The organism is Pantoea sp. CFCC18177, assembly GCF_059412425.1.
This window is the reverse complement of the sequence record NZ_JBNBPL010000032.1, coordinates 1-53,679: the sequence shown is the minus strand read 5'-3', so window position 1 is coordinate 53,679 and position 53,679 is coordinate 1. Positions and strand designations below refer to the sequence as shown.

44 protein-coding genes are annotated in these 53,679 nt (G+C 55.1%); 32 read left to right on the top strand and 12 right to left on the bottom strand.

Translation table 11 applies throughout. The features are described 5' to 3' along the window. Positions 1-188 (top strand): hypothetical protein (locus ACPUC8_RS23480; RefSeq protein ID WP_494927502.1); only part of this gene is annotated, 188 nt, incomplete at its 5' end. Between the two features lie 20 nt (positions 189-208). Here ACPUC8_RS23480 and ACPUC8_RS23475 read toward each other — a convergent pair. Continuing rightward, positions 209-913 carry a pirin family protein gene (locus ACPUC8_RS23475; RefSeq protein ID WP_494927501.1) on the bottom strand — a complete coding sequence of 235 codons (705 nt, stop codon included), beginning with the start codon at positions 911-913 and terminating at the stop codon, positions 209-211. 226 nt (positions 914-1,139) lie between these two features. Between ACPUC8_RS23475 and ACPUC8_RS23470 the strand changes: the two genes are divergently transcribed. Further along, positions 1,140-1,703, top strand: coding sequence for a TetR/AcrR family transcriptional regulator (locus ACPUC8_RS23470; protein ID WP_494927500.1), 564 nt, complete (start codon positions 1,140-1,142; stop codon positions 1,701-1,703). A 2-nt stretch (positions 1,704-1,705) separates the two neighbouring features. On the opposite strand, the gene ACPUC8_RS23465 is transcribed toward ACPUC8_RS23470, so the two are convergent. The 4 genes from ACPUC8_RS23465 to ACPUC8_RS23450 form a co-directional block, all read right to left on the bottom strand. Next, complete coding sequence (locus tag ACPUC8_RS23465) at positions 1,706-2,287, bottom strand: TetR/AcrR family transcriptional regulator (RefSeq protein ID WP_494927499.1); 582 nt, start codon at positions 2,285-2,287, stop codon at positions 1,706-1,708. Positions 2,288-2,421: 134 nt separating this feature from the next. Further along, positions 2,422-3,846, bottom strand: a complete 1,425-nt coding sequence (locus ACPUC8_RS23460) for an efflux transporter outer membrane subunit (protein WP_494927498.1) — start codon at positions 3,844-3,846, stop codon at positions 2,422-2,424. Between the two features lies 1 nt (position 3,847). Beyond that, a complete protein-coding gene (locus tag ACPUC8_RS23455; protein ID WP_494927497.1) occupies positions 3,848-7,009 on the bottom strand; it encodes an efflux RND transporter permease subunit in 3,162 nt (1,053 codons plus the stop codon). Between the two features lies 1 nt (position 7,010). Further along, positions 7,011-8,159, bottom strand: coding sequence for an efflux RND transporter periplasmic adaptor subunit (locus tag ACPUC8_RS23450; protein WP_058972763.1), 1,149 nt, complete (start codon positions 8,157-8,159; stop codon positions 7,011-7,013). 735 nt (positions 8,160-8,894) lie between these two features. On the opposite strand from ACPUC8_RS23450, the gene ACPUC8_RS23445 reads away from it, so the two are divergent. The 23 genes from ACPUC8_RS23445 (at position 8,895) to ACPUC8_RS23335 (ending at position 38,326) form a co-directional block, all read left to right on the top strand. Continuing rightward, positions 8,895-11,201, top strand: coding sequence for a type VI secretion system Vgr family protein (locus tag ACPUC8_RS23445; protein WP_494927496.1), 2,307 nt, complete (start codon positions 8,895-8,897; stop codon positions 11,199-11,201). Further along, on the top strand, positions 11,201-13,495 hold the full coding sequence (locus ACPUC8_RS23440; RefSeq protein ID WP_494927495.1) for a DUF2169 family type VI secretion system accessory protein: 2,295 nt from the start codon (positions 11,201-11,203) through the stop codon (positions 13,493-13,495). The genes ACPUC8_RS23445 and ACPUC8_RS23440 overlap by 1 nt, the downstream gene beginning before the upstream one ends. 3 nt (positions 13,496-13,498) lie before the next feature. Further along, positions 13,499-14,584 (top strand): pentapeptide repeat-containing protein, encoded by a 1,086-nt coding sequence (locus ACPUC8_RS23435; protein WP_494927494.1) that lies wholly within the window; start codon positions 13,499-13,501, stop codon positions 14,582-14,584. Further along, the gene (locus ACPUC8_RS23430) at positions 14,571-15,179 is read left to right on the top strand and encodes a DUF3540 domain-containing protein (RefSeq protein ID WP_494927493.1); all 609 of its coding nucleotides are present in this window, start codon (positions 14,571-14,573) and stop codon (positions 15,177-15,179) included. Before ACPUC8_RS23435 ends, ACPUC8_RS23430 begins: the two co-directional genes overlap by 14 nt. Positions 15,180-15,193: 14 nt before the next feature. Beyond that, entirely contained in the window at positions 15,194-15,574 is a 381-nt protein-coding gene (locus tag ACPUC8_RS23425) for a DUF4150 domain-containing protein (protein ID WP_058972768.1), read from the top strand. Positions 15,575-15,650: 76 nt separating this feature from the next. Beyond that, the gene (locus ACPUC8_RS23420) at positions 15,651-16,154 is read left to right on the top strand and encodes a hypothetical protein (protein WP_039335526.1); all 504 of its coding nucleotides are present in this window, start codon (positions 15,651-15,653) and stop codon (positions 16,152-16,154) included. After that, positions 16,139-16,642, top strand: coding sequence for a type VI secretion system lipoprotein TssJ (gene tssJ / locus ACPUC8_RS23415; RefSeq protein WP_494927492.1), 504 nt, complete (start codon positions 16,139-16,141; stop codon positions 16,640-16,642). The genes ACPUC8_RS23420 and tssJ overlap by 16 nt, the downstream gene beginning before the upstream one ends. 19 nt (positions 16,643-16,661) lie before the next feature. Then, on the top strand, positions 16,662-18,005 hold the full coding sequence (gene tssK / locus ACPUC8_RS23410) for a type VI secretion system baseplate subunit TssK (RefSeq protein ID WP_494927491.1): 1,344 nt from the start codon (positions 16,662-16,664) through the stop codon (positions 18,003-18,005). 21 nt (positions 18,006-18,026) lie between these two features. Next, positions 18,027-19,250 (top strand): DotU family type VI secretion system protein, encoded by a 1,224-nt coding sequence (locus ACPUC8_RS23405; RefSeq protein ID WP_081998142.1) that lies wholly within the window; start codon positions 18,027-18,029, stop codon positions 19,248-19,250. Positions 19,251-19,261: 11 nt separating this feature from the next. Then, positions 19,262-22,855, top strand: coding sequence for a type VI secretion system membrane subunit TssM (tssM, locus tag ACPUC8_RS23400; protein WP_494927490.1), 3,594 nt, complete (start codon positions 19,262-19,264; stop codon positions 22,853-22,855). Positions 22,856-22,945: 90 nt separating this feature from the next. Continuing rightward, positions 22,946-23,617, top strand: a complete 672-nt coding sequence (tagF, locus tag ACPUC8_RS23395; RefSeq protein WP_494927489.1) for a type VI secretion system-associated protein TagF — start codon at positions 22,946-22,948, stop codon at positions 23,615-23,617. 11 nt (positions 23,618-23,628) lie between these two features. After that, complete coding sequence (gene tssA, locus ACPUC8_RS23390; RefSeq protein ID WP_494927488.1) at positions 23,629-24,645, top strand: type VI secretion system protein TssA; 1,017 nt, start codon at positions 23,629-23,631, stop codon at positions 24,643-24,645. A 26-nt stretch (positions 24,646-24,671) separates the two neighbouring features. Continuing rightward, positions 24,672-25,244 (top strand): type VI secretion system contractile sheath small subunit, encoded by a 573-nt coding sequence (tssB, locus tag ACPUC8_RS23385; protein WP_494927487.1) that lies wholly within the window; start codon positions 24,672-24,674, stop codon positions 25,242-25,244. Next, entirely contained in the window at positions 25,237-26,736 is a 1,500-nt protein-coding gene (tssC, locus tag ACPUC8_RS23380; protein WP_283228220.1) for a type VI secretion system contractile sheath large subunit, read from the top strand. Before tssB ends, tssC begins: the two co-directional genes overlap by 8 nt. A gap of 64 nt (positions 26,737-26,800) precedes the next feature. Then, the gene (locus tag ACPUC8_RS23375) at positions 26,801-27,283 is read left to right on the top strand and encodes an Hcp family type VI secretion system effector (protein ID WP_034823617.1); all 483 of its coding nucleotides are present in this window, start codon (positions 26,801-26,803) and stop codon (positions 27,281-27,283) included. Positions 27,284-27,460: 177 nt separating this feature from the next. Beyond that, positions 27,461-29,080 carry a type VI secretion system-associated FHA domain protein TagH gene (gene tagH / locus ACPUC8_RS23370; protein WP_494927486.1) on the top strand — a complete coding sequence of 540 codons (1,620 nt, stop codon included), beginning with the start codon at positions 27,461-27,463 and terminating at the stop codon, positions 29,078-29,080. Then, complete coding sequence (locus ACPUC8_RS23365; RefSeq protein WP_494927485.1) at positions 29,080-29,856, top strand: PP2C family protein-serine/threonine phosphatase; 777 nt, start codon at positions 29,080-29,082, stop codon at positions 29,854-29,856. The genes tagH and ACPUC8_RS23365 overlap by 1 nt, the downstream gene beginning before the upstream one ends. Before the next feature lie 10 nt (positions 29,857-29,866). Next, entirely contained in the window at positions 29,867-30,733 is an 867-nt protein-coding gene (locus ACPUC8_RS23360; RefSeq protein ID WP_494927484.1) for a hypothetical protein, read from the top strand. After that, a complete protein-coding gene (gene tssE, locus ACPUC8_RS23355; RefSeq protein WP_058969991.1) occupies positions 30,733-31,284 on the top strand; it encodes a type VI secretion system baseplate subunit TssE in 552 nt (183 codons plus the stop codon). Before ACPUC8_RS23360 ends, tssE begins: the two co-directional genes overlap by 1 nt. Further along, a complete protein-coding gene (gene tssF / locus ACPUC8_RS23350; protein WP_494927483.1) occupies positions 31,281-33,152 on the top strand; it encodes a type VI secretion system baseplate subunit TssF in 1,872 nt (623 codons plus the stop codon). The genes tssE and tssF overlap by 4 nt, the downstream gene beginning before the upstream one ends. After that, entirely contained in the window at positions 33,149-34,192 is a 1,044-nt protein-coding gene (gene tssG, locus ACPUC8_RS23345; RefSeq protein ID WP_494927482.1) for a type VI secretion system baseplate subunit TssG, read from the top strand. Before tssF ends, tssG begins: the two co-directional genes overlap by 4 nt. 107 nt (positions 34,193-34,299) lie before the next feature. Continuing rightward, positions 34,300-36,921, top strand: coding sequence for a type VI secretion system ATPase TssH (gene tssH, locus ACPUC8_RS23340; protein ID WP_494927481.1), 2,622 nt, complete (start codon positions 34,300-34,302; stop codon positions 36,919-36,921). Next, entirely contained in the window at positions 36,914-38,326 is a 1,413-nt protein-coding gene (locus tag ACPUC8_RS23335) for a serine/threonine protein kinase (protein ID WP_494927480.1), read from the top strand. Before tssH ends, ACPUC8_RS23335 begins: the two co-directional genes overlap by 8 nt. Before the next feature lies 1 nt (position 38,327). Here the strand turns inward: ACPUC8_RS23335 and ACPUC8_RS23330 are convergent, their stop codons facing one another. The 3 genes from ACPUC8_RS23330 to ACPUC8_RS23320 form a co-directional block, all read right to left on the bottom strand. Beyond that, positions 38,328-38,726 (bottom strand): hypothetical protein, encoded by a 399-nt coding sequence (locus ACPUC8_RS23330; protein ID WP_039334262.1) that lies wholly within the window; start codon positions 38,724-38,726, stop codon positions 38,328-38,330. Further along, positions 38,723-39,526, bottom strand: coding sequence for a glycoside hydrolase family protein (locus ACPUC8_RS23325; protein ID WP_494927479.1), 804 nt, complete (start codon positions 39,524-39,526; stop codon positions 38,723-38,725). The genes ACPUC8_RS23330 and ACPUC8_RS23325 overlap by 4 nt, the downstream gene beginning before the upstream one ends. A gap of 284 nt (positions 39,527-39,810) precedes the next feature. Next, the gene (locus ACPUC8_RS23320; protein WP_494927478.1) at positions 39,811-40,449 is read right to left on the bottom strand and encodes a glutamate racemase; all 639 of its coding nucleotides are present in this window, start codon (positions 40,447-40,449) and stop codon (positions 39,811-39,813) included. 109 nt (positions 40,450-40,558) lie between these two features. Here ACPUC8_RS23320 and ACPUC8_RS23315 point away from each other — a divergent pair, with 109 nt between their 5' ends. Together ACPUC8_RS23315 and ACPUC8_RS23310 are read left to right on the top strand one after the other, a co-directional pair. Next, positions 40,559-41,191, top strand: coding sequence for a LysE family translocator (locus tag ACPUC8_RS23315; RefSeq protein WP_494927477.1), 633 nt, complete (start codon positions 40,559-40,561; stop codon positions 41,189-41,191). After that, positions 41,188-41,742, top strand: a complete 555-nt coding sequence (locus ACPUC8_RS23310; protein WP_494927476.1) for an AAA family ATPase — start codon at positions 41,188-41,190, stop codon at positions 41,740-41,742. Before ACPUC8_RS23315 ends, ACPUC8_RS23310 begins: the two co-directional genes overlap by 4 nt. 70 nt (positions 41,743-41,812) lie before the next feature. On the opposite strand, the gene ACPUC8_RS23305 is transcribed toward ACPUC8_RS23310, so the two are convergent. Beyond that, on the bottom strand, positions 41,813-44,173 hold the full coding sequence (locus tag ACPUC8_RS23305) for a membrane-bound PQQ-dependent dehydrogenase, glucose/quinate/shikimate family (protein ID WP_058969985.1): 2,361 nt from the start codon (positions 44,171-44,173) through the stop codon (positions 41,813-41,815). Between the two features lie 368 nt (positions 44,174-44,541). On the opposite strand from ACPUC8_RS23305, the gene ACPUC8_RS23300 reads away from it, so the two are divergent. The 3 genes from ACPUC8_RS23300 (at position 44,542) to ACPUC8_RS23290 (ending at position 47,995) form a co-directional block, all read left to right on the top strand. Continuing rightward, a complete protein-coding gene (locus ACPUC8_RS23300; RefSeq protein WP_039329065.1) occupies positions 44,542-45,471 on the top strand; it encodes an aliphatic sulfonate ABC transporter substrate-binding protein in 930 nt (309 codons plus the stop codon). Beyond that, on the top strand, positions 45,468-46,790 hold the full coding sequence (locus ACPUC8_RS23295) for an NtaA/DmoA family FMN-dependent monooxygenase (protein ID WP_494927475.1): 1,323 nt from the start codon (positions 45,468-45,470) through the stop codon (positions 46,788-46,790). Before ACPUC8_RS23300 ends, ACPUC8_RS23295 begins: the two co-directional genes overlap by 4 nt. 257 nt (positions 46,791-47,047) lie before the next feature. Further along, complete coding sequence (locus tag ACPUC8_RS23290) at positions 47,048-47,995, top strand: GT-D fold domain-containing glycosyltransferase (protein ID WP_039329067.1); 948 nt, start codon at positions 47,048-47,050, stop codon at positions 47,993-47,995. 54 nt (positions 47,996-48,049) lie between these two features. On the opposite strand, the gene ACPUC8_RS23285 is transcribed toward ACPUC8_RS23290, so the two are convergent. Continuing rightward, positions 48,050-49,342, bottom strand: coding sequence for a Fic family protein (locus ACPUC8_RS23285; protein WP_494927474.1), 1,293 nt, complete (start codon positions 49,340-49,342; stop codon positions 48,050-48,052). 177 nt (positions 49,343-49,519) lie between these two features. Continuing rightward, positions 49,520-50,152 carry a DapH/DapD/GlmU-related protein gene (locus ACPUC8_RS23280; RefSeq protein ID WP_494927473.1) on the bottom strand — a complete coding sequence of 211 codons (633 nt, stop codon included), beginning with the start codon at positions 50,150-50,152 and terminating at the stop codon, positions 49,520-49,522. 135 nt (positions 50,153-50,287) lie between these two features. Here ACPUC8_RS23280 and ACPUC8_RS23275 point away from each other — a divergent pair, with 135 nt between their 5' ends. Further along, on the top strand, positions 50,288-51,190 hold the full coding sequence (locus ACPUC8_RS23275) for a ParB/Srx family N-terminal domain-containing protein (protein ID WP_494927472.1): 903 nt from the start codon (positions 50,288-50,290) through the stop codon (positions 51,188-51,190). On the opposite strand, the gene ACPUC8_RS23270 is transcribed toward ACPUC8_RS23275, so the two are convergent. Then, the gene (locus tag ACPUC8_RS23270; protein ID WP_494927471.1) at positions 51,180-52,094 is read right to left on the bottom strand and encodes a LysR family transcriptional regulator; all 915 of its coding nucleotides are present in this window, start codon (positions 52,092-52,094) and stop codon (positions 51,180-51,182) included. The genes ACPUC8_RS23275 and ACPUC8_RS23270 overlap by 11 nt on opposite strands. A gap of 75 nt (positions 52,095-52,169) precedes the next feature. Between ACPUC8_RS23270 and ACPUC8_RS23265 the strand changes: the two genes are divergently transcribed. Then, positions 52,170-53,408 (top strand): MFS transporter, encoded by a 1,239-nt coding sequence (locus ACPUC8_RS23265; RefSeq protein WP_039329076.1) that lies wholly within the window; start codon positions 52,170-52,172, stop codon positions 53,406-53,408. Positions 53,409-53,679: the final 271 nt, after the last annotated feature.

Here is a 53,679-nt window from a genome sequence, read left to right as displayed (position 1 = left end):
GCGGGCGAAAGGTGGCGCTGGAACATGGATGTTCCATCGGCACCGGTCCGTTAAGGCAGACGAGTGAAGTGAAGGTACCGCGTAGCGGCGCGAGGACCGCCGGCCCCGGTGCGACCCCAGACGGCGTTATCGCCAGTCGCTTAACTGACGAGCATTACGTACTAAAGTACGTCCCTGTAAAACACTGAGGCAGCGCTTAGGATAAATATTAGCTCCCACTGACCGTCCCGCTCATTACCGCCGTTGCGGCATCGCGCACCAGAAACGCGATGAGCGTCGCGTCACGTTCGCCGCGCACCGGCGGCAATGCGCCCTGCTCACTGATAGCATCACCTTGCAGCAGACGCGCCTCGCCCACCTGCACGATACCGTCCAGCACGGAAATCCAGCTGCTATATCCCTGCAAATGCGGAACGTCCACTTCAACACCACGTACAATTTTGAGATCGAAAATCAAAACATCCTGACGCAGGATCATCGGCGCGTCGCTACTTTCCGGTCCAGCCAGCAACGTCCAACTGTTAGCGGGCGCATCGGCGGCACGGCTGAACGTCTGCACGCGTGACTCCCCGCCGCTGTAAGATGGCCGAATATACACCTGCAGCATCTCTGTTTCGATAAAAGGTGCAGACTCGGCAAAACGCACGCCGCTGCCCGCACTGACCACCATCGCGCGTCTGGTATTGAGCGCCGTTTTCTCGCCGTCCTCGCTAAGATGCTGAGCCGAGCCGCGCCAGACATAGCTGAAGATCTCATCATCTTTGTGCGTATGCAGCGGGATGTGCGCATCCATTTTCAGCGTCATCTGATCGATAACCGCCAGCGGACCTAATGCCTCACCGGGACGTTGACGACGAATAGTAAAGGGACCGTATTCAAACAGCTGATCCCGCTGAGCACGTATCAGATTCATGGTTTCTTCCTCACAATTTTGTTGCTTACCCTCATGATAACGGCAGGAAAAATCCTGAACAGGTGTACATTTTGCTCAGTTACGTCAAATATTTTGAATATTAATGGCCTGTAGTCATCATCATCGCAAGAAATCAAAACCTCAGCGTAAAAGTTTTTCATTCTGGATTAGTCAGTAAGCTTTTTTTTGCGTAAAATAAGCTTTTCTCCAGCGGGTAATAAACAACATGAATCGCAGCGAACAAATATTGGATGCAGCCGAGCAGTGCATGCGACAAAAAGGGTTTCATCAAACGTCGATTCAGAATATTGCCAGCCAGGCTGATATCAGTATTGGTTTGATATATAAATATTACAAAAACAAAGAGGCGATCATCGAAGCGCTGGTGACGCACGTTGTTCAGCGTATGATTACCATGCTCAATGCAGATTTCGAGCAAATCGCGCATGCCGGTGGCATGACGCATTCAGCCAATGACATTATTCCCGCTGATGTGGAAAACAGTATTATGTTGCTCATGGAAGTGTCGTCAGAAGCAACGCGTAATGCGCGCATTCGTCAGATAATGAATGATGCCTGGTTGGTACTGAAAAATAACTTCATTACTCAGGAGCAGGCACTGAATCCTGCTCTGGATGCTAATAAAATCCACACGCGTTTATACATCATGTCGCTGGTTATTGACGGCATCATCATTCGCCGATGCATGAAACAGCGTGAAGTGCCGGCCAGTTTTATGTCCTTTTTTGACAACATCGCTAATGATGTTAACCAGCATGGCATCGCGTAATCTCAGCTAAACAGGTGACGGCTGAGGATACCGTTGATCCTGGTGAGTTCCTGTTGATCCACCTCTTTATCGCCAAATGCGCGACAGGCAACACCGTCCACCAGCATCAATAAAAACTGAATCCGATGCGCACGCTGTTGAGGATTGGCCTGCGGCATCTGTCGGGTAAAAATGGCGTCCAACTCCGCCACCAGTAATTGTTCTTCTGCCGCCAGCACATCGCGGACAGATTGACTGCGTGATGCTTCTGAATACATTTCAAGTAATAGACAGCGGTCCTGATGCGGCCACGCCTGCCAGAAAAGGGAATCCGGATTGATAATATCATCGGTCCGCGTTTCGCCCGGTAGGTTATTGGTCAGAAACACACGCCAGTTAATTGCAATATTCTTAATCGTTTCGCTAACGATTAACTCCTTACTCTTAAAATAACGATATATCTGCCCTGCCCCCAATCCGGATTCACGGCTAATATCGGCCATGCTGGCACCGTGAAAACCCGAGCGGCTAAAACAGATTTTCGCAGAGGCAATAATCAACCGCTGGCGCTGTTGTATTAATGATTCATTTTCTGATTTGCTCAAAATAGCTCCCACAATGACAACGGCATAATTATTTTTTTATCATCATACGCGAAGGTTTTTATCGCCGAAATGGCAGACTTAAATCCGGTTACATTTTTACCCCAAGCCGATGCATGACCGACTTGGGGTTTTCCTTACAGTTTCAGTTCAGATTCTTTCAATGCCGTACCGCCACCCATCACCTTGTAGAAAGTATTGAGGTTTTGGTAGTAGGCCTGCTCAACGCTCACCAGGCTGGTGCGCGCGGTGTACAGCGTGCGCTGCGCAGTTAGCGCATTAAGATAGGTATCTACCCCATTCTGATAGCGCAGATCGGCCAGATGATAGTAGGTCTGCGAAGCCGCAACGTTATTACGCTGGCTGGTGAGCTGATCGTTAATGGTGCCACGTCGTGCCAGGGCGTCAGCCACTTCCTGGAACGCGGTTTGTACCGCCTTCTCGTACACCGCCACGTAATACTCTTTCTGCGCTTTGGTGTAGTTCAGGTAAGCCACGTTATAGCCGCCTTTGAAGATCGGCAGAGAGATGCTGGGTGCAAATGACCATACGCCCGCCCCGTTCTTAAACAGCGACGAGAGATCAGAACTGCCCACGCCGCCGCTGGCCGTCAGCGAAATGCTCGGGAAAAAGTTGGCACGCGCCGCACCGATATTGGCATTTGCCGCTTTCAGATTGTGCTCAGCCTGCAACACGTCAGGGCGATTATTTAACGCGTCAGATGATACCCCAGCCGGCACGCTACGCAGCGCATTGCCAATCGACTCAATGCTCTCCGGCAGCAGGTTATCCGGCACGCTTTTTCCCACCACCAGATCGAGCGCATTTTTATCCTGCGCCACACTGGTGGTGTAACTGGCCACATCCGCCTGCGCCGACTGATAGGTGGTTTCAGCCGAAGCGACATCCACCATCGAATCCACGCCGTTTTGCATGCGTTTGCGCGTGACCTCAAGTGACTGTCGCGCGCTTTCCGCCGTCTCTTTGGCGATGGCCAAATTGCTGCGATCGGCGGCCAGCTGCAACCAGTAATCCACGGTGTTGTACAGCACCGTCAGACGCGTACTGCGCGCGCCCTCCAGCGTGCCGAGATAGGTTTCATATTGCTGGCGCGTCAGACTCTGGTTTTTGCCAAACAGATCCAACTCGAAGGAGCTGACGCTGCCCTCTGCGGTATAGCTACTGCTCAGCGCGGTTTGATTGCCTTCCCCGGTCAGGGCGCGTGAGCGTGTGCCGCTCACACCCGCACTGAGGGAAGGGAACAGATCGGCTCGCTCCTCACCATACTGCGCATGCGCAGATTTCACGCTGGCCACCGCTTCGCGCAAATCACGGCTGCTGTCGAGCGCCATCGCCACCACCTGGCGCAACTTCGCATCCAGCACATAATCCTGCCAGCTGATATCGCGATAGTTCGCCGCCGTGCCCTGCAGATTACGATAGGCATCGCCGGTCGGTGTTGTGGTGCTGACCGCATCTTTCGGACGATCGTAATGCGGATCGAGTGATACGCAGCCCGCAAGGAAGCACGGCAAAATCACCATTAAAAGTTTTGCAGACATATTACTCCTCCGCCTTAACAGCAGATTCAGTTGACTGTGCATCGTCATGCGGAATCGCCGGGAACACGCGACGGACCAGAACAAAGAACAGCGGAACAAAGAAGATGGCCAGCAAGGTGGCGGTCAAGGTACCGCCGATAATGCCGGTACCAATGGCGATACGGCTGTTGGCCCCCGCGCCCGTGGATATCGCCAGCGGCAGCACCCCAGCGGTAAACGCCAGCGAGGTCATAATGATCGGACGTAAACGCATCGACGCAGCATGAATCGCTGCTTTGACCAGGTTCTCCCCTTTGCGGTAATTCTCCTCAGCAAACTCGACGATCAGAATCGCGTTCTTCGCCGACAGCCCGATAATGGTCAGCAACGCCACCTGGAAGTAGACATCGTTTTCCAGCCCGCGCAGGCTGATCGCCAGCAGCGAACCAATCACCCCTAACGGCACCACCATCATCACCGAGAACGGCACCGACCAGCTTTCATACAGCGCCGCGAGACACAGGAACACCACGATCAGTGAGATGCCATACAGCGACATCGCCTGGTTGCCCGAGAGTTTTTCCTGATAAGAGAGCCCACTCCACGCGAAGGTCGTTCCGGCCGGCAATTTCGCCGCCAGTTTTTCCATCGCGGTGATGGCGTCACCCGAACTTTTACCGGGTGCGGCCGATCCTTCAATCTCGTAGGAAGCCAAACCGTTATAACGTGACAGCACATCTGGACCGTACGCCCATTGGGAGGTAGCAAACGACGAGAACGGCACCATGGTGGTATTACTGCTGCTGTCCGTGCCGCGTACATACCATTGATCGATATCTTCAGGCTTGCTGCGGAACTGTTGATCGCCCTGCATATAGACTTTCTTCACGCGACCGCGATCGGTGAAGTCATTGACGTAACTGCCGCCAATCGCCGCACTGAGCGTGTCATTGATATCGCTGATGGTCAGGCCCAGCGACTGCGCTTTAGCATCATCAATGCTGACATCTAACTGCGGCAGATCCGGCAGCGAGTTAGCACGCACCGCACTCAATACCGGATCCTGATTGGCTTCGGCAATCAGCTGGTTACGCATCTGCAGCAGCTGGTTACGGTCGGTTGCGCCGCGTCCCTGTAGCTCAAAGGTAAAGCCGTTGGATTGCCCCAAACCCGATACGGAAGGCGGTGACAGTACAAAGATTTGTGCATCGCGGATACTGGACAGCGCCGCCATCGCGCGGCCGGCAATCGCATCGGCGCTGTTTTCGCTGCCTTTGCGCTCGCTCCAGTTTTTCAGAGAAATAAAGCCGATGCCGGCGTTCTGACCGCTACCGGCAAAACTGAAGCCGTTCACCAACATGCTAACGTTGACGTTGTCCTTCTCTTTGGTCGCGAAGTACTGCTGTACCTGGCGGCGAACTTCACTGGTGCGATTTTCAGTGGCACCCGGCGCCAGCTGATACTGCACCATGATATAACCCTGGTCTTCGGTCGGCAGGAAGCCGGTCGGCAGACGCATATAGAGCACCGCGCAACCAATGAGCAGCACCGCATACAGCAGCAGATAGCGCACCGAGCTGTGCACCACATGGCCAACGCCTTTGTGATAGCGCGCCTGCACTTTTTCATAGCTACGGTTAAACCAACCAAAGAAACCTTTGGTGCCACTCTCGTGGTTATGCGGTTTCAGCAGCGTGGCGCACAGCGCCGGGGTCAGCGTCAGGGCGACAATCACCGACAGCACCATAGAAGAAACAATGGTGATAGAAAACTGACGGTAGATCACACCAGTCGAGCCACTAAAGAAGGTCATCGGCAGGAATACCGCTGACAGCACCAACGCGATTCCCACCAGCGCGCCGGTGATCTCCTTCATGGATTTCTCCGTCGCCTGGCGCGGCGGTAATCCCTCTTCACGCATCACACGTTCAACGTTCTCCACCACCACAATCGCGTCATCGACCAGTAGCCCGATGGCGAGCACCATACCAAACATGGTGAGGGTGTTGATGGAGTAGCCAAATACGGATAGCACGCCAAAGGTGCCCAGTAATACCACCGGGACGGCAATCGCAGGGATTAAAGTGGTACGGATGTTTTGCAGGAAAACGAACATGACGATGACCACCAGAATCACCGCTTCAATCAAGGTCTTAACGACCTCTTCGATTGAAATCTTGACGAAGTCGGTGCTGTCCAGTGGGTAGGCAATCTCATAACCCGCTGGCATGCTGCTGCGGAACTCATTGATGGCGGATTTAACCTGCTCGGCGGTGGAAAGAGCATTGGCACCCGATGCCAGCTGCACCGCGATACCCGATGCCGGATGGCCATTTGCCAGCACGTTCGCGCTGTAATCTTCATCGCCCATCTCGACACGCGCCACATCACTCAGACGCACCACCGAACCGTCGGTCTGACTTTTCAGCACGATATTGCGGAACTGTTCAGGCGTTTGTAGACGCGAACGGGAACGCACGGTCGCCACCAGTTGCTGCTCTTTGCTGGCGGGCTGCGCGCCCAACTGACCGGATGAGACCTGGGTGTTCTGGCTCTCCAGTGCCGTAGTGACATCTGACGGCATCAGTGAATATGAAGCCAGCTTGCTCGGGTCAAGCCAGATGCGCATCGCGTACTCCGCCCCAAACACCTGCACGCTGCCCACGCCTGGCACACGCGCCAGGGTATCTTCCATGTTACTGACCATGTAGTCGGCAACATCCGATGAACTGCTTTTATTGGTTTTATCGTAAACCGCAAGAATCAGCAGGAAGTCGCTTTGCGCCTTTTCCACCGTGACACCTTGTGACGTCACCGCTGTCGGCAGACGACTCTCGGCTTGCTGAACCTTGTTCTGCACCTGTACCTGAGCGATGTCAGGATCGGTGCCCTGGTGGAAGGTCACGTTAATTTTCACCTGCCCCGTGGATGCAGTGCTGGTGGAGTTAAAGTAGAGCAACCCATCAAGCCCGGTAAGCTGCTGCTCGATCACCTGCGTCACGCTGCTCTCCAGCGTTTCCGCCGAGGCGCCGGTGTAAGTGGCCTGAATGCTGATCTGTGGTGGCGCAACGTCAGGATATTGTGCAACCGGCAAACTATTAATACTCAGCAGACCGAACATCATAATGCAGATGGCGATAACCCAGGCAAAAACCGGGCGGCGGATAAAGAACTGAGCCAACATATCAGTTGCCCTCGCTGGTCGCGGCTTTATCGTTTGGCGTCACTTCCACCGCTTTGACGCTCATGCCCGCCTGCACTTTACCGGTGCCTTCAACAATTAGTTTGTCACCCTGATTAAGTCCCGAGGTGATCAGCCATTTATTGCCAATCACGCGGTCAGCCACTACTTCACGGCTTTCCACTTTATTCTCTTTATCCACCACCAGCGCCGTGGCATTGCCTTTGGCGTCACGAGTGATGCCCTGCTGCGGTGCCAGAATCGCATTGGTTTTTACGCCGTTCGTCACGTTGGCTCGCACATACATGCCGGGCAGAAGTTCATGCTGCGGATTGGGGAAAATCGCGCGTAGCGTGACGGTGCCGGTCGCTTCATCCACGGACACCTCCGTCAGTTCCAGTTTGCCGGGATGATCATAGGCGCTGCCATCTTCCAGTTTCACCGTCACCGGCACTTCATCCGTGCTCTGCTGCAGTGAGGCCTGCTGGCGCTTCAGTTTTAGTAACTGCACGCTGGATTGGGTCAGGTCGACATAAATAGGATCTAAAGCGCGGATGGTTGCCAGCGCGGTGGTTTGGCTGGCAGTCACCAGTGCACCTGGCGTAACCGATGAAATACCAATACGACCGCTGATCGGTGCGGTAATACGCGTGTAGTTCAAGTTGATGCGCGCGCTTTCAACGGCAGCACGATATTGATCAACTGACGCCACATTCTGCTGATAGGTGGCCAGCGCATCGTCAGCATCCTGACGCGATACGCCATTTTCTTTCACCAGCGCGGCATAACGTTCCGCTTTCAATTTGCTGCTTTTTACCAGTGCCTGCGCATTTTTCAACTGCGCCACTGCCTGGTCGTAACTGGCCTGGTAGCTGGCAGGATCGATCTGATACAGCACCTGCCCGGCTTTCACTTCATCGCCCTCAGTGAACAGGCGTTTCTGAATAATGCCCTCAACCTGAGGCCGTACTTCTGATGTCATGCTGCCCGTGACGCGCCCGGCGAGTTGGCTGTCCAGCGTGACTGATTCGCTTTGCAATGTTTTGACGCCCACTTCGGTGGCCGTATTCGGGGCTTGTTGGTTGCTATTTTGATCGCAAGCGGCGACTAACATCACCAGCCCGGCGATCACACTGCGCTGAAAATTCTTCATGAATTACCCTGTAGTGAACGTTCATTCTCAGATTGTAGTCTATCAAAACATCGACTCAGCGACTGTCAGGAAAATGAAAAATTTGCCGGGTACGGGATTCTGGAAACATGAGGAAATTTAATATTCAGCATGAAAGATAATCATGTTACGAGCTGGCAATAGATATGCCGTGTTAAACACAGAAAAACAAAATTAAAATGCATTTATTTGCATTAAAGTGTTTAAATGCACTATTCTAGATTAAAGTGACTTTAGGAAAGGCTATTTTCAATAAATAACTCTCAGTTAAAGTTACTCCCGATATCTTCCCCAATTAACATCATCACCCTCTGTTTTATTAACCTCACCCGTCCCTGAATTTATTGAGCAGCCCGTCATAATAAAAAATTATTATTCGCTCAAAAATAAAGTGGCAGGTGAAATACAGGTTTTTGCTATTGGCTGCCAGGCCAATATTCACAAGGCAAGCGCTATTTGTCGGACTAAAGATGACAATTTAATTTGAAGCGTTATGCTTTTGTTAGAAAAGCGTTTAGGAAGTTTCTTATCTTCACACCGACCAGCAAATAATATAAAAACATTTCAAGATTTGTAAATTTCACTATTAGCAAAGGGCATCCGTGAAAACGGAATTAAGTGCTCTCAGGTTTTTATTGCCAATTTATTTCAGGATGCAAAATGGAACATTTTGCGGTCCGTGCGGTAGCCATGCCGAAATAAAAAGGAAGGGTCAATATGGATCGTGTCGTTGTTGCACATTCTCCACTGGGCGAGTCACTGCTGTTCAAGAGTATGACTGGTCATGAGTCACTCTCCTGCATTTATCACTATGATGTTGAATTCCTGAGCAAAGACAACAGCATTGCTCTGCCTGATCTGTTGGGAAAACCTCTGACTCTGGTGCTTAATCCGCGTCCCGGCGTGACCCGTTATTTGAGCGGCATCATTACGCGCATGGCATTTCTCGGACATGAGAAACATCGCGAGGAATATTATACCTATCGTGCGGAGGTCAGACCTGAATTATGGTATCTGACGCAAAACCGCGGCTTCCGCATTTGGCAAAATCAGACGGTGAAACAAATCATCGCGGTGGTCCTGAATGACGCGGGCATTATCTTTGAAGACAAACTCACGGGCAGTTACCGGGAATGGGAATTCTGTGTGCAGTACCAAGAGACCAGCTTTGATTTCATTCAGCGACTGATGGAGCACGAAGGCATCTATTTTTATTTCGAGCATGCCATGGATAAACAAACGTTGATTCTGGCAGACGATCCTTCGGTCCACACCCCTTTCCCCGGTTACGACACCATCGAATATCATCAGGCTGCCGCAGGCGGTTATGTGAATGATGAAAGTATCAATATCTGGCAAGCGTCAGCCGCTATTTCTCCCAGCCTTTATCAGCATGATGATTACAATTATCTGGAAAGTAATGCTGATCTTTCCGCAAATGGACAGATTAGTCAGTCACACGCCGAAAAAGTCGCTACCCAACGTGAATGGCCGGGGCAATATCCGCAGCAGGCAGACGGACAACAATACGTCACGGTGCGTCAGCAGGAGTTTGCCGCCCGTCAGTTGGAGTCCGATGGCGTGGGTGATGCGTTTGGATTAGCCCCCGGTTACACCTTTGCCTTAGCGAAAGCGCCGCGTGCCAGCGATGAAGGACAATCGTTTTTGATTACCTCAGTGGATTACCAACTGGTAGAAAACAGCTACGCCAGTAACGATGAAGACTTCACGCGCCATTGCTTTCAGTTCCGCGTTGTCCCGGCCACGGTGAACTGGCGCCCTGCCCGTAACACACGCTGGCCACGCACCAGCGGCCCGCAAACGGCGGTGGTGGTTAACGCCCCGGATGCCAGTAAAGGCGACAACAGCACCGTTGCCACAGACCAGTATGGTCGCGTGCGGGTCAAGTTCCTGTGGTTCAAACCCGACAATGAGCAAGATCTCTACTCATGCTGGTTACGCGTCGCCAGCGGTTGGGCCGGCAGCCAGCAGGGTTACTATCAGATACCGCGCGTGGGTGAAGAAGTGGTCGTAGATTTCATCAACGGCGATCCGCATATGCCGGTGATCACCGGGCGCGTTTTCAACAATCTGCAAACGCAACCCGTGGGTGAAAGTCTGTTAACCATCGGCAGTGAAAGCGATGTTGCCGACAGCGACAGCATCACCGCCGAAGCGGCCGACTCCTGGTCGTGGTCCAAAAGCGGATTTTGGTCGCGTTCGGTTGGCAACAGCGATGCCAGTAACGGCAACTTCATCTCGTTCGAGGATTTATCGGGCGAAGAGTCGCTGGATATCCATGCGCAGAAAGACCTCAATCTCTCGGCCAACAACGCCATCAAAATTTACGCCGCCAAGGAGGGAGATGGCGCACTGAAGATTTGGGCTCCGGGTAAAGTGACGATTCACAGTAACGATACTGTCTCCACCAGCGCCCCGACCACCTATCACACCTCACGCGGCAGTTACTACACCGTTACCGGGGCTAACTTCACCACCACCGGCATCGGGCTGACCATTAACGGCGTCAACGGCACGGTTAACGCCGTCAGCAACGTGGCGGCCAGCACCAGCGATTTTGCCGTAAAGGGTGTCAGCATGGATTACACCTACATCAAGCGCAGCAAAACGCAGGTTGAGTACAAAGCTGATTTACAACGTTTTGAGCAGGTACCGTTTTACACCTTGCGCACCAACATGATGTCGATCATGAGCGGCGCGGTGAGTGAAGGACTCGGCAATACCCTGCAAGAGAAGATCAAGAAACTCACCGATGAGCGCGATGCGCGCAAAAGCATCAAACAGGACGCTGACGACAAGAAGAAAACCGACTGGGAATCACAACGCGACGAAAAGGTTACGCAGAAAAACAGCCCACAAACGCGTGAACAGGCCCAAAGAGAGAACAACAACAACAACAACAACAACAACAACAACAACAACAACCAAAATAATAATAACCAGAACAACAATCCTCCTGCGGACGAAAACGACCCGACCTTTAACCCATGGGCGGACGCGTAATGCAGCTGATCAAACCGACACGGCTCAGCCTGATCACCCGCCCCTATCGCTGGCAGCAGCAAGACTATCTCGGTGTGGCGGTCATCGCCCTACTGGATATGTCAGCCCAGCCCGAACTGCGCGATGAACAAACCTTATGGCAGCGCGTCAGCGAGGAGCTGCAATCTCCTGACGGGGTGTTGGATTTGGCGATACCCAAACGCTGTGCTGAATTTCTCGCCAGTGGCCATGGCTATGCGGCCCCCGAGGAAACCGCCTGCGAAGTCGCGATTCAGGTAGAAAAGATCCGTAAACAGCAAACTGTCGCCCCGCAAACAGCGGCATCGTTTCATGCGCTCGCCATAGATCACCCCATGCGCCAGGCCTTAATGGGAAAAGAATACGACGACCATTGGTTGCAGCATGATTATCCCGGTTTTGCCCGTGACACGGACTGGCGGCTGTTCAATCAGGCCGCCTATGACCAGTGGTGGCCGGAGCAGGATGCGTTACCTGCGGGCGCCGAATGGCGCATAGACAACATGCATCCCAGTCAGCCCGTACAACAGGGCCAACTTCCGCGGTGGCAGGCCCGCGCCTTTGCTACGCGTCAACGTCAGGACACATTGCTGTTCGAAGATCTGGCGATGCGCGCCACTACGGTTCATTTCCTGCCGCATTGCGATGAGTTGTTGATCATCTGGCACGGTTGCTGTGCCTGCAATGAAGATGATGCGTCGGATGTGCAATCGCTGATGGTGGCTTTGGAGCGAGACGAAGCCCCGCGTGACCCGCAACACTATCGCCAGGTTCATCAGCTACGCAGCACCGATGCGGATGCCGCACTACACGCTCTGCGCGATAGCGATTTGATTGATCCCGCGATCCTCGCTAACGCGGCCCCTGCCACGCTGAATCGCGATCCCGGGCCCTTTGTGCAAAACCTCGCTCGCTATGAGCAGCAGCAGCGTCAGCAGTTTGATCGCCCGGTACCGGAAAGTGCGCTCCACAATTTCAAGGTGGAACAGGACATCGCCGCACAGCTGTCGCGCCAGGAAAAGGAAGGTGAACAGCACTACCAGCAGATGATGGCGCTCCACGACAAGGAATCCCGGCGCAGCAATGCGGCAGATTTACCGCTGCTGGATGGTGCGGCTCAGTATCGACAGCAGCGCGAGGAATTACAGGCCAATCGCCATTTGCTCGGTCCACGAGCCAGTGACATTGCACACAGTGAACAGGCATTACTGGACAGCTATCGCCTGACCGCGCAGCAGCAAAAATCCGCCCCGCGATTGAGCCTGAGCGATTCAGAAATGCAGCGAAAGCAGCTGATGCATTGCATGGGCAGTGACAAAGATGCGCGAGGTTGGGATTTAACCGGAGCCGATCTTTCCGGTCTCGATTTACGGGGCATCGATCTGGAAAACGCGTTGCTGGAGAACGTTGATCTGAGCCATTGCCAACTCGATGGTGCCGATCTGCGCGGTGCGATTCTGGTCCGCGCCGAATGCCACTTTACCAGCCTGACACATTGCCTGTTGGACGGTGCTAACCTGGCGCAAGCGCAGTGCTGGCACTGTGACTTTAGCGACAGCAGCCTGAGCGAAGTTGAACTGGAAGATAGCCAGCTGGAGCACTGTGGCTTTGAGCGTGCGCTCCTGCGCCAGTTGTTTGTACAACAGGCGACGCTGGCGCACTGCAATCTGCAACACGCCCTGCTCGACCGTTGCGATTTTATGAACTTGCACCTCGAGTCGCTCAATTTTTCTCAGGCTCAGTTTACCCAGTGCAACCTGATCCGCTGCGAACTCAGCGCGGTGCAATTTAACCAGATTGAAGCCCAGGGTCTGGCGCTGGTGACCTGTCGCTCTAACGATCTGTGTTTCGACGATGCACAACTCAAACAGTGCATGTTCACCGCGCAGAGCCAGTTGCCACACGCCCGTTTTCGCCGCGCCACCCTGGTGGAGTGCAATCTGCGCGACATTGATCTGCAGTCAACCTGTTTTGATCAAGCAACGCTAAACAGCAGCGACTTTAGCGGCGCCGATTGCCGTCACGCCAGCCTGCAGCTGTTACGCACGCGCATGAGTCGTTTTGTCCGCACCGATTTACGCGCGGCGCGCCTGACCGGCAGTTTGCTGCTGGGTGCCGACCTGCAAAAGAGCCAGCTTGCCGGCTGTGACTTAAGTGATTGCAACCTGTTCCGTGCCGATCTGTCGCAAACCTTCACCGATAGCGCCACCCGCTTTGACGACGCATTGATGGACAGCATGAAAACGCTGCCGCGTCGCCGTGAAACTCAGGTATAAACCATGACGCCAAAAGACATTCAACAAGCCATAAAGCAGGGCAACGTGATCCACGCGCTGTCACCTAAACAGCGTGACTTTGCAGGTATGGATCTCTCCGGCGGCTGTTTTATCGGGGTCGATTTGCTGGGGGCGGACTTCCGCGGCTGTAACCTGCACCAAACTCAGTTCAGTGAGTGTCAGCTCTCCGCTTCACAGTTTGATCAGGCCAAACTGCGTGAGACTCTGTTTAGCCAGTGCAGGATGGTCGCCAGCCAATTCAGCGGCTGCACGCTAACCGATTGCCTGTTCAATCAGTGCGCATTGATGGAAAGCGATTTCAGCGAAAGCATTCATATCAATAGCCAGTTCAACAAAGGCGACCTCAGCGACAGCAGCTTTTTGCTGGCATCACTTTATCAGTGCGGCTTTCTCACACTGCCCGTTCCACAGTTACTGCTACGCCATGCCAGCCTTGAGCAGTGCACCATGATGAGCCTGGATCTGCGCCGCACCGATTTGCATCGCAGTCGTTTTACGCTCTGTACCTTTTATCAGTGCGATATGCGCGGCGGTGACTATCGCCAGCAGCACTTTTCCCGCAGTCAGTTCACCGCCAGCCAGCTTGATGAAGCCAGCTTTCACGGCGCCGAGTTGATGCAGTGCAACTTCAGCCAGGTGTCACTGCGAGCAGTCGATCTGCGCGGCGTACAGGCCAGCAAGGCGCTGTTCACCGGCAGCGATTTGCGTGACGCACGCTGTTCTGCAGCCGACTTTAACCAGGCCATTTTTATGCAGGCACAGCTGGATGACACCGATTTCAGCCACAGCCAGTTACAACGCGCCGTGCTGCAACAGGCCCATGCTGAACGCAGTAATTTTCGCCACAGCCAGCTGCATTACGCCGATTTCTCCTACGCCACGCTCGATCACGCCGATTTGCGTGAGGCGCAGTTTTGCCAGACCCGCTTCCATCGCGCCAGCCAGCAACAAAGCCAACTGACGAGCCGCGACGGCATTCTTGAACAGGATGAGGCGCTGTTTGCCGCTGAAAACTGGCAACCCCGTACCCGTCTGACACCGCACGAGGATCACCATGAACCCCGCTAACAATACTGTGGCACTGCCGCTGGATTTACCGCTGCAGGCCGAAGGCTTGCTGTTAAGCGTTGATCAAAACGGCCTGACTCAGGTGCTGATTGATGGCCGCCGCTGGCCCTGCCAGCGCGCCGCCAGTTGCTTGTTGACGCCGCAGGTTGACGATCGTGTGTTGGTCTACCGTGCCGGAGAACAGCTGTGGCTGCTGGCGGTATTGGTACGCGCACAACCGCAGCAGGCTGCCGAGTTGCATTGCGAAGGCGAGTTGAGCCTGAGCGCCAGCCAGAAGCTCACGCTGCGCAGCCCAGCGTTTCACCTGGAAGCGGACTGCGGTGAATGTCATATCGACCAACTGAGCTATCGCGGCGAAAAGGTCTCCGCATGGGTCACGTTGAGCCGCCTGTTTGGCCAACGCTGTGAAAGCGTGTGGGAGAACCTGACACAGATCAGTCATCACCTGCTGCGGCGCACCACACATACCGAGCAAGTCCGTGCCGGGCAACTCGACGTCAAAACCAGCCAGCTCACACGCCTGCGCGCCCCCACCACGCTGATCAGCAGCGAATCGCTGACGCGAGTGGATGGCAAACAGATTCACATGGGTTAAGAAGGGGGGAAACGATGTTTGCGAATTGTCAGTCCGGCGGCACCGATCAGGCAGTGGCCGATGTGTGCAAAACCCCGGCACCGGTCACCTTCGTCAATCTGGCGCTCGGCAACACCGCCGTGCCAACTGCCAGCACCGTGCTGTTTACCGGCATGCCAGCGCATACCCTTTCGACCATCACACCCATAACGCAAGGCGATGAAGCCGGCGTGCTGGGCGGCGTAGTCTCTGAAACCTTTATGGGCCTGTCACGCCATCTTACCGGCTGCAACTCGCTGCTGATCAACGGCATGCCCGCGACCCGCATGGGCAGCGTGACGCAGCAGAACGTGGCCAACGCCCCCGGCGTGCGCATCACGCCAAGCCAGACCACGGTGGCGCTGTTGGCAACCTAAAAACGCACGTGGTTTGTAGTGGCGCAGTTTATCCCTTTTGATATCAAGTTTTTACTTACACAGGACGTTGATAACAATGAAAAATCACCACAGCAAACTCGCGTTTATCGCCGCCCTTTTCGCGGTGACGCTCACCGCCGGATGCAAGGCCCCACCGCCGACCGTCACGGCCGACACCCTTGAGACCAGCACCGTCAATAACGTGGCGCTGGTACACATGCACATCGTGCAGCCGCCGCAGCAGTTCACTGCCATCAACAGCGCCTATCGCACCCTCTATCCCGCCTCCTTGATGAACCGACCGGATTTCGGTGGCCTGCGCATGGAAACACTGGATGCCGGTGCCACGCTGCAAGTACTGGGCGAAGTGGAAAACAGCTGGCTGGCGGTATCGACACAAGATAACGGTCAGCTCAGCGGTTATATCCCCTTCCGCGCAGCCGTTACCCGTGACCGCTACGATGCCACTGTCAAAGCCCAGGCCGCACGCCCGCGCCGTGCCCAGCAACAATGTATTGGGGTGGGTGCCGGTGACAAAGCTTGCCGTAAAGGCAGTTCCTCCACATGGATTATTCAGTGATGTGGCCGCGTATCGCCGTGTTGCTGGGGCTGCTGCTGCTCACCGGCTGCATGTCCTCATCCCGACAGGTGCCGTCTGACTGGCAACTGACGCTCAACAGCGCGCCTGACGCAAACAGTGGCGCCCCACTGAAGGTGCGCGTGTTTGTGCTGCGTTCCGATGCCAACTTCCAGTCAGCCGACTTCTATTCACTGCAAAACAGCGCATCCAGTGTGCTGGGCGGCGATGTGCTGGATACCCAGCAGCGCTTTCTGACCGCGCAACAGCCGCAACAGATCATTACCGGTAATCCTTCGCTGGAAGCGCACTACCTCGGCGTGATCGCCGAGTACGCCAACATCAACGGCAAAACCTGGCGAGTGGTGATTCCGCTTCCCGCACCAACCGAAACCAATTTCTACAAGTTCTGGCAGTTCTCGCCCGATGCACTGCATGGCCGCGTAACGGCCACCGCAGCCGGGCTGCATCTCACCGCCAAAGACGAATAAACCCACGCAGGAAGACGCTATGCACACCGCAGACAAGGTGATTTGGAGTGAAGGGATGTTCTTGCGTCCCCACCATTTTCAGCAGTCGGAACGTTGGCTGGAAGCATACAGCCGCAGTTGGGGCAAGCTGCAGTGCCCGTGGCACTGGGGTTTTATGACGCTGAGCATCGACCAGGCACTGTTACGCCAGGGCAAACTGGCGATTGCGGAAGCCAGCGGCTTGCTGCCCGATGGCACACCATTCTCCATCACCGGCGCGGACAATGCGCCAGCGCCGCTGGCGCTAAGCGATGTGCAGGAGCCGATTGACGTGGTGCTCGCGCTGCCCGAACAGCGTCAGGGTCAGACCGAAGTCATCTTCAGTGACGCCAGTGATTCGCTGGCGCGCTATCTCAGCCAGGATCGTGAAGTCGACGATCTCAACGCATCGTCCGTAGGTCGTGCGCCAATGCAGTTCGGTCGTCTGCGCCTGTGTCTGATGCCCGCCGCAGACCTGAATGCGGAGTGGACCGCTATCGGGGTGGTACGCGTCAAAAGCAGCGGCAACGATCGTGCACTGACCCTCGACAGTGATTACATTCCGCCACTGCTCAATGGCCACATCTCTCCTGCCATCACCGCCTTTCTCAACGATATGCACGGCCTTTTACAACAGCGTAGCGAGCAGATGGGTGAGCGCCTGCAACAGGCTGGGCGCGGCGGCAATAGCGAAATGATCGACTTTATGCTGCTCACCTTAATCAATCGTTACATCGGTCAGGTGGCACACAGCCGTCGTTTGCCGCAGCTGCATCCGGAACGTTTGTTCAGTGAATGGCTGCAGTTCGCTACTGAGTTAGCCAGTTGGTCTCCGTCGCGTCGACCGGGCGAACAACTGCCGGTCTATGACCACGACAATCTTTATCTCAGTTTCAGCCGGTTGATGATCCAGTTGCGCCAGAGTCTGTCACTGGTGATGGAAGAGAACGCGCTGCAACTGACGCTCACCGAGCGCTCGCACGGGCTGTTTGTGGCGACGGTTTCTGATGTCAGCCTGATCCGCGACTACGGCTTTGTGCTGGCAGTGTGTGCCGATCTACCGGGCGAAATGCTGATCACCCACTTCCCGGCACAGATGAAAATTGCACCTGTCACGCGCATTCGCGACCTGGTCCAGTTGCAGCTTCCCGGCATAGGTTTGCGCGTGATGCCTGCCGCTCCGCGTCAGATCCCGTGGCACTCCGGCTATGTCTACTTTGAGCTGGAGCGCAGCGGTGAACTGTGGCAGCAGATGGCGAAAGCAGAAGCCTTTGCCCTGCATCTGGCGGGCGAGTTTCCTGGTCTTGACCTGCAACTATGGGCGCTGCGCCACGCGCGCGGCTAAGCACGGAGAGAAGCGATCATGATGCAGCCACAATCGCTTAATGGCGAACTGGAAGGCACCACGGCCCATGAAAATCCACTGGTGGCGATTGCCAATCCACTGATTAATTCGATTGCGCAGCTACGCCACTCCGTTTCCCACGACAACCCAGCGGGATTGCGTCAACAGTTGATCGACCTGGTACGCCGCTTTGAAGTGGCCTGTCAGCAGGCACAATTGCCGTATGAAACCATTGTCGGCGCGCGTTACTGCCTCTGCACCTCGCTGGATGAGGCCGCCGCACTCACGCCGTGGGGCAGCCGCGACGTCTGGCCGCGCAGCGGGCTGTTGGTGACCTTCCACAATGAAACCTGGGGCGGTGAGAAGTTTTTCCAGCTATTGGCTCGCCTGTCGCAGCACCCGCAGCAAAACATCCTGCTGCTGGAGTTGATGAACGCCTGCCTGTTACTGGGCTTTGAAGGGCGTTATCGCATCATGGAAAACGGGCGCACCCAGCTTGAAACCCTCAAGCTACGCCTGCTACAGCTGATTCGCTCGGTGCGTGGCCCCTATGCGCCGCCGCTGTCACCGCAGCCGCTGGATGAGCCGGTGCAGCAAAAGCTGTGGAAGCCGCTAATTCCTCTGTGGAGCTTTGCCGCGCTGCTGGCGCTGCTGGGATGTGCCGTTTATATCGCGCTCAACTGGCGTCTTAACCACTTCACCGCTCCTGTGCTCTCCGCCATTTATCAGACCGACTTGCCCAAGGTGGACATCGCACGCCCGGCTGCACCAGCGGCACCGGCCCTTGATTTACGTCACTTCCTTGCGCCGGAAATCGCCGAGGGATTGGTGACGGTACGTGATGAAGCCACGCGAAGTGTGGTGCTGCTGCGCGGCGACGGCTTGTTTGATTCTGCCGCGACAACTATTCGCGATCGCTATCGTCCGGTGATCCGCCGGATCGCCCAGGCGATGGACAACGTCAACGGCCAGATTCGGGTCAGCGGCTACACCGACAACGTCCCCATTCGCAGCGCGCGCTTTAACTCCAACTATGCGCTCTCTCTGGCACGCGCCCAATCGGTGCAGGAGATGCTGGCACAAGACTTACAGCAACCGCAGCGCATCATCGTTGAGGGACGCGGCGAGAGTAACCCACTGGCGCCGAATGACACTGCCGCGAATCGCGCCCGTAATCGCCGTGTCGAAATCACGCTGCTGGTCGCACCGAAACAGACTGAATCTGAACTCAACAGCGTGCACTAAAAGGAATAGCCATGATTCGCACTGTCTTTTCCATTGCCACCAGCCGTCTGATGTGGAGCGGTCTGGGCATCACCGCGCTCTGCTTACTGATCTGGACGGTGGGCCCACTGGTGGCGATTGGGGATTATCGTCCACTGGAGTCGTCGCTGTATCGCTATATCGCCATCGCCGTGCTTTACACGCTGTGGATCAGCTATCGCGTGGTGCCACGCCTGTGGCGTCGCTGGCAAAACCGCCGGCTGGTGCAGAGAATGGCACCCGCCGCCACGGAAACTGCTGAAAATGATGACATGTCAGCGGAGCATCCGCTGGCCGAGCGTTTCAGTGAGGCCACACAGCTGCTGCGTCAGGCTCGCTTCAACCGTCCAGAGAGCCGCCGCTGGCCGCGCTGGATGCAAAAACTTAATCGTCAGTATCTCTACCAGTTGCCTTGGTACATGCTGATTGGCGCACCCGGTGCCGGTAAAACCACCGCCCTGGTTAACTCCGGGCTGCACTTCCCGCTGGCCGCGCAGTTTGGCAAAACCGCGTTGCGCGGGGTCGGGGGCACGCGCCACTGCGACTGGTGGTTCACCGATGAAGCCATCTTGCTGGATACCGCTGGTCGCTATACCACGCAGGAGAGCGATCGCCAGCAAGATGCTCAAGAGTGGCGCAGCTTTATGGGGCTGCTGAAAAAGTATCGCCCGCGCCAGCCAGTGAACGGTGCCATCATCACCATTAGCGTGGGGGATCTGCTGAGCGAGTCGGAAGAGGCGCGCTATCAACAGGCCAGCGCCCTGCGTAAACGGCTGTTGGAACTGCGCGATCAACTCGCGATCCCCTTCCCGGTTTACGTACTGGTGACCAAAACCGATTTGCTGAAGGGCTTTACCGCCAGTTTCGGTGCGATGAATAAAGCGCAGCGCGATCAGATTTGGGGATTCACCTGGCCATGGAGCGATCAGCAACTGGCGGTGGGCAGTGAGTTCGAACCGCAGTTTGATCGCCTACATCAGCGCCTTGATGCGGGTTTGGCCGACCTGATGATCAACGAACATGACAGCGTTAAACGCGCTGAAATGTACCTGTTCCCACAAGAGTTTCTGGCATTAAAGCCGCTGCTCAAGCACTACCTTGACGTGGTCTTTGCCACCTCAGGTTATGACGCCAAGCTGATCCCGCGCGGTGTCTACTTCACCAGCGGTACGCAGGAAGGCTTACCCTTTGACCGCGTGATGGGACAGATGAGCCGCGCGCTGGGCCTGCCTGCGCTGCGCGCCGCCAACGCAGAACCCGCGCAGCCAGGCCACGGCCAGAGTTTCTTCTTGCATCAAATGCTGACGGAAGTGGTGTTTAAAGAGGCGGGCCTGGCAGGTATCAACCGTTGGTGGGCGATGCGTAATCGCATGGTGCATCTGATTGCTTACGCTGTGCTGGCGTTGTTGCTACTGCTGGCGTTAATCAGCTGGTTTACCAGCTATCACCACAATAAAGGTTACCTGGCGGAAGTGCAGCAGCGGGTGCCCGATATCGAAAAACAGAGCAAGGCGCTGTCACCGCTTAACGGTGAAAACCTCTTCTCACAGCTGCCGTTCCTGAACAGCCTCGCCGGATTACCCAGCAGCGACAAGCTGGCGGATGTGCAACAACCGCCGCTCAGCTGGCGTGCCGGACTGTATCGCGGTGAGGAGGTGTCCACCGCCTCGGACTCGCTTTACCAGCGTGCGCTGGAGCAGATGCTGCTGCCCGTCATCGCCCGCAATATCACTGACTGGCTGCGTAGTGATAACGGCAGTGATGTGGATTACAGCTACGAAGCGCTGAAGGCGTATCAGATGCTCTATCTGCCGCAGCACTACGACGGCAAATTCCTGCACGCCTGGGTGATGCTGAATGTCCAGCGCTCTCAGGGTGCCAATGCGCCACAGGCACAGCTGAAAGCGTTGGATTACCACCTGAGTCAACTGCTGGATGACAAGATTAACGCTTCGCCGTTTGAGCGTGATGAACCTCTGGTGGTGCGCCAGATTGAGATGATCAGCCGTTCACCGCTTTCAACGCGTGTTTATGGTCGTCTCAAGCGTTTGTTGATGCCACGCGTCAATCCGGGCGTGAGCCTGATCAACCTCAGTGGCGCGCAAACAGAACTGGTGTTGAGTCGCAAAAGCGGTAAACCGCTAACAGAGGCCATTCCCGGTTTCTTCACCCCCGCCGGATACTGGGGACCGTTCAATAACAACATTAAAAACGTCGCCGCCAGCCTGTTGCAGGAAGACCATTGGGTATTAACCCGCCGTGAAAGTGCCGATGATCAAAACACGCTGGAAGAAACGGTGCGCCGACTCTACCTCGACGACTACATGCGTGTGTGGGATGCACTGTTACAGGATATTCAGCTGCAACCGATCAACAATCTGGGTGAGCGCATCAACACTGCCCGCTTGTTGTCAGGTCGCACCTCTCCCCTGCGCCAGTTAATGATCAATCTGGGTCGCAACCTGACGCTGACACCGCCAGAAGATGAGAAGGCAAAACAGGATCAGCCATCGTTGCTGGAACGCAGCACTCACTACGTCAACAACAACGCCACGGCCACGCTGCAAGCGTTATTCCGTGCCCGTAAAGCAGCACAAAGCGGCACTCTTGAAGCGCCAGAACAGCGCGTGATGGCGCATTTCGCCAGCATTATTGAACAGGCGCAGGTCAGCGATCCGAAAGAGAGCAGCATCCCGTTTGATGCGCAGCTGAAAGATATCGATGACCTCTACAGCTACCTCACCGCCGTACAGGACGCCAGCAACAGCGGCATGTCCCCGCCAGACAGCAGCATCATTTCACGTATGCAGGCCGATGCAGGACGCCAACCGGAGCCGTTCCGCACCTTACTACTGGAGCTGGCCGTCGGTGCCAGCAGCGACACACAAAAGCGCACCATGAGCAATATGCAGAAACGGGCGGGCGTGGAGGTCGGCAGTTTTTGCCGCAGCGCCATTGCCGGTCGCTATCCATTTAACCGCAGTTCAGGCACTGATATCACACCGGACGATCTGGCACGCATGTTCGCACCTGGCACCGGGCTGATGGACAGCTTCTTCCGTGACAATCTGGCCAGCAAGGTGGATACCACGCACAGCAGTTGGCGCTACGCCCCAGGCGTGGACGGTAAAACCTTGCCCGGCGGCACCACGCTGCTCCGCCCGTTCCAGCAGGCGCAGGCAATTCGGGAAGCGCTGTTTGCCAATGGCTCCAGCACCCCCTCTTATCGCCTGACGATCACGCCGATCAGCATGGACAACAGCATTCTTAATCTGACGCTGGACGTTGATGGTCAGTTGATTCGCTACAGCCACGGTCCACAAACCCCGCAGGTGGTGAACTGGCCCGGCAGCGGCAACACCCAGCAGGTGCGCATGCAGATTGGGTTAACCGATGGCACCACCAACACCCTGAACACCAGCGGCCCTTGGGCACTGAACCGCTTGTTTGATAAAGCCAGCCTGCGTCCGGGAACCAGCCAGAGCCAGCAAGCCACCTTCAACCTCGGCGGTCATCAGGTGGTGCTGGCTTACACCCCCAACAGCGTGCGCAACCCGCTGCAACTGCCGGGGTTTAGCTGCCCATGAAACGAACCGCACATTTCCGTAGCGGCGCAATTTATTGCGCACGCCCTGACACCGCTGCGGTGATTATTCATGCGCGATAAGGATCCCTCGATGCAGCCACTCTTATCATTGGGTTGGTACGGCAAGCTCCCTGGCAGCGGTGATTTCCTGCGCCGCCGACTGCCAACTCGCTTGGTCAACAGCTGGGCGCAGTGGTTTCAGAGCAGTTTGCCGCGTCTGGCACAGCAGCCCGTCACGGGCCGGGCACCGGTGTGGAATTTCATCATTCCCGCCACTCTTGGCGTACCGCTGATTCAGATGGGTTGCCTGTTACCCACGCGTGATCGTGTTGGCCGTCAGTATCCGCTCTGCGCCATGCGGCTGTTTACGCCGGAACAGTGGCACGCCATGCAGTTACACACCGCCGGAGACTGGTATTACCAACTGGGTAAGACCCTGACGCTGGCCGTGCAGAACCGCTACAGCGGCGATCAGTTCGATAGCGCGCTGAACGCCCTTCCGGCTCAGCTGGCGCGCCCGCCGCAGTCAGATGTGTTTGATGTGATCGGTTATCAGGACACGCCCTGCAACCTCAACTGGCCACAGGTGGTGCACTACTTCGATCCGGCGCAGTACAGCAGCTTTTGGTGGAGCAACCAGAGTGATGGCAGCGCGTTTTACAGCCATTCGCACAGCGGCAACTTCACCACCCAACTGTTTCTGCGTTTATTCAATCCGCCCCACGCCAGCCGTGGTGAACCGCCGCTGTTTGGCCCGCTTTAACGGTGAAAAACATGAATCTCGACGCCCTTCTTGAACCGCTGCGTGACGATGCGCCATGCGGTGATGACCTGGAGTATGACGCGGCCTTTATGGCGCTGGAGCAGGCGCGCAGCGGCAAGGCCGAACAACAGTTTGGCCAGACCATCATTCCTGCTGAGCCGCCGGACTGGCAACTGGTGGCACAACAGGCTGAACAGCTACTGACTCGCACCCGCGATATCCGCCTGCTGCTGATCCTCAGCGAGGCCTGGACGCACACCAAAGGGCTTACTGGCTGTGCGGCAGGACTGACGCTACTCAGTGAAGCGCTGACGCGATACTGGCCTTCCCTTCATCCTGCGTTGGAATTTGATGGCGAGCCGGACCTGCTGATGCGCGTCAGTGCACTGGCCGCGCTGGGGCCACAATCGGGCCTGAGCCGCGCGCTGCGCCATAGCTGGCTACTGAAAAGTGCCACCGGTGAAATTACGCTACGTGATGCCATTGCCCTGCTCGACGGCAGCAAAAGCGAAGTCGCGGATTTCCCCGGCGGCTTGCCGCGCTTACGTGAGGCACTGCAACAACCCGATGCCGCCAACGCGCAGGCCATTCGTACTCTCGCTCAGCATTTCACCACGCTGCGTCTCTGTCTGGAACAGCATCTGGAGACCGCTGATATGCCCGACCTGGCGGCCACCGAGAAAGCGCTGGCGCTGTTGCTGCCCTTGCTACCGTCACCAGCAGACCCCCCCGCCGAGGCTGTCCAACCCGAGGCTGCTCCAGCGCAAACGCCGGAGACGTTAACCACTGCCGCGCCCGCGCCAACGCTCGACTGGCAGCAGGTGTCTTTGCATTCGCGCGCTGACGCCGAGTTGATGCTGGAAAAAGTGCGCCTCTACTTCCAGCAGCACGAACCGAGCCACCCGGCACCGATCATGCTGGAACGGGTGCAGCGCCTGATTCAACTCGATTTCCTCGACATTATTCGTGATCTGGCGCCCGACGCCGTCACACAACTGCAGGGCCTGTTTGGCCGTGTGGGTGAATAAAACGCCTGATTTCAGGCCCATAACTGATGGAGAACACTATGGCTAATTATCCCACCATTAAACGCGCCCGTAGCGGACAGAAGTTCATTTCGCGCAACCGCGCGCCGCGCGTGCAGATTGAGTACGACGTGGAGATTTACGGTTCCGACCGCAAAGTGCAGTTGCCCTTCGTGATGGGCGTGATGGCCGACCTGGTGGGCCAGCCGGTTGAGGATCAGCCGGAGATCGCCGAGCGTAAGTTCCTTGAAGTGGATATCGATAACTTTGACGAACGCATGAAAGCGCTCAAGCCACACCTTGCTTATCACGTGGATAACACGCTGACGGGCGAAGGAAAAGTGGGCGTTGACCTCACTTTTAACAGTATGGATGACTTCCTGCCTGATGCCATTGTGCGCCGTGTTGAGCCACTGAATGAGCTACTGGAAGCCCGCACTCAGCTCTCCAACCTGCTCTCTTACATGGACGGCAAAAACGGCGCGGAAGCCTTGATCGCCGAGATCCTGCAAAACCCCACTTTAATGCAATCGCTGGCCAGCGCGCCAAAACCAGCAGTCGCATCCAACGATGACCGCGCAACGGAGAAACATGATGAGTAATGCAGCCTCTCAAACGCAACGCTTGCAGGCGGAAACCGTCAGCCAGAGCGATTTTAGCGCCTTGCTAAATAAAGAGTTCCGTCCCAACAACGACCAGGCGCGCGATGCCATTTCCCAGGCGGTGCAGACGCTGGCGGCGCAGGCACTGGAAAACAGTTTGCCGGTGTCCGACGACGCCTATCGCACCATTCAGGCACTGATCGCCGAGATCGACGCCAAACTGTCGCAACAGGTTAACGCCATCATGCATCACGACAGTTTCCAGCAGTTAGAGGGCGCGTGGCGCGGCCTGCACTACCTGGTGAACAACACCGAAACCGATGAAATGCTCAAGATCCGGGTGATGAGCATCAGCAAACGCGAACTGAGCCGCACCCTGAAGCGCTACAAAGGCGTGGGTTGGGATCAGAGCCCGTTGTTTAAAAAGATCTACGAAGAGGAGTATGGCCAGTTTGGTGGCGAGCCGTATGGCTGTCTGGTCGGCGACTACTACTTTGACCACAGCCCACCCGATGTGGAACTACTGGGTGAGCTGGCCAAAATTGGCGCGGCAGCACACTGTCCGGTGATCACCGGTGCGGCACCCAGTGCGCTGCAAATGGAGTCCTGGCAGGAGCTGGCGAACCCACGTGATATCACCAAAATCTTCACCAACACCGAGTATGCCGCCTGGCGTACCCTGCGTGAGAGCGAAGATACCCGCTACCTCGGCCTGGTGATGCCACGTTTCCTCGCGCGTTTGCCATACGGCGTGCGCACCAATCCTGTCGATAGCTTCGACTTCACCGAAGATACCGAAGGCGCCACGCACAAAAACTACACCTGGGCTAACGCCGCCTATGCCATGGCCGCCAACATCAACCGCTCCTTCAAGCAGTTTGGCTGGAGCACGTCGATTCGCGGCGTGGAGTCCGGTGGTTCAGTCGAAAATCTGCCATGCCACGTGTTCCCGACCGATGACGGCGGCGTCGACATGAAGTGCCCAACAGAAATCGCGATCAGCGACCGCCGTGAAGCCGAGCTGGCGAAAAACGGCTTTATTCCGCTGGTACACCGCAAGAACTCGGACTTTGCTGCCTTCATTGGCGCGCAGTCACTGCAAAAACCGGAAGACTATTACGATGCCGATGCCGCAGCCAACGCCCAACTGGCCGCCCGTTTGCCGTATCTGTTCGCCTGCTGCCGCTTTGCTCATTACCTGAAATGCATCGTGCGCGACAAGATCGGTTCGTTCCAGGAGCGTGCCGATATGGAGCGCTGGCTCAACTCGTGGATTATCCGCTACGTCGATGGCGATCCGGTTAACTCCACTCAGGAGACCAAAGCGCGTAAACCGCTGGCCGACGCACGCGTCACCGTGGAAGAGCAGGAGGACAATCCGGGCTACTACGCCGCTAAATTCTTCCTGCGCCCGCATTACCAACTTGAAGGCCTGACGGTATCCCTGCGTCTGGTCTCGAAATTACCGTCGCTGAAACAGCAGCAAGGGTAAAACCCTCTGGGCGCACGTTCCCGCCCATTTATTGCTTGTTCATTACTAAAGGAGTTCGACCCGCATGACCATCGCAATGTATCTGAAGCCAGAAGGTGTTGAAGGTGAATCAAAAGACTCGGCACACACGGGCTGGATCGACATTCTCTCTTTCAACTGGGGTGCCAACCAGCCAAACAACATGAGCGTAGGTGGCGGCGGCGGTGCAGGTAAGGTGAATTATCAAGACCTGCACGTGCATGCCCGTATCGATAAAGCGACACCCACGCTGATGCTGTACTGCTCCAACGGTAAACACATCCCCACTCTTGAGTTTCACGTCACCAAAGCCGGTGGCTCACAGATTATTTACAACAAAATCAATCTGACCGAAGTGCTGGTGACCAGCGTGCAGTTCACCGGTTCACGTGACGATGACACCGTAGGGATTGAGTACTCGTTCCAGGCCGCGCAGGTGGAAGAGATTTACACCCAGCAGTCCGAAGACGGTGCTGCAGGTGCCGACACCACCTTCGGCTGGAATATTAAAACCAACACCGCGTCTTAATCGTTTCGTTCGACTTGTGCAGGCGGCTACCTGCCGCCTGCCTGGCCGGACCCAACCGTTGCAGCGCGATTTATCGCGCGAGTTTAACGCTTGCAATGCTTGTTATATGCGCGACAAATCGCGCCGCTACAACGTTGCCAAATTGAAGATGCAAGATCACTTTTGCAGGTAATGCCTATGCGATTCACTCTTGTTGAAAGTAAAAACGGCGTGCAGCCTCCGCTGACCAGCGTCGATTTCTATCCGCCGGGCGGTACCATTGGCCGCAGTGAAGACAACAACTTTATCCTGCCCGACGACAGCCGCACCATTTCCCGTTTGCAACTGCTGGTGCACACCTCCGCCGAAGGCGAGTGCCGCATCACCAATCGCGGCAATGTGATTAACGTCGATTTCAACGGTATTCCCCTCGAGCACGGTCGCCAGGTTGAACTGCAAAGTGGCGATCTGCTGGGCATTGGTGATTACACGCTGGAAGTGAGCGACATTGCTGGGGAAGTACCGGCACCGCGTCAACCCACTCAACAGGCAACTCAGGCAACATCCATCAAGCGTGGCATCCCCTCTGACGTGCCCGGCGAGATTTGGGACAGCCTGTCGCGCGATTTCGCCGCGCCGAAAGTGGCCCCTGTTGCAGCGGATGCCCATCACCCGCTGACGCAACCGGCAGCCAAAAATATCAATCCAGTTGATCCGCTCGCGCATGAAGAACAATTCACCGAACTGGCACAGCTGGATGTACGTGAGAGTGACCCCGCACGCTTGTTCGCTGGCAGTGACCTGTTCCAGCAGCCAACAATCCTGCAGGACGCCACGCCCACTACCCTGCGCGATCAACCTCAGGTAGCCCACCAGCAACCACAAACCGAACTTGATCCGTTAGCACTGTTTGGCGCTAACGGTAATGCTCAGCCTGATGATAACGATCCTTTTGGTCTGATGAACGGTCAGGCGCAGCCCCTCACGCCGCCCGATCTGTTCCAACCTGAAGCCGCCCCCGCGATCGCGACATTGCACACCCCCGCTCCTGCACAGCCCATGCCGCAACCCGCAGAACCAGCTCCCATTCCCACACCTCGTGTCCAGCAAATCAGCCCTGAACACTCCAATGCCAGCCGCGCCAGTGGGCGTATGGGTATCGACCCGGTCAGCTATAAAACCGCCGCCCAGCGCCGTGCCGCCAATACGCCGGGTGTCGATGCCGATTTGCTACAGGCGTTTCTTAACGGTGCGGATCTCGCGGATATTGATGCCAAACCGCATCTCGACCAGGAGCAGATGCATCTGCTTGGCCAGCTGCTCAGCCTGTTTTCGCAAGGCACCGTGGCACTGCTCTCTTCACGCACCATGTTAAAGCGCGGCGTCAATGCCGAAATGACCATGATCCTCGAACAGGCCAACAACCCCTTTAAGCTGCTGCCGTCGGGAAAAAGTGTGTTGGTGCAGATGTTCAGCAGCCAGATGCCGGGTTTTATGGAGCCGGAAAAAGCGGTGCGTGATGCGCTGGTGGATTTGCAGGCGCACCAACTGGGGATGATTGCGGGTATCCGCGCCATCATCACCGCGATGCTGCAATCCTTTAATCCTGACAACCTGCAGCAGGAAGAGAGCGGTCGCCACCTGTTTACCGCTTCACGTAAAGCGGCACGCTGGGACAGCTTCGTGAAGCGCTATCAGACCATCGCCAGTGAAATTGATGACGATTTTCACACCCTGTTTGGCGAAGCCTTCCTGCACGCCTACGACGTCGAAGTGAACCATTACAAAGACCTGCAAACGCAAAAAACGGAAAAATGATGAATATAACGTTCGCGTCTATCAGCCATCAGGGCAAACGTAGCAGCAATCAGGATCGACTGGCGAACGCACTGGGCGCACGTGCCGCCTGTTTTGTCATGTGTGACGGCATCGCAGGCGAACAAGGCGGCGATACCGCAGCACGTCTGGCGTGCGACACCATCATCACGCAATTTGACGGTGATAATCATCTCAATGCACAACTGATCCGCGGGTATATCGCGGCGGCGAATCAAGCCATCAAACAGCAGCAACATCACCACGACACCTTAAAAAATATGGGCACGACGCTGGTGAGCTTGTTTATCGATCGTGATTACCAACTCGCCTATTGGGCCCATGCTGGCGACAGCCGGTTATATCACTTTCGTCGCGGCTATTTGCTGGAGGTCACACGGGATCACAGCCTGGCGCAACGCATGCAGGACGCCGGTTATCCCGCTGATGCCATTAATCACAACCTGCTCTATTTCGCGCTGGGCATGAAAGAGGATCGCGAAGCCAGTTACAGCGACGTGCTCGCGCTGGAAGATGGCGATGTATTTCTGCTGTGCACAGACGGCTTCTGGCATGAAATGAGCGTCAGCGATCTGGAACAGTCGCTGCGGATGGTCAGCAATCCACAAGAATGGTTGGCGCTGTTGCAGCGGATGAAACCACACGACAACGGTGACAACTTCAGCGCCATGGCGGTATGGATGGGCGATCCGCAAGACTCGACCCTGCTCAGTTCGCTCAACGATGCGCAGCGCATTCTGCTGTCACAGCGGGATTGAGGAGATCGCCATGAAAACCGCTTCAGCACTGTTGCTGTCCCTGATGTTGTTGCCGTGGGCGAGTGAGGCGAAAAGCGTGCGGATCGTTTGGTCACCGACACTGCGCCTGAGTGCCTGGCTGGATAACGTGGTTGATGGCCGGGTAAAAAGCTGGTGTGACGACAGCGTGGCGCTGCATTTCGAGCCGCAGGGGGAATTGAAACAGGATGCCGTAGAGACCTTCGTGCCCCAGGTCGGAAAACTGCTGCAACGCCAGTGTTCGGCACTCACCACGCTACACTGGACGCTGATTGATAACACTGGCAAGTCAGTACGTGAAGGCGATGCAACCGCAAAAGATAACTGGCGTGTCCCTCCCAAACCCAAACCCGTCGTTGCCCCGGTTGATACCACCCCGTGGCAGCGTTTTCGTATCAGCGATAACTGTCAGTTACGCACCTATTGGCCAACGTCCGGTGACGCACGCTTCACCTTCGAGGCGCATCCGCAGTGTGACAAACAGGGCTGGATTAATGGCGCAGGCGCGTTGCATCAAGGGGCGTCCGCCAGCACGCCATTGTGGTTCCTGCAGGGATATCCCCTGATTGACCTGCCTGTGGGCGCCCATGATGCCCACGTGGTAGCAGCCAACAATCAGCGCCTGATTATTGCCAGCGCAGAAGATGCGCAAAGTTGGCTGTTGCTGCCCTGGGACGCCGAACATCTCGCCTGGCGCTTCCGTGGCGACGTGCTGCTGAAAGCCAGTGAAGCGCAAGCGCGTGATGACAATACCAATGCGCAGCTAATGGCCGATGCGTTGCATCGCTGGCAGATCGATGCCAGCGCCAGCCAGCTGCACTGGCAGCCTGTTGATGCGCCTGATTTTAAGGAGCTGTGATGAAACCCCATCCCGACACCTTCAACGGCTGGCAGGCGCGCAAACAACCGCGCGTCACAGCACAGGATGAGATGCGCCCCAGCCTGCTTGACCGGCTCACCGATGACCATCCCGAACAACAAAACGTCGAACTGGGGCGCCAGACCGTCAGTCATCAGACGCTGCGCAGCCAGGTGCTGCGCGATTTACAGTGGCTGTTTAACTGTATCAACAATGAAAGTCAGATCGACCTGCAACCCTGGCCGGATGCGCGTATGTCGGTGATTAATTTTGGTCTCACCCCGCTGGCAGGCAAACGGATGTCGGAGATTGAGTGGGACGATGTGCGCACCGCACTGCGCCGTGCCATGTTGCAATTTGAACCACGCATCATTCCGCACGACCTGCAGATCCGCTGCCTGACCGACGTTAACGCACTGAATAATCACAACACCCTCGCCATCGAAATCAGCGGCAATTTGTGGTGCATCCCCTGGCCACTGGCCTTTGTGTTTCGCACCGACCTGGATCTGGAACACAGCCGATTTGACCTGAAGGACGCGGACGCATGAATCCTCAACTGCTTGATTACTACAACCGTGAACTTAATTACCTGCGCGAGATGGGGGCGGAATTTGCCGAACGCTACCCTAAAGTTGCGGGTCGCCTGGGCATGAGCGGCATTGACGTTACGGACCCCTATATCGAACGCCTGATGGAGGGCTTTGCTTTCCTCACTTCGCGCGTGCAGCTCAAAATGGACGCCGAGTTTCCACGTTTTACCGAACAGCTGCTGGAGATGATCTACCCCAACTATCTCGCGCCTACCCCCTCGATGGCGATCGTCGAGTTTCAGCCCGATCATATGAAAGGCAAAATCAGCAGCGGCTTCTCCATTCCGCGTGGCTCGCTGATTGAGAACCAGGCAATGAAGAGCAAAGGCGTTAGCTGCAAATATCGCACTGCGCATGATGTCACGTTACTGCCGCTGCAATTGCGCGAGGTCTCGCTGGGCAGTATTCCAGCTAACCTGCCGGTTTCCGCCGCCAGTCTGGCACAACGTGGCGCGGTACGTGCCCTGCGTATCCGGCTGCAAACCACCGGGAACATTCCATTACATCAGCTCGACATGACGGAACTGCGCTTTCATCTCAGCGGTGCCGATCTGCCCGCCAGTGGCTTAATGGCACTGCTGATGGCGCACTGCGTCGGGGTGCTCTATCGCAGCCCGGACAATACACAACATTTACTGCTGGAGGCGGACGCCCTGCACCAACAGGGATTCGCCGCCGAAGAAGCCCTGCTGCCTGACGACCAACGCAATTTCAGCGGCTACCGCTTATTGCAGGAGTACTTCGCCTTCCCTGCCCGTTTCCTGTTTTTCCGCACCAGCGGGCTGCAACCGCTGGTGAAACAGCTGCGCGGAGCAACCGAGATGGAGATCGTGTTGCTGTTAGATAAAGCCGATGACGATTTGGAGAGCGTGGTGGACGTCTCTCATTTGGCGCTGCACTGCACTCCTGCCATTAACCTGTTTCCCCGCGTGGCCGAACGCATTCAGCTCACCGAAGGCCGCAATGATTATCATCTGGTGGTCGATAACACTAACCCGCTCGATTATGAAGTGTTCAGCGTCAGCCGCCTCTACGGCAGCGGCCAGGCGTTGCATCAGGAACAAGTGTTCCGTCCGTTCTGGCACAGTTTCGGCAGCGATCAGGGCAATTACGGGGCTTACTTCTCGCAACGGCGCGAGGCGCGTGCGCTGTCGGATCAGGCCAAAATCTACGGCACCCGCACTGGCTATAGCGGCTCGGAACTGTTTGTCACACTGGTAGATGAACAGCAATCCCCCTGGTCTGATGATGTGCAGTACGTGATGGCCGACGTACTGTGCACCAATCGCGATTTACCTCTGCTGTTAAAGCAGCAAGGGATGGATCAGTTCACGCTTCCGACCTCCGCTCCGGTGTTGGGCATTCACCTGCGTAAAGGGCCAACCGCGCCACGCCCCGCACTGGCAGCGGGTGCCACCGCATGGCGTCTGATCAGTCAGTTACAGCTCAATTATCTCAGCCTGATGGAGAGCGAAGGCGATCAGGGTGCCGCTTCACTACGCCAGCTATTGGGGCTGTATGCCGACACCGCTGAAGCGGCGACATCGCGTCAGATCGAAGGTGTGCGCCATTGTGAATTACGCCCGGTTTTTCGCCGGGTACCGGAACCGGGACCGATTGTATTTGCGCGTGGGATTGCCATCACCCTGACGCTGGACGAACAGGCATTCGGCGGCGCCAGCCCCTGGCTGCTCGGCAGTGTGCTGGCAACCTTATTTAGCCGCATGGTGGCCATCAACACCTTTACTGAACTGACGCTGAACAGTAGCCAGAGCGGCGAAATTGGGTATTGGCCTGCACAAATGGGCAAGAGGTCGCTGCTATGACTGTGCTGCAACCAGGCTGGCGCATCCCTTGTCGCCTGCCGGACGACTTTTGGCAACAACGTCGCGCCGCGCCCTTTCAGTTCGATCTTTTCCAGCTACTGCGTCGCCTGGATGCACAGGCGGGCAGTGCGTGGCAACTGGGTAGCGCGCCGCTGCCCCGTAATGAACCGTTACGGCTGGGACAGTCCCCCTCGCTGGCCTTTGCGCCCGCCACCGTTGCGGGCATTCGTCAGCGCAATCGTGACGATTTGCATGAAGTGGATATCTGGAGCTTTGGCCTGTTTGGCCCCAACGGGCCGCTGCCGCTGCATCTGACGGAATATGCTCACGAGCGCGTCACGCACTTTGGCGACCGGAGCATGGTGGCGTTCTGCAATCTGTTTCACCACCGCCTTATCCTGCTGTTTTATCGTGCATGGGCGGATGCACAGCCGGCGATTGCTCTGGACCGTCCCGATCGTCATCAATTTAATCACTATCTCTCCTGCCTGACCGGTGTCGGACAACCGGCATTGCAACAGCAACGCGGCAGCCTGAAAGAACATGCGCGCTATGCGCTGGCCGGGCACTTCACGCGGCAAACCCACGATGGCGAAGGCCTGACGCGTAGCCTCAGCTGGTATTTGCAGGTGCCGGTGATGATTAAGAACCACATTCCACAGTGGATGCGCATTGAGAAACGTGAACAGGCACAGCTTCGCGCCGGTAAACATGCGCCGCGGTTGGGGGAAACCGCCTTCCTGGGAGGTGCGGTGCGCGATATTCAACACAAGTTTCGTCTGCGCTTTGGCCCACTGCGCCTCAAAGATTATCGACTGCTGCTGCCGCGGGCAGGCAACGCACAGCAGGTGGTGGATTGGGTACGCCACTATCTGGGCATTGAGTACGACTGGGAAGTCCAGCTGGAGCTGCATCAGGAAGATGTCAGGGGCGTTGCGCTCGGCAGCGATCAGCCGCTGGGTTACACCAGTTGGCTCGGTCAACAACCCGAGAAACGCCATCGTGATGATTTGGTTTATCAGCCTGCTGTTTCGCGCTGAAAACAGGTGCGCATGAATGCGCACTCTACGGACCGTTTCTGCCTGAACCTGTAGGGTCGCTATTTATGGCGACCTGGGAAAATTTTTGCGTATAAAAGGGACACACCATGTCAGATATCCGTCGCAATGTGTTGTTTAGCAAACTGAATCACACCCTGTTCACTTCACTTGAGAGCGCTACCGCATTCTGCAAACTGCGTGGTAACCCCTATGTCGAACTGGTGCACTGGCTGCATCAACTCTGGCAACTCCCTAACGGCGACTTACAGCTGATTGCGCGACGTTTTGAACTGGATAGCGACCTGATAAGCCAGGATCTGATCGCTGCTTTAGATCGTTTGCCACGCGGTGCCAGCGCAGTGACCGACCTTGCGGAACACATCGATAACGCCGTTGAACGCGCCTGGATCTATTGCTCACTCAGTGTCGGAGAATCAAAAATTCGCGGTGGGCATCTGTTACTGGCCCTGCTGAAAACCGCGGCGTTAAAACACGTCACCGTTGCGATTTCCGGTGAGTTTGCACGGATTAGTGCCGATCGCTTGCTGGACGATTTTAACGACTATGTTCAGAGCAGTGACGAGCAGCAGCAGATAGCGAGTGACAACGTCACTCAATCATCTGCTTCGCCAGCAGGTGAGAACGTGTTGGCAAAGTATGGACGCGATCTCACGGCTGAAGCGCGCGCCGGTAATATCGATCCGGTGGTTGGACGCGATGAGGAAATTCGTCAGATGGTGGATATTTTGCTGCGTCGGCGGCAGAACAACCCGCTGCTGGCCGGTGAAGCAGGCGTGGGGAAAACCGCCCTGGCAGAAGGTTTGGCACAGTGCATCGCCAGTGGCAGTGTGCCGCCGCCGCTGCAGCAGGTGCAACTTTGGTTGTTGGATATCGGCCTGCTACAAGCTGGCGCATCGGTAAAAGGCGAATTTGAAGCACGCCTGCAAGCGGTGATCAATCAGGTGCAAGCCAGTCCACAGCCGATTGTGCTGTTTATTGATGAGATCCACACGCTGGTGGGTGCAGGCGGCCAGCAAGGCACCGGTGATGCCGCCAACCTGTTAAAACCCGCGCTGGCGCGCGGACAACTGCGCACCGTCGGGGCGACCACTTGGGCGGAGTACAAAAAATATATTGAGAAAGACCCCGCACTGACCCGACGTTTTCAGCCCGTCCAGGTGGCCGAACCGGACGAGCAGACTGCCATTCTGATGCTGCGCCATCTGGCACAACCGCTATCCCAGCACCATCAGGTATTGTTGCTCGATGAGGCGTTACAGAGCGCCGTGCGCCTTTCTCAGCGCTATATCCCTGCCCGTCAGTTGCCAGACAAAGCCATTGCCTTGCTGGATACCGCCTGCGCCCGCGTGGCGGTGAGTTTGCACCATCAGCCGCCAGAACTGGCGTTTTGCCGACAACAGCTGGCTGCGCTGCAACTGGAGATCGAGATTGCGCAACGTGAAGCTCGGCTCGGTTTTGACTCCGCGCCAGCGCGTATCACGGCCGCACAGCAGCAACAACTTCTCTTGCGCAGTGAAGAGCAGATGTTAGATCAACGCTGGCAGCAAGCGTTGGCGCTGACACAGCAAATGAGTGCATTACAAGCCGAACTGCGGATGGATCAGGATGCCGAACGTACAGCACGCTATCAGGCATTGCAGCAGCAGCTGGATGCACTGCAAGGCGATACGCCGCTGACCTTCCCAGCGGTAGACAGCGGCGTGGTCGCCAGTGTGGTCGCGGACTGGACCGGTATTCCCCTCGGCCGGATGTTACAAAGCGAACGCGATGCCGTGCTCAATCTCGCCCAAACCCTGGCTAATCGGGTAATTGGTCAGCCCGCGGCGCTTAATGCTATTGCCCAGCGTATTCAGACTTCACGCGCGGGCCTGGACGATCCGGGTAAACCGATTGGCGTATTTATGCTGTGTGGGCCTTCCGGCACCGGTAAAACGGAAACCGCACTGGCGCTGGCGGAAACCCTGTATGGCGGCGAGCAGAATCTCATCACCATCAACATGAGTGAATTCCAGGAAGCGCATAGCGTGTCGACATTGAAAGGCGCACCGCCGGGCTACGTGGGATACGGTGAAGGCGGGGTATTGACCGAGGCGGTGCGCCGTCGTCCTTACAGTGTGGTGCTGCTGGATGAGATTGAAAAAGCCCATCCCGACGTGCACGAAATTTTTTTCCAGGTTTTCGACAAGGGCTGGATGGAGGATGGTGAAGGCCGCCGCATCGACTTCCGCAATACGGTCATTATTCTGACCTCCAATATCGGCAGTGATGAATTGGCTCAGGCCTGTTCAGGCCCGACTCCCCAACCAGACAGCGCGTCACTCAACACTCTGCTGCGTGCGCCACTGCGTGAAATCTTCCCGGCGGCACTCCTGGGAAGACTGGCAGTGGTTCCGTATCTGCCACTCAGTGATGAGATGCTGATCCGCATTATCGATTTGCGTCTGGCAAAAATTCAGCAGCGCTTGCGCGATCGCCACGCGATAACGGCAGCGTTCTCCCCCTCGGTGGCCCAGCAGATTATGCAACGCTGCACCGAAGGCGAATCCGGTGGGCGTATGGTGGACGCGGTACTGTCACAAACCTTACTGCCACAAATCAGCTGTCATTTGTTGAGTGAAGTCCCGACCACAACCCCAAGACATTTAAACATCGACTATCAGGATGCGGCATTCCAGCTCACTTTCAGCGCGGAGACAGCCCATGAGTGAAGTCAGCAGCAAATCGGTGTCACAGGCGCTGCCTGTCGGTTACCGCTTTAACGAATATGAAATTCAACAGGTAATTGGTGAAGGTGGCTTTGGCATTGTCTACCGCGCCTGGGACAGCGAGTTGGACCGCACCGTGGCAATCAAAGAGTTTATGCCGTCTTCGATTGCGCTGCGCGATGAGGATCACCATCTGCTGTTGCGCAGCGAGCGCTTTATGCGCCTCTATCAGGCTGGTTTAAACAGCTTTATTCAGGAAGCCAAAACGCTGGGGCGCTTTAATCATCCCCATTTACTGCACGTGCTGCGCTTCTGGCAGGCGAATGATACGGCCTATATGGTGACGCAATTTTATCAGGGTGAAACACTGAAAAGCCGCTACCTGCGCGATTTTACACCCTGCAGTGAAACGGATCTGCGTGCCATGTTGCCGCCGTTGTTCAGTGCGTTGAAAACCCTGCACGACCATGACTATCTGCATCGCGATATCGCACCCGATAACATCCTGATCCAGCAAGATGGTGCGCCGGTACTGCTCGACTTTGGCTCCGCCTGTAAGACCATCGGTCACCTGACTGATAAAACCGAGATCATGCTCAAACCAGGCTACGCGCCGATTGAGCAGTACAGCGAAGGGCGCGATGGGGATCAGGGACCCTGGACCGATATCTATGCGTTAGGCGCAGTACTGCACACGTTGATTTGCGGTGAAGCACCGCCGGTCAGCGTGGTGCGGTCGTTGAGTGACAACTATCTGCCGCTGGCAGAGCGGGGCCTGAGTGACTATTCAGACGGTTTGCTGCGTACCATCGACCAGATGCTGGCCTGCGAACCCGATCAACGTCCGCAGTCGATTGCTGAATTGCGTGACAGACTGATAGAAAACGACCGTGGCACAGAGGCTGATGCGCCGCTGCTTACGCCCGCACAAGAAGAGCGATTTTTACCGATGGTGGTGCCAGAGCAGACGGATTCGATCCCCGCGGCCATATCACCGCGCAAAAGTCGCACTGTTATCATCGGCGGTGGCATCGCTGCGGCGGCCCTGCTGGTGCTGGTCGGTATGCATCTATTCACGGCTGAACGCACACCTGATGTGGCCGTGATTCCGGTAAAGGCTACAGTCAATAACGTGACACCGTCACCCAAACCCACCCCGGCGCCTGCCCCAGTGACACCGGCTGAAATATACTTGCGTGCCTCGGATGCAACGCAACTTAGCCAGATTGAAATCAATGGCAAACCACAGGATACCGTGGACCAGGATGGCATGAAACGGCTCAGTTTAGCGCCCGGAGATTATCAGTTGCAGATTACACGCAAAGAAGGCGGGGTCTGGCAGCACTCACTGCATATTGATGACGGGAGCGGCACCTGGCTGATTAATGTGCCTACCCCCAGTAGCTGATTTACTCGACGACGTTACCATTCTCGCTAAACAGCACCTTGTCACCCTGCGCGTGGTGCTGTGACACCTGTAACGTCCAGATGTGGTTATCATCGTTGCCCGCACCGGCCGCCGGTGACAACACGTAGCTGTAGTCACCGTTACGGAAGATGTAGCCACGAAAATCGTGCGAAGGCCCGATGTTCAAGGTCGAGCCTTTCAACGTTAATTCGTGGTGGTTCTTTTTATTGATCGAGTGGTAGACAATCCCATCGCACTCCACGTCGCCTTCCACGCATTTACTGGTATCAAGAAAGACCTGGTAGCTTTTACTGTCGAAAAACGGCTTTTTCGCGGCAGGCGTCTGCGCCATCGCGTGGAGTGAAAAACAGACCAGTGATAAGGCAAGTAGCTTTTTCATAGTTTGATATAAATTCCTTTATGATAAACGTTCAACTCGCTTTTTCTGCGATTCACCAATCCCTTCATACGTACCCCACGCGAATAGACAAACTGCATCCACACCCGGTCCAAATCTTCGGGTGATTCACCATTAATCACCTTCAAGGCTGTCGAGTAATATAAACCTTTGTGATTCAGGTTATCCCGGGTACCAATATTAAACGCCAGCATCACTAAAGCATCAAATTCATTTTGCGTCAGCGACACTTTGACATATTTTCGCACCGCATCGACAAACTTTTTTAAATCCTGCGAAAAGAGTGTTTCCGCTGCCTGCTCAGAGATGCCGTCTTTGAACTGATCAAATTCACTTTGACGGCTAATCCAATGCCCATAGCCAATGGTCGCACCCGCCGTCCAGTTACTGATCGTGGTTGAGGTGTGGTCATCATAAGGCAGTGTATGCAGTTGCTCGTACTGCATCATCAACTTAAGCACCTGATAACTCGGGTACATTGTCATGGGGTTTTTGCGCGCGCCGTTAGGATTACTCCCGGTCGATCCATGCGCACGCGGCAGTCCACTGCGTTGACCGGAGGTTAACTGCGTTAGCGTTTTTTTACCCGGAGACACCAGCCCATCGGGATGCTGATAAAAATGCTTTTGGTAGGTGATAATCGCTTTAGTGGTATTATTTCCGCAAATGCCATCTATTTGTAATTGTGGAAAACCATTTTGGCTTAATAACTTCTGTACTAATTTGACATCTTGCGGCCGGTTGGTTCCGCGTAATCCAACACTGTCCTGTATCGTTTCCATTATTCGCCTCAAAAATTCTTTTGTGAGTAATTTTATTGACGCCTGAATGCACGTAGCAGGTAATTATGCCGCATTAATGCTCAACCTATTCCATCATTCATGATCGGATTGTTCTTAAAGTCCTGCATGACATTTTCGTGACAACCTATATAAGAGGAATATATTGCGTAACGCGCAGAAGATAAATATTTCTGTTAATGATCAGCCTAATTCAGGACCAATAATGCGTAGCAGCGAAAGCGATCGCGCCACGCATAAGTGACGGGCGGCCTGAAGGCCATACCCTACAAAGAAGTAACGGCTTTGAGTGCCAGTTGCGGAATCGTTAAGGGGCGTACTTCTGCGCGCATGCTGTTGGCCGCTGCCGCCATGGAGACTTGTGCTAACGCGACCTGCTGGGCGCCCTTCATGCGTCCCTGCTCTACGGCCTCGCCAATCAGCGCATGGTAACGCTGATGGTCACCGGCTTTGAAGGCGGTCCAGGCGTGTGGGATCAGTTCAACCTGTGGCTGTCTCTCTGCCGCTAGTCCAGGTGGGCAGAACAACGCACGGGTCGCCGCCAGCGTGGATTCCGCTGCGCACAGCACCAAAGATGGCCCCGTCATTTGATGTAGATGGTCGGCCAACATCCGGTCGGTGCGATACACCGGGCAGCGATGACTATCCGCTTTAAAGCTGTCGGCAACCGGGCCGAGAGTGGAACAGGTGATGAGAATGGCGTCAAACCACGGCGTCAGGCTGTGCAGCAACCGATCCAAACGCTGCTGCTGTGCGGCTGCCATCCCTCCGCTCAATTCCGCCTCGGCGAGCAAGTGTGGCATCACAATATGGCTGAGAGTGGTGGCGGGCAATCTCAGTGTCTGTGCAGCGTCATCGAACAGAGCGATATTACTGGCGGCCGTATGCAGGCAGGCGATGGTCATGATAATCCTTTATGTTATTTCATGGGTTTAGACGAAAGCTTCCGCAACCATATTGCTTTACACCATAATCATATTCAAAATTATTAAACCTTTTTTCGCTGTTAAGCCGATGAATCTGCACCTGCTGGCCTTTATTATTGCGATCCTACCGGTGGCCCTGTCACCGGGGGCGAGTTTTACTCTGGCGATGAATAACACCCTGGTTGCTGGCTCTCGTGGGCTGGCATCGATCATCATCGGTACGGCGCTTGGCATCTATACGCATGCGCTGTTGATCGGCCTTGGCATCAGCGCCCTGCTGTTACGTTCACCGATCATTTTTAATTTGCTGAGCGTGGCCGGCGCGGTGTATTTACTGTGGCTGGGTCTTCAGTTGTTGCGGCGCGGGGGCCACATTGCCCGGCCTGTTGCCTCACATCGCAGCACCCGCATCGGAATCAAAGATGCCTGGCTGGCAAATGTGCTCAATCCAAAAGCCGTGATGCTTTATCTCACCGTGGTGTCGCAATTTGCCGGTCGTGAACATGCCTTAGCGCACTACCTTTTATTCGCATCCATTCATGTCGCCATTATGAGCCTGTGGCTGATGATTATCTGTTTTACGCTGATGACGTCGGCACGGTTGATCAATATGCGCAAACTCACCATCGCTATTAATCTTGGCGGCGGCATCGTGCTGATTTTCTTCGCCATCAGTAATTTGGTGCAGCTGGCCATGACCTTAAAAGGATTTTCAACATGATTTCATTAAATGAATTGGGCCCACGCATTTGTATTCTTGGACCTTCAAACAGCGGAAAATCAACACTGGCCCAAGCTATTGCCAGCAAAGTGAAGCGGCCCATCATTCACCTTGATCAGCTTTATCACTTTCCTGATACGCAGTGGCAAGCGCGCGAAGAAGCTGAATTTCGCGAGTTACATCTTAACGCTATCTCCGGAGAAAGCTGGGTAATGGACGGGAATTATGTTCGCACCCTTCCCGAACGATTAACCCGTGCCAGCGGCCTTATTCTGCTTGACCTCCCACCCACCCAGCGATTTATGCGCTACCTGCGTCGCACTTTGTTTGATGCCCAACGCATCGGTGGCGTTGTGCCCGCTAACCAGCGTGAGCATCTGACTTGGGAAATGACGCGATACCTGCTGTTGACTGCACGCAGTCATCGTCTACGCAATCAACAGATGTTCAACGGATGGACGCTGCCTAAGCTGTTACTGAGCTCCTCATTGGAGATCACGCGAGCCTATAGATATTGGGAACTTACCGACCCACAGGGTTCATTACGCTGAAATTATCCATCCCGCCACGCGCTAAACAAAAAAGGGCGCACTGTGTGCGCCCTGGTTCAATGATGATTTATTACTTCAGACGGAACGCGACCACGCTGTCACCCGCTTGGGTACCGAGCGAGCCGTGACCACCTGCTGCAATCACCACATACTGCTTACCATCTTTACCCATAAAGGTAGATGGCGTGGCTTGTGCGCCAGCGCTGAGTTCGGTCTGCCACAACAGCTCACCGGTGGTGCTGTCGTAAGCGCGGAAGAAGTTATCCGCAGTGGCGCCATGGAACACCAGATCACCCGCGGTGAGCAGAGGACCACCGTGCGCAACCATCCCCATTGGGAAACCAATTGGGAAACGGCCCGGCAGGAAGCTGGTTTTCAGGTTTTTGGTAACGCCAACACGACGTAACCACTCGGTTTTACCGGTTTTCAGATCCACACCCACCATGCGACCCCAAGGTGGCGCGATGCACGGAATGCCGAGGCCAGAAGCCAACTGCTGAATGTGAATGGCGTAGTCACCCTGGAAGTTTTCGTTCCAGTAAGGCTGGCCATCTTTGGTGAACAAGCGCTGGGTTTCGGTCTGCGGCGTACGTTTGATCAGGTTGTATTTGTAAGCCAAACGTACCGGTGCAGCAATCAACATCTGGCGCTGCGGATCAACCGCAACTGAACCCCAGTTGAACACACCAATGTTGCCAGGGAAGATCAGCGAACCGGCTTCGGTTGCTGGCGTCCACGGGTTGCCATCATAACGCAGAGAACGGAAATCCATGCGGCATGACATCTGGTCAAACGGCGTGATGCCCCACATGGATTTCTCAGTCAGCGCATCAGGAATGAAGTTCAGGCTGGACACCGGCTGCGTGGCGGCAAATTTCTCACCGGGTACGCCACCTTCGGTCGACACCTTGACTTGATTCACCGGATACACCGGTTGCCCTGTCAAACGGTTCAGCACAAACAGGTTGCCGGTTTTGGTCGGCAGGATCACCACAGGCTGTTTTTGGCCTTGATAATCGATATCCAGCAAGGACGGCTGTGATGGATTATCACGGTCCCACAGATCGTGGTTAGAACTCTGATAACGCCATTTGAACGCACCGGTTTGCAGATCCAGTGCCACTAAGGCATCACGGAACTTCTCGGTGTTGCTGTTGGCATCACGCTCGATACCCACTTCATCCGGAGACGCGTTACCAAATGGCACATAGACCAGACCATTTTTCAGATCTGCACTCAGCGTACCCCAGGCAACTGGCGTATCCTGCGGATAGTTCTGTCCTGCCGCAACAGGCGCCGTATTCTCCGGGTTGGCCGGATCGAAGTTCCAGACCAAACGCCCGGTTTCAGCGTCATAAGCACGGATCACACCTGAAGGGTTACCACTGTTGAAGCCGTTGTCCATCACGGAACCACCGACAATCACCAGCTTGCCGGCCACCAGCGGTGCTGCAGTCTGCATCAGCGCATGTGGACGCACTTCACCCATATTGGCATGCAGATCAACGACACCATTTGCGCCAAAATCAGCGCAAGGTTTGCCAGTATCAGCATCCAGCGCAATCAGTTGTGCATCCGTGGTGGCATTGAAAATACGCTTACGGCAAATTGCCGGTGTCGCAGCGGAATCTTGTGCTGCAACCGGGCTTTGCTCGTAATAGCTCACGCCACGGCAGGTTTGGTGCTGCTGCAGATAAGAACGATCTTTGTTGGGCGTGTATTTCCACTTCACGGCGCCGGTTTCTGGGTCAAGCGCGTGAACCTCATTGTGCGGGGTGCAGAAATAAAGCATGCCATTGGCTTTCACCGGCGTGGCTTCGAAGGTGTACTCCGTCGCATCCGCATCCTGACGCAGATCGCCCGTGTGATAAGTCCAGGCAACCTCAAGATCTTTCACGTTGTCTTTAGTGATTTGATTCAGCGACGAGAAACGCTGGCCATCTGTGGTGCCACCGTATGCGCTCCAGTCATTGGCTGCGCCCTGCTCGCTGGTCTGCTCACGCGCATTCGTGATAGTGCCTGCCTGCGGCAGCGGGTCGTAGAAACAAAGGCCGATCACGACGACAATCATCACGATCACCGTGCCACCCAGGAAGGTGTGGAAACGGCGCTGACCTTGATACAGCGGTTTGACCACCCACGGCATAGCCAGCCACAGCCCGATGACACCAAACAGATCGCCACGCGGGATCCATTGCCATTTATCAAAGCCCACTTCCCAGATAATCCAGGCCAGTGTAATCCACATCAGCACCGCGTACAGTGCCAACGCGCTGCGCTGGTTTCTGAACAGTAAAATCGCGGTAATCAGTAAACCCACCGCCATCAGCGCATAGAACGCACTCCCGCCTAACATCAGCAATTTCCCACCCATATAGAGCAGCGCTAATGCCAGAATCGCAAGCACGATGCTGGTTAGTTTGTTAACCATGCCAATCCCTCAACGTTTTTCATCAATATCCACCCAAAATAAACCTACACAGTTTCAACAAAATTTTAACGTACGTTATCGAACAGTAAAAACCCGTTGCTGAGTGTGTCGTTAGCTCCGCTTATGAATGTAGCCTGGCTTATCACTGACAAATCGCGCTGCGGCCATAGTGTGACTGAAATCACGTTTTATTTTTCGTAGAGAGAATTAATCATTAGTGAGGATAAATCGCATTTTTTGATAACGCCGCACGGTCAGTTTCGCAGCAACCCCGGTTTTTGCGTGTTACGCATATCGATGTGCGGAATTGTTACTACGCCTGCTGTAGTGGAAAACTTACGCTGTTTTCTTTTTCTCAGGGAAACATCATGAAATTTACGTTTATCGCCAGTGCATTGCTTGCCATCACTATGACTGCACATGCCGCCAGTACCGAACTGGTGATCGGTGACCAAAAAGGAAACGCGCGTGCCGTGATGTCTGCAGCAGGCGAACTTAACAACCTGCCTTATGAAATCAAATGGTATGAGTTCCCCAACGCTGCTCCACTGCTGGAGTCGCTGAACTCACAACATCTGGACGCAGGATTGGTCGGTGATGGCCCACTGGCCTTCGCGGTGGCCGCAGGGGCAAAAATTCGCGCGATACAAGCTTCGCAATATCTAGGCAACGGTCTGCTTGTGAAGGCAAACAGTGCAATCCATACCGTTGCCGATTTAAAAGGAAAGAAAGTGGCCACGGTCAAAGGCTCGTCGGGGCAAAATATGGTGCTCAGCGCGCTACATCAGGCGGGATTGCCGGATGACAGTGTGAACTTTGTCTTCACTACCCCAGCAGAAGCCACACTGGCACTGGATAATGGGGCTGTCGATGCCGTCGCAACCTGGGAACCGTACGTCTCCTTTGCCGTGGCGCAATCAGGTGATCGCATCGCCATTGACGGCAAAGATGCGCCCGTGTCGAACTATCTGGTGGCAACCGATAGCGCCATCAACAGTAAGCGTGCCGCATTGGTCGATTTTCGCCAGCGCTTGATTCGTGCACGTGCGTGGGGCGTTGCACATCCGCAAGCCTATGCCAGCGGAATTGCCTCACTGCTGCGTCTGCCAGACGCGGTAGCACTGAGCAAAGTACAACGAGAGAATAATGCGCCGGTGGAAGATTACGCGCTGATTGCACAGCGCCAACAAGCCGCCATAGATACCTTTGCGCGCAGTGGATTGATTAAACCGGGCTTGCAAGCCAGCACCCTGGTTGATGCATCGTTTTTTAATCCACAGGGAGCGGCTCGACCATGATGAACCTGGCGCTGTATCTGGATTCCGGTATTCATCAGGGCGGCTGGCGACATCCGCGCGCAGCCACCACCGGGGGAAGTAACTGGCCGCTGTACCGTAAAATCGCGCAGCGTGCGGAGGCGGCAAAACTCGATATGATTTTTGTTGCCGACAAGCTGGCAATCGATGATGTCTATGGCGGGCATCTGGCGCACACCGTGCAACACCGACAGGTTGGCTGGTCGGAGCCGCTGACACTGTTGGCGGCGTTGGCGGCAGTCACCGATCGCATCGGCCTGGGCGGTACGGTCTCCTCCTCCTATTCCGATCCCTACACTACCGCGCGCCAACTGGCCAATATCGACCACATCAGCGGTGGGCGCGCCGCATGGAATGTAGTGACGTCATTAACGCATGCTGAAGCGCATAACTTTGGTCGCAGCCAGCATTTTAGCCATGAGGATCGCTACCGCCGTGCGGCAGAGTTCATCGATGTGATGAAAGCGCTGTGGGACAGCTTTGAAGAAGATGCGCTGGTGGTGGAGAAAAACAGTGCACGCTTTGCCGATCCCGCCCGCTTTCATCGTGTCGACCATCGGGGCGAATCCTTTGAGGTACAGGGGCCGCTCAATCTTCCCCGCCCGCCGCAGGGGCATCCGGTGGTGATCCAGGCGGGCGTTTCCGATGCCTTTATTGATTTGGCCGCGCAGCACGCAGAAATGCTGTTTGTGGTGCAACCCAACCGTGAGCGTGCGCAGCAGTTCTATCAAACCCTCAAGCAACGCGCAGAACATTATCAGCGCCAACGCGGTCAACTCCGCATTCTGCCGGGATTAGTGCCGATTGTCGGTTACAACAAAGATGATGCCCGCGATCGTGCTGAGTATCTGAAATCCCTGATCACAGTGGAATCAGGGCTGAGTTTTGTCTCCGCCAGCATGAATATCGATTTATCACAGTATCCAGTCGATGGACCGGTGCCAGACCTACGCGAGCAGATCACTGGCAGCAAAGGCCGTTTCCAGTATGTGATAGCCAGCGCCATTGAGCAGAATCTGACCTTAGGTGAAATGGCTAAACGCTATGCTGAGAGTTTGTCGTTCCCTTCACCGACAGGTACTGCTGATGACATCGCGCAACAGATGATTGACTGGTATCAACAGCAAGCCTGTGATGGCTTCGTTATTCTCCCGACTTACATTGATGAAAACGAAGACCTGTTCCTCAGCGAAGTGGTACCGCGTTTACAGGATGCCGGGGTGTTCAGACAGGATTATTCCGCAGGCACATTGCGCGATCGCTTGGGATTGGCTAAACCCGTCAATCGCTTTCATCAATAAGATCTAATGAAATGATTTAACCTTTTATTAGACCGCCACTGCGATTATTCCTGGCAAAAATCGACGCAGTGGCGCTAATAACGCGCTTTTAATAACCTTTTCATTTCACACCAACAAATTTCACTCCCCTCATATTGATTAGCAGCTTCCAAGTCGATTTATTTTAAGAATTTACCCAGCCTGATATTGCCAATAGAGCGTGATATAAATCACGCGACTGCACTGCGGCAAGGCCGCTAATAACAAGAAGGCTTATTATGATCAGCGCAGAAAATTTTTATCAAAAATTACGCTTCACTTTCAAACTCTCACATGCAGCATTGATGTTTCCAGCCGCCAATGCGCGGGCTAAGCAGTATAAGGTCTTATCCGCGGAACAGACCATTGACCTGCTGCTCAGCAATGACAAACTCTCATTAAGCCGCTATGGTGCAGGGGAACTGGAGATGACGCTATTTAACAGCCAAAGTTATCAGCCCTGGGATGAAAGATTGTCAATTCGCCTGAAAGAGATACTGCGTCGGGCAACGCAACCGAATAATCCTTGTTTAGTTTGTTTACCGGATGCGTTACGTGGTTCAGATAATATTGGCTTCGGTTCGGCCCTGTTTTGGTTTTTCCATAAAGCCTTTTTCTTCCGCCACTATGAAAACTTATTAAAAAAAGAGTACCAATACGGTAATACCTCGGTAACAGGTTCTTATACCCTGCTTAAAGGTCAAGACCAAAACCCGATATTCAATAAGTTTAAAAAGCTATTCAAAAATAAGAAAATACTGATCGTTGAAGGAAAACATTCACATTTGGAACCTGGAAACGAATTACTGGCAGATGCGCTGGAAGTCAAACGCATTACCACGCTGAATCGTCATGCCTTTTCTGTTTATAACGATCTCTATTGTTCCGTGCTATCTCATGCGCGTGATTTCGATATGGTGTTGATGTCACTGGGCCCAACGGCGACAGTATTGGCCTACGATCTCAGCCAGCATGGCATCCGCTGTATCGATATGGGGCAAATGGAGGGTGAGCACGACACGATGCGTCTTTCATCGCTCAATAACTTGACTTACGTGGACAAAAATAGTGATTTAGTGGGGCATCAGGAACCCGACGCACTGTATCGAAGCCAGGTATTGCTGCACGTCGGTTTGCCCGTCGAAGCAGAGCTGAGTGCCCCTATGCTCCAACAGCCTTTGATGTAAATCAGATCGTAAGCAATCGCAAAAATGCATATTTTTGCGATTGCTTGCGTTATCTCAGCGTTTATTCAGCCACTCTTTGAGTTTTCGCAGTGAAACGGGGGCTTGATAGACCGTCCCTTTTCCCTCTTTGATTGGCCTCAGCAGCCCTTGCTCGGCGAGACTTTTCAACCGACTGCGCGCGGTGTTATCAGCAATACCTAACCGTGATTTCACCGCCGCCGCACTCAATAACGAACCTGGCGCGTGCAATGCAATCGCCATAATATCCAGTTCGCCCTTGGCCAAGGCTTTGTTTTCTTCTACCCATTTCACCAGCAGAGCACGTTCCTGATGCAGTGTGGTGATTTGCTCAGTAAAGGCCTTAACCGCGCGCATCACCACATCACACTGGAATTGCACAAAATAGGTGAGATCAAGTTCATCCGTTTCGCTGTAAAGGTAGGACATCCCGTATTTAATCGCTGCCGCTTTAAGCAGTTTACTGATCGAGATATAGCGAAAAGCGTGATACCCACGGCGAATGAGATGGTGATAGAACAAGCCGCGCGCGGTACGTCCATTGCCATCATTGAAAGGATGAATGTAACCAATGGCAAAATGCATGATGCAAGCGACCAGCAAGGGATGGGTGCCCTGCTGTTCAAGAAATTCAACTTCAGCACACAGGGCATGCAGCATGCCATCGACCAAAGAGTAATCCGGTGGTTGATGGATGATTTCACCGTCCCGACCGGCGACAAAAATATCGTTGTTTCTGCGCACCTCCCCAGGCCGATATTTTTCATCATTGATGCCCGCGCACGCGATATGGTGCATGTCCAAAATATCATCGCGCGTTAATGGCCCATCCCCCATGGCCGTAATGTGCTGCATGAGACGCCAGTTGCCCATGATCATGCTTTCATCTTCATTACGCGGTTCACGCCCCACCGCCAGCAGTTCCATCGCAACCCGGGAAGTCGTAGCAGCCCCCTCTAGCTGACTAGAAGATATCGCCTCCTCCATGATTAGTTGCGACATTAAGTAGGACGCCGCATCCTCATCCGTAAGCTCTCCGTTGCGTGCAAAGGTCGTGCGATCAACCAACGAGATTGCCGCGTTAATACGCGTGGTGAAATTGACGCTCACTTCCTGAGAGGCAATCACAAAATGGTGAGCCGTACTGCGCCGTTTGAACTTCAACGCACTCCACAGCGCCAGCCGTTCATCCGCATCACTGATACGGCGGTATAACTCATCAAAGTGAAGGTAGCGGGCATCCCACTCGCTGTAACGGCTGAGCAGAGCAGCTATGTCATTGCTGCTCTGTTGATCCATGAGTTGTGTCGGCGGGCGGCGCAGTTTCATCGCAAGAAATCTCAAAAATGACGTTTTTTGAGTTTACTTGAGATTCCGCTGGGTGACAAATCTCAAGGAAAATAATTTAACCATATGAATTTATTGATTTTACATAGAGACTGTGACAGCCAAAAAAAAGCCTGCAGGCCGCTCCCCCTGCGGTGGCGGCACAACAGGCGATGTAAGCTATACCGCGTGGCGCTGGCAGAACGCCGCGATATCGGGTGACTGAAAATCAGCCAGATGCGCCATCAGCTTCTCCAGCGGCCAGTTCCACCAGGCAATCGCCTGCAGTTGCAAAGCGATATCCGGCGTAAAACGGCTACGAATCACTTTCGCCGGAATACCGCCAACGATGGTATAGGGTGCCACATTTTTTGTGACCACTGCGCCTGCCGCCAGCACCGCGCCATCACCCACGGTTACGCCAGGCAGCACAATCACACCGTGGCCAATCCACACATCGTTGCCGATGATGACGCGGTCGGCGCGGCGGTCGGCAAAAAATCCTGCATCCCGTTCCGCCTGGTTGTCGTAATATTCCGGGCAGTAGGTAAAACGGTGCTGAGAAGCGCGGTCCATCGGATGATTCGGCGCACCGATACGCACCTGATTGGCGATAGCGGTAAAACGGCCAATCTGCGCATCGGCAACACAGCAGTGTTCACCGAGGTAGGAAAAATCACCCAGTTCGCTGTATTCCAGATAACTCTCTGCCAGGATTTCACATTGCTGACCAATGTGGGTTTCGCGCATACGCACGCTGGGATCGATAACAGTGTGTTGCAGTTTTGCCGGTTGAACAGCAGTGAGTGCCATAGAGAACTCCAATGTGGTCAGATGTCTGGATAACGGGTTGTACCAGGTCAACCGCGAAGCACAACACTAAAGCGGGAAGATGACAGAAATGCTATCGTAACGCCTCTGATGCAGGCGATGGATAAAGGAAAGGGAATGAGAACACCGTGGTCACTGCTGGCACTGTTGTGGTCAGCCGGGCAGGCAACTGCCGCCCTGCCCGCTGATATTAAAGCGGGCGATATTGTGCAGGTCCAGTTATCACAATTGCATCCCACTCAGGCGGCGATTGGGTATCGGCAGTTGGATTACAAACTGCACCGCTATCAGGCCGATCCCAAAAAGCTGTTTGATGATTTCTGTGAAAGTATGGGACAGAAAGGCGTGGATAAATTCAGCAGTAAATCGCGCATCTCTGACCTCGACAGTTTCACCTGTAAAGCGTCAGTCGGTTCCTATCCTGGCCCGATGAAGACAGCGGTGATTGCACCGGATAATGCGCTCTATCTCACCGATGGTCATCACACCTTCAGTAACTTTGCCGACATTGGCGGTTTGAAAACGCATGTACAGGTGCGCATCACCAATGACTTCCGCAACCTGACCAGCATGAATGCATTCTGGCAACAGATGGAAGCTGCGCATCTGGTCTGGCTGGATACGCCAAAAGGGAAAATCACTCCGGATGATTTACCGAAAGAGTTAGGCCGCAAGCATATGCAGGATGACGAATACCGTTCACTGGTGTACTTCGTGCGCGATATTGGCTTCGAGAAAGAAGAGAACCCGCCGCCTTTCCTGGAATTCTACTGGGGACAATGGCTGGAAACCCAGCTACCGCTGACTTCCTTCGATTTGCATGACCGTAAAGGCTATGGCGCCGCCATCACCGCGATTGCCGAGAAAATCACTGATGTGCCGAAAGACACGGTGATTGCCCAGAGCGATGCCGGCCCGCTTACCGCTGAAAAACTGGGTGCCATGAAGAAAGTGAACGAGAAGAAACTCGACAAGCTGATCTCTGCCGAGGGCAAATTAGGCTGGGCGTTTAAACAATAACTTCGCTGGTTTTCACCAGCGCCAGAAAATTCTGCGCCGTTGCCGTAAACGCATGGTCATTCCATGCCACCGCTAATCCGGTGGTGGGTATCGGCGCTTTAATCTGCTTAAACACCACGCCCGCCAGGCTGAATTGCCGCATCGATTCGGGTACCAGTGACACACCTAAACCCGCCGCAACCACCGATAATATCGAGACAATGTGTGGCGCAGGTTGCCCCTCCATCGGCGTAAAGCCTTGCTGGCGGCAGGCTTGTAACACTGACTCGCGCAAACTGGTGCCACTCTCTTTTGGCGTAAGAATAAAGTGTTCCTCACGCAGTGAAGGCAGGGCAATCTTCCCGCGCAGACGTGCCTGCGGATGGCTAGCAGGCAGTGCAGCCACCAGCGGCTCCTGTAACAATAGTTGCATCGTCACGTTATCGGGGATGGCATTTTCCTGCCGCAACAGCGCAATATCCAGCTGCTGATTCGCCAGCGCCTGCAACAGCACAATCGAGTTGGCTTCCATGACGTTAAGAAACACGTCTGGATGCGCCTGACGAAAGGCGCGAATGCAGCCTGGGATCAGTGGATTCATGCCAGCCGTTCCGGTAAAACCTAAACGCAACGTTCCGGTGTCACCTTGTGCCGCGCGACGAGCCGACGCAATGGCTTCTCTGGCCAGAGCGGGCAGCGGTTGGATCGCTTGTAAAAAAGCGTGCCCGGCTTCAGTGAGTGCGACACCCTGCGCAGTGCGGTTAAACAATGCGTATCCCACTTCAGCCTCCAGATCTTTAATCTGCATGCTGAGCGGGGGTTGCCCAATCCCCAGTCTGGCTGCCGCGCGTGTGAAGTTACGCTCGGTGGCCACCGCGAGAAAATAGCGAATATGGCGCAATTCCATCTGTTTTATAGATACCATTATGCAGTGCTATATATTGGACAGATAATAAGTGGCGCGGTAGCGTTGTGCAATCTTCGTTACGCTGGAATCACCATGAGTCGCTTGTTAGAAACTGCTTTACCCGCCACCTCGGTGCCCCCTGCCACCTGTAGCATTGCCCGCGGCAGCAGCGAATATCGCCGCGCAGGCATCGCCTTTTTCATGCTGGGACTGGCGAGTTTTTCTCTGATCTATTGTGTACAACCGCTGCTGCCCGCATTTACTCACTCGTTTGGTGTGACTCCAGCGCAGAGCTCGCTGGCACTGTCACTCACCACCGGGTTATTGGCGATCTCCATTCTGCTGGCGGGGGCGTTTTCTCAAGCGGTGGGGCGCCGTGGATTGATGTTCACCTCGATGGCGCTGGCCTCGATCTGTAATTTTATCGCGGCAGTGCTGCCAGACTGGCACATGTTGCTGGTGGCACGTGCGGTGGAAGGCGTGGTGTTGGGCGGTGTGCCCGCCGTGGCAATGGCATGGCTTGCTGAAGAGATCGACAAGAAGGACCTCGGTAAAACCATGGGATTGTATGTCGGCGGCACGGCCTTTGGCGCCATGGTTGGGCGAGTCGGCATGGGATTACTGACGGAATTCACCTCCTGGCGCATCGCCATGGGCGTGCTCGGTGTGCTGGGCATGGCCGCAGCGATTGCGTTTGTGCTTTTGCTGCCTGAGTCGCGTAATTTTGAGCGGAAGCCCGGGCTCAATCTTCACTTTCACTTCAGAGCCTGGTTCAGTCACCTCGGCAATAAGGGCTTGATTCGCCTATATGCCACCGGCTTCTTCCTGACCAGCGTGTTTGTCACGCTCTTCAACTACGCCACTTTTCGCCTCTCTGACGCGCCATTTCATTTCAGCCAGACACAAGTCAGCCTGATCTTTTGCGCCTATGCGATTGGCATTGTCTCCTCTTCACTCTCCGGCAGTCTGGCGGATCGCTTTGGCCGTAAACCGCTGTTGATTACCGGGTTCCTGCTGTTACTGGCGGGTATCTTACTGACGGTGCCAGACAACCTGCTGTGTTTGATTGGCGGCATTATCCTGATCACCAGCGGTTTCTTTGTCGCGCACGCAGCCGCCAGCGGATCGGTTGGGCCCTTGGCGGGCAACAATCGCGGCCATGCGTCTTCGCTTTATCTGCTGTTCTACTACATGGGTTCCAGCATCACCGGTTCATTCGGCGGTTGGTTCTGGCTGCACGGTGGATGGAATGCGGTGGTGGGTTTGACCGTGGTGATGGCGCTGGCGGGGCTAGCTTTGAGCGGGTTGTCACGGCAGAAAAGCGCAGGATGAAACGGCTATGGTGCATCACCACCTTGGTTTTAATGCCATTCAATGTGAATTTGTATGCAGGTGCGCATCAATGCGCACCCTACGAAAAACAGTATCAATTCTTGTAGAGTCGCCATTCATGGCGACCAACAAATGCTTAACGGACTAACATCACGACCAAAGGGCTATGTGGGGTTCTACGCCGGAACCCCAGAAAATTCCGTCATTCCACATTGTGAACGTCAATCGGTTTGTTGCCTGACGTGCCGAGCGAGTAACTCAGTCGGTAAAT

Bases quoted from the DNA above. Each gene is read 5' to 3' on its own strand.
- tssC (WP_283228220.1), top strand. From the start codon at position 25,237: ATGAGTAATGCAGCCTCTCAAACGCAACGCTTGCAGGCGGAAACCGTC.
- tagH (WP_494927486.1), top strand. From the start codon at position 27,461: ATGCGATTCACTCTTGTTGAAAGTAAAAACGGCGTGCAGCCTCCGCTG.
- tagF (WP_494927489.1), top strand. From the start codon at position 22,946: ATGCAGCCACTCTTATCATTGGGTTGGTACGGCAAGCTCCCTGGCAGC.
- ACPUC8_RS23425 (WP_058972768.1), top strand. From the start codon at position 15,194: ATGTTTGCGAATTGTCAGTCCGGCGGCACCGATCAGGCAGTGGCCGAT.
- ACPUC8_RS23375 (WP_034823617.1), top strand. From the start codon at position 26,801: ATGACCATCGCAATGTATCTGAAGCCAGAAGGTGTTGAAGGTGAATCA.
- ACPUC8_RS23365 (WP_494927485.1), top strand. From the start codon at position 29,080: ATGAATATAACGTTCGCGTCTATCAGCCATCAGGGCAAACGTAGCAGC.
- tssA (WP_494927488.1), top strand. From the start codon at position 23,629: ATGAATCTCGACGCCCTTCTTGAACCGCTGCGTGACGATGCGCCATGC.
- ACPUC8_RS23430 (WP_494927493.1), top strand. From the start codon at position 14,571: ATGAACCCCGCTAACAATACTGTGGCACTGCCGCTGGATTTACCGCTG.
- ACPUC8_RS23475 (WP_494927501.1), bottom strand. From the start codon at position 913: ATGAATCTGATACGTGCTCAGCGGGATCAGCTGTTTGAATACGGTCCC.
- ACPUC8_RS23315 (WP_494927477.1), top strand. From the start codon at position 40,559: ATGAATCTGCACCTGCTGGCCTTTATTATTGCGATCCTACCGGTGGCC.
- ACPUC8_RS23440 (WP_494927495.1), top strand. From the start codon at position 11,201: ATGCAGCTGATCAAACCGACACGGCTCAGCCTGATCACCCGCCCCTAT.
- ACPUC8_RS23320 (WP_494927478.1), bottom strand. From the start codon at position 40,449: ATGACCATCGCCTGCCTGCATACGGCCGCCAGTAATATCGCTCTGTTC.
- ACPUC8_RS23470 (WP_494927500.1), top strand. From the start codon at position 1,140: ATGAATCGCAGCGAACAAATATTGGATGCAGCCGAGCAGTGCATGCGA.
- tssE (WP_058969991.1), top strand. From the start codon at position 30,733: ATGAAACCCCATCCCGACACCTTCAACGGCTGGCAGGCGCGCAAACAA.
- tssJ (WP_494927492.1), top strand. From the start codon at position 16,139: ATGGATTATTCAGTGATGTGGCCGCGTATCGCCGTGTTGCTGGGGCTG.
- ACPUC8_RS23265 (WP_039329076.1), top strand. From the start codon at position 52,170: ATGAGTCGCTTGTTAGAAACTGCTTTACCCGCCACCTCGGTGCCCCCT.
- tssH (WP_494927481.1), top strand. From the start codon at position 34,300: ATGTCAGATATCCGTCGCAATGTGTTGTTTAGCAAACTGAATCACACC.
- ACPUC8_RS23420 (WP_039335526.1), top strand. From the start codon at position 15,651: ATGAAAAATCACCACAGCAAACTCGCGTTTATCGCCGCCCTTTTCGCG.
- ACPUC8_RS23455 (WP_494927497.1), bottom strand. From the start codon at position 7,009: ATGTTGGCTCAGTTCTTTATCCGCCGCCCGGTTTTTGCCTGGGTTATC.
- ACPUC8_RS23445 (WP_494927496.1), top strand. From the start codon at position 8,895: ATGGATCGTGTCGTTGTTGCACATTCTCCACTGGGCGAGTCACTGCTG.
- ACPUC8_RS23335 (WP_494927480.1), top strand. From the start codon at position 36,914: ATGAGTGAAGTCAGCAGCAAATCGGTGTCACAGGCGCTGCCTGTCGGT.
- ACPUC8_RS23285 (WP_494927474.1), bottom strand. From the start codon at position 49,342: ATGAAACTGCGCCGCCCGCCGACACAACTCATGGATCAACAGAGCAGC.
- ACPUC8_RS23450 (WP_058972763.1), bottom strand. From the start codon at position 8,159: ATGAAGAATTTTCAGCGCAGTGTGATCGCCGGGCTGGTGATGTTAGTC.
- tssF (WP_494927483.1), top strand. From the start codon at position 31,281: ATGAATCCTCAACTGCTTGATTACTACAACCGTGAACTTAATTACCTG.
- ACPUC8_RS23460 (WP_494927498.1), bottom strand. From the start codon at position 3,846: ATGTCTGCAAAACTTTTAATGGTGATTTTGCCGTGCTTCCTTGCGGGC.
- tssK (WP_494927491.1), top strand. From the start codon at position 16,662: ATGCACACCGCAGACAAGGTGATTTGGAGTGAAGGGATGTTCTTGCGT.
- ACPUC8_RS23280 (WP_494927473.1), bottom strand. From the start codon at position 50,152: ATGGCACTCACTGCTGTTCAACCGGCAAAACTGCAACACACTGTTATC.
- ACPUC8_RS23435 (WP_494927494.1), top strand. From the start codon at position 13,499: ATGACGCCAAAAGACATTCAACAAGCCATAAAGCAGGGCAACGTGATC.
- ACPUC8_RS23330 (WP_039334262.1), bottom strand. From the start codon at position 38,726: ATGAAAAAGCTACTTGCCTTATCACTGGTCTGTTTTTCACTCCACGCG.
- ACPUC8_RS23360 (WP_494927484.1), top strand. From the start codon at position 29,867: ATGAAAACCGCTTCAGCACTGTTGCTGTCCCTGATGTTGTTGCCGTGG.
- tssB (WP_494927487.1), top strand. From the start codon at position 24,672: ATGGAGAACACTATGGCTAATTATCCCACCATTAAACGCGCCCGTAGC.
- tssM (WP_494927490.1), top strand. From the start codon at position 19,262: ATGATTCGCACTGTCTTTTCCATTGCCACCAGCCGTCTGATGTGGAGC.
- ACPUC8_RS23325 (WP_494927479.1), bottom strand. From the start codon at position 39,526: ATGGAAACGATACAGGACAGTGTTGGATTACGCGGAACCAACCGGCCG.
- ACPUC8_RS23310 (WP_494927476.1), top strand. From the start codon at position 41,188: ATGATTTCATTAAATGAATTGGGCCCACGCATTTGTATTCTTGGACCT.
- ACPUC8_RS23305 (WP_058969985.1), bottom strand. From the start codon at position 44,173: ATGGTTAACAAACTAACCAGCATCGTGCTTGCGATTCTGGCATTAGCG.
- ACPUC8_RS23270 (WP_494927471.1), bottom strand. From the start codon at position 52,094: ATGGTATCTATAAAACAGATGGAATTGCGCCATATTCGCTATTTTCTC.
- ACPUC8_RS23300 (WP_039329065.1), top strand. From the start codon at position 44,542: ATGAAATTTACGTTTATCGCCAGTGCATTGCTTGCCATCACTATGACT.
- tssG (WP_494927482.1), top strand. From the start codon at position 33,149: ATGACTGTGCTGCAACCAGGCTGGCGCATCCCTTGTCGCCTGCCGGAC.
- ACPUC8_RS23295 (WP_494927475.1), top strand. From the start codon at position 45,468: ATGATGAACCTGGCGCTGTATCTGGATTCCGGTATTCATCAGGGCGGC.
- ACPUC8_RS23405 (WP_081998142.1), top strand. From the start codon at position 18,027: ATGCAGCCACAATCGCTTAATGGCGAACTGGAAGGCACCACGGCCCAT.
- ACPUC8_RS23290 (WP_039329067.1), top strand. From the start codon at position 47,048: ATGATCAGCGCAGAAAATTTTTATCAAAAATTACGCTTCACTTTCAAA.
- ACPUC8_RS23275 (WP_494927472.1), top strand. From the start codon at position 50,288: ATGAGAACACCGTGGTCACTGCTGGCACTGTTGTGGTCAGCCGGGCAG.